The sequence below is a fragment of the Oscillospiraceae bacterium genome, from assembly GCA_035380125.1.
In the GTDB taxonomy this organism is placed as follows: domain Bacteria; phylum Bacillota; class Clostridia; order Oscillospirales; family JAKOTC01; genus DAOPZJ01.
Map to the genome: position 1 here is coordinate 57,672 of DAOSWV010000009.1, position 54,502 is coordinate 112,173.

The window sequence follows — 54,502 nt, forward strand, 5'->3', positions numbered from 1 at the left end:
GGTAGCGCTGGACGGTTTCCGTATGGCGGTCAGTAAGGAGAACATCGGATATGATAAAAACGGAAAATTCATCATTCCGGGTAAGACGTTAAACGAAATTTTACGGCTGCTCGGTGATAATGATGTGGTTTCTCTTTCAATTGGTAAAACACATGCCTCGTTTATTATCAACGGCTGCAAGATCTATACCCGCCTGATCACGCAGGGTGAATTTATCAATTATAAATCGATCATTCCGACCACTTACAACACCGCGGTCAAAATCAATACCCGCGCGCTGATTGACAGCGTTGAAAAAGTCTCACTGCTCGTCGAGACACAAGCGACAAAAAGGGCGAAGAATTCCATCGTCGTTCGGTTCGCCGATAACATCACAGCACTTGGGTGCGTGACGATGGCCGGTAAGGCGCAGGATCGGATTCCCTGTGAGATCACCGGCAATGACATTGAGGTCGGAATCAATAACAGTTATATTCTCGACGCGCTGAGGGCTGCCGAATGTGATGAGGTGGTTTTGCGGATGACAACGACTTTTGCGGCCATCAAAGTGGTTCCGCCCGCGGACGACAGTTTTACTTTCCTTGTGATGCCCGTGAGAACTAAAAATGAGGACTGAACAGGTAAAAATCCGAGGTGATTTCATCCGGCTTTGCGATTTGCTGAAATTTGACGGCGTCTGTCCCACCGGCGGAGAAGCCAAAAACGCGGTCGAGAGCGGGAAAGTTACGGTGAATGGGGAAGTTTGCCTGATCAAGGGCAAAAAGATCCGTCCCGGCGATACCGTCGTTTTCGGCGGCGATTCTATCGAGGTGGTCGGCGGTGCGGATTGAGCGGATCGCATTCACAGACTTTCGAAACCTTGAAAACACCGAAGTTTTTCCCCATCCGGGGACGAATCTGATTGTCGGCGCAAACGGCCAGGGCAAGACCAACATTTTAGAGGGTATCTGGCTACTGTGCGGACAGCGCAGTTTTCGACAGGCCAAAGAGATCGAGACCGTGGCCTTCGGCAAAAAACACGCGGTGCTCGAAGCCGATATTTTTTCCGGTGAACGGACTAATTTATTTTCGTTGACGCTGACTTCACGGCGCAGTGCTTTTCTGAACGGGATTCACGTCGATAAAATCTCGAATTTGGGTGAAAAATTCGCGGCGGTAGTCTTTTCGCCGGTTCATATAGAACTGATCCGGGAGGCGCCCGAGGCAAGGCGGGCGTTTTTGGATAGTGCCGTTATCTCAACCAAACCGGCGTTTGCCGCCGTGTTGAGGGAATATGACGGAGTGTTGTATCAGCGCAATTTTTTGCTCAAGCGGCTGCAGGCCGGATACAGTTCCGAATTGGCCGACACGCTTGAGGCCTATACCAAACGCCTTGCACAGATCGGCGCAAGGGTCTATACCGCACGGAGCCGCTACACCGCCCGGCTCTCGGAAGAAGCGCCTCAGATTTACCGCAGCATCTCGGGCGGGGAGGAACTCGACATCGTCTATAAAAGTTCGGTCGAAAGCGGCGAGAATTATGGCGCGGCGCTGTATGAAACGCTCTGTCGGAGCGTTGACGACGACATTCGAAACGGATTTACCGGCGCAGGTCCGCATCGGGAGGATATGGAGCTTACGATTAACGGACAAAAAGCCCGGCAGTTTGCTTCGCAGGGGCAGTCAAAGAGCGCGGCGTTATGCCTGAAACTGGCCGAGGGACGGATTTTAGAACGGGCCATCGGACAGAAACCGGTGTTTTTGCTCGACGACGTGATGTCGGAGCTGGACAAAAACCGTCAAAACTATATTTTGTCAAACCTCGGTGAGAATCAGCTCTTTATCACCGGATGCGACTGCGCTTCACTTTCGAGGCGGCTGCCGAAAGGAGCGGTTTTTACGGTGAAGGAAGGATCTGTTCGCAAGAGAGCGGCCAAAGGAGTTAAGAAATGTTCATGCACATCGGAAACGACGTCAACGTCAAAACCAGCCGGATCATCGGGGTCTTCGACATAGACACGGCGTCGTATGGAAAAGGAACGAAATTATTCCTTGAAAAAATGCAAAAAAGCGGGCGGGTGCTGACCATCAGCCCCGACTTGCCGCGGTCGGTGATTCTGGCCGACGACGAGAGCGGAACCGACGTACAGTTGTTCGTCTCACCCATCTCATCGGCTACGATCTATAAACGCGGCGAGACCGTTTTCGGATATTGAATTTGTTTGGGAGAAGTTAAAAACGTATGGATGAACTGCACAACGAAAAGCACAATGAAAAATACGGCGCGGAACAAATAGAAGTTCTGGAGGGGCTTGAGGCCGTCCGGAAACGCCCGGGTATGTACATCGGGTCGACGGGCCCCCGTGGCTTGCACCATTTGGTTTATGAGATCGTCGACAATTCGATCGACGAGGTTCTGGGCGGATTCTGCACCCAGATCGACGTTAAAATCCTGCCGGGTAACATTATCAGTGTCGTCGATAACGGACGCGGCATCCCGGTCGGTATTCAGCCGAAACTGGGTATTTCGGCGGCGACCGTCGTCTTTACGGTGCTGCATGCCGGCGGTAAATTCGGTGGCGGCGGATACGGCTTCTCCGGCGGTCTGCACGGCGTCGGCGCCTCGGTGGTCAACGCCCTCTCCGAATGGTTTGAGCTCGAGGTCTGCGTCGACGGCAAAAAGTATTTCCAACGCTTCGAGCGCGGAAAGCCGATGGAAACACTGAAAGAGATTGGAACCAGCGACTGCACCGGCACCAAACAGATTTTCAAAGCGGACGGGCAGATTTTCGAAACGATTGAATATGATTATGAAATTTTACTGAATCGCTTCCGCGAACAGGCCTTTTTGAACGCCGGTGTGCGTATCGTCTTTACCGATGAGCGCGATCCCGACAATATCCGCACGGATACGCTGCACTACGAGGGCGGTATCAAAAGCTTTGTCGAGCATCTGAACAGTTTAAAAAATTCCGAAATCACCCACCCCGACGTGGTCTATTTCTGCTGTGAGGAGAACGGGAATCAGGCTGAGATCGCGCTACAATATACGGAGAGTTATAACGAGACGATATTATCCTTTGCGAACAACATTCACACACCTGAAGGCGGCACGCATGAAAATGGTTTCAAACTTGCGCTGACCCGCGCTTTTAATGATTACGGACGCAAATACGGGCTGTTGAAAGACTCCGATAAAAACCTGTCGGGCGAGGATGTGCGCGAGGGTATTACGGCGGTCGTCAGCGTCAAGGTCAAGGAGGCCCAATTTGAGGGTCAGACCAAACAAAAACTCGGCAACACCGAGATTACGCCGCTGGTCAGCAACCTGACATATTCAAAACTGACGACCTACTTTGAGGAAAATCCGGCGGTGGCCAAAGCGGTATTCAACAAATCCCTGATGGCGGCCCGCGCCAGAGAAGCCGCGCGAAAAGCGCGTGAGGCCGAACGGCGCAAGACTGCGCTGGACGGCGCCGCTTTGCCCGGCAAGCTGACCGACTGTATCAACCGCGACAACGAGAACACTGAGATTTTTATCGTCGAGGGCGATTCGGCCGGCGGTTCTGCCAAACAGGGACGCGATGCCTATACGCAGGCGATTCTGCCGCTGTGGGGCAAAATGCTGAACGTCGAAAAAGCCCGCATCGACCGGGTATACGGCAACGAAAAGCTGATGCCGGTGGTCACGGCACTCGGCACCGGGGTCGGTTCCGATTTCGATTTGCAGAAACTCCGTTACGGCAGGGTCATTCTGATGGCCGATGCCGACGTTGACGGCAGTCATATCCGCACGCTGCTGCTGACTTTTTTCTTCCGCTATATGAGACCGTTGATTGACGCGGGGCATATTTATATTGCGCAGCCGCCGTTGTTCCGGGTCCAAAAAGGCAAGCGGATCAAATACGCCTTCTCCGATGAGGAACGCGACCGCATTATGAGAGAATTCGAGCAGGAAGTCAAAAGCGGTAAAATGGACGTCCAGCGTTACAAAGGCCTCGGTGAGATGGACGCGCACCAGCTTTGGGAGACGACCATGGATCCCGCCACTCGCACGATTTTGAAAGTCGAACTCGCCGATGCGGTTTCCGCCGATCAGGTGTTTTCGATGCTGATGGGCGAAAAAGTCGAACCCAGACGGCAATTTATCGAGAAAAATGCCAAGTATGTCAAGAATTTGGATATTTAGGGAAAGGAGCGTAAATGGCAATGGATGAAAATAACGAAAACAAGCCCCTGAACGAGCAGGATGAGATTATTACCGCCAACGGTGAAATTATGCCTGCGGCGAAAACAATACCGGTCGAACTCCAATCCGAGATGAAACAGTCCTTTTTGGACTATTCGATGTCGGTCATTGTGGCGCGTGCGCTCCCGGATGTGCGCGACGGTCTGAAACCGGTGCACAGACGCGTGCTTTATGCGATGTACGATACCCATCTGACCTCTGACCATCCCTATTCCAAGTCGGTCGCGACGGTCGGCGAAGTCATGAAATATTACCATCCGCACGGCGACGCCGCGATTTACGACACGCTGGTGCGAATGGCGCAGGACTTTTCGCTGCGCTACCCTCTGATCGACGGACACGGCAACTTCGGCTCGGTCGACGGAGACCCGCCTGCGGCGATGCGTTACACGGAAGCCAGAATGGCCAAGCTGTCGAACCAGATGCTTGAAAACATCGAGAAAGAGACCGTTGATTTCGTGCCGAACTTCGACGGCTCCAAGGACGAACCCTCCTGCCTGCCCTCCAGGTTCCCGAATCTGCTGGTCAACGGCTCAGTCGGCATCGCGGTCGGTATGGCAACTAATATTCCGCCGCACAACCTCATAGAGGTCATTGACGCCATCGATTATCTGATCGACAATCCCGAGGCCGAGATGGGCGATCTGATGCAGTATATCAAGGGTCCGGATTTCCCGACCGGCGGTATTATCATGGGTCGTTCGGGCATTCGAGAGGCCTATGCGACCGGACGCGGTAAAATCACCCTGCGCGGCAAGGCCGAGATCGTCGAAAAGGGCAACAAGAGCCAGATCATCATCAGCGAAATTCCCTATATGGTCAACAAGAGCCGCCTGGTCGAGAGCATCGCCGAACTGCACAAATCAAAGCGCATCGAAGGGCTTTCGGGTCTTGTCGACGCCTCGGACAAAAAGGGCATGAAGATTATCATCGACGTCAAACGTGACGCCTCGCCCGAGATCGTGCTGAACAGATTGTATTCCTACAGCCAGCTGCAAGACACGGTCGGCGTGATTATGCTGGCGCTTGTCAACGGCGTTCCGCGGATTCTGACGTTGAAAGAGATGCTGCAAAATTACCTCGATTTCCAGATTGAGATCATCACTCGCCGCACGCGGTATGACCTGCGCAAAGCCGAAGAGCGTATTCATATCCTCGAAGCACTGCTGACCGCACTCGGCAACATCGATGAGGTCATCGCCATTTTAAAGAGCTCTCCGAACGTCGCAGAGGGTAAACAGCGGCTGATGGAGCGGTTTAACTTTGATGATGCTCAGGCAGATGCCATTGTGGCAATGCGCCTGGGACAGCTGACCGGACTTGAACGGAGCAAGATTGAAGCGGAGACGGCGGAATTGGAAGCTAAAATCGCCGATTATAAAGATATTCTGGCCAACCGCGACCGCGTGACGGCCATTGTCAAGGAAGAACTGGGCGCCATTAAAGCCAAATACGGCGATGAGCGCCGAACCGCTATTGAGAACGTCTCCGGTGAGGTCGACGTAGAGGCGTTGATTCCGGTCGAGGACTGTATCGTCACCCGTACGATGTTCGGTTATGTCAAGCGGCTGCCGGTCGACACCTACCGCAGCCAGAACCGCGGCGGACGCGGCGTATCGGGCATGACGCGGCGTGAGGAGGACTATGCAAACGAGTTGTTTGTGGCCTCGAGCCACGATAGGCTGGCGTTTGTCACCGACAGCGGCCGCATTTTCAAGCTGAAATGCTATGAGATTCCCGAGACCTCGCGCAATTCCAAGGGGATGAATGCGATTAACCTCTTGCAGCTGCAGGATGAGGAAAAAGTGGCCGCCATGATGATGATGCCCGAACTGGAAGAGGGGCTTCACTTTGTCTTTGTCACACGTAAGGGCATTATCAAACGTACCGCGCTGACTGAATTCGCCAATGTCCGGCGAAGCGGCATTATTGCGCTCTCCATTGATGAGGGCGACGAGTTGGCCTGGGCCTCGGTGAGCAGTGGAAACGATGAATTCATCCTCGCGACCCGCAAAGGCATGGCGATCCGCTTCAAAGAGACTGATGTGCGTGCGATGGGCAGAAATGCCCGCGGTGTCAAAGCGATGACGCTGGATGAGGACGATGAGATTATCGGACTTGAAAAAATCCGTGAAGGCGCAACGTTGCTGACCGTCTCTGAAAAGGGCTTTGGGCGCAGAACCGATCCGGATGAATACCGCCTGATTCACCGCGGCGGCAAGGGCGTGACCAACTATAAGCAAATTGAAAAAAGAGGACTCGTGGCCGGCATTAAAATGGTGACCGACGAGGACGACGTAATTATGATAACCGACAGCGGCATTATTCTGCGCACTTCGGCCAATCAGATCAGCGAACAAAGCCGTTACGGCGGCGGCGTCACGGTGATGCGGGTCGACGACGGCTGTAAGGTCGTTACGATTACTTCCGCGCCCAAGGAAGAAGCCGAAGAACCGGAAACGACGGATGAGGAAAATACATCCCAAGAAAACACGGTCGACAACAAGGAGAGAAGTGAGGCGAATGAAGAAAACGAGGAAACCCGGGAATAAGGGGTTATTTGCAGTCCTTCTTGCGGTTCTGATACTCGGCGGCTGCGGCGTGTCGGTTCCTCAGGAGATCACAGACCTTTCCCTGCCCTATGTCGACGAGAACATCGTCACGACATTTGACGTTGTCTTGCCTCAGCGCAAGTATGAAGCGCTTTCAAGTGAGAGCCAATGTCTGATGTATAAGGCTATGGTGCTTGCGATCAGAGATCATGCCGCAGAGACGCTTGCGATTCCCGGTGATCTGACCGACGAGGAGATTACCGCGGTCTATGACGCAGTAACCGATGATTATCCGCAGTTTTTCGAGCCCTCGCTGACCTACAGCATTCAACGCGAACAAGCCAAGAACGGCGACGTCATAAGCGTTTCGTGCAAGCTCAACTATATCGAAAATGATCCCGAAAAAGCGACCGTCCGGCGACAGGCACTGTATGACAAGGTCAATGCCGTTCTGGCCGAGGCCGCTTCAATCGCTGATCCGCTTCAGAGAGAGAAGTTTTTCTATGAGACCGTGATCTTTTCGGCGCAATATGACAGCAGTCAGGCCGAACTTTTTAACATCGACCTTAACACGCACACGTCTTATGGGTGCCTGATCAACGGAAAGGCCGTCTGTGACGGATATGCCAAAGCATTTGCCCTGCTGTGCAACTACGGCGGGATCGAGGCCTGGACGGAGAGCGGATATCTGGAAGGGACTTCCCATGCATGGAACGGCGTTAAAATAGATGGGCAGATATTTTACTGCGACGCGACCGTAGACGATGCCGAGAACCGGTATTACGGCGATGATCATATCGTGTTGATCAGACCGGAAAATCCCGAAACCCTTACCGCGCTTCCCGAAGCGAACACGATGATGTATTTTAACCTGACCCGTACCGAAATGAGCGCCAACCATGTTTTTAAATCGCCGATTTATGAGGAGGACGCATCAGACAGCACGGCTGTCACACAGGGCGTTATCACGCGGTTTTCGAACCGCAGTGAACTGGCCGACTGGATGTCGGGAACGCTTTCAACGGCGCAGAACGGCGCGGGATTTGCGGTTGCGGTGGATTTTTCGATTTCAAAAGATAATTTCGGCGAATTGATTTCGAGTGCCGGAGTGACGAATACCTGTTTGTTCACGCAAAATGACGCGGGTACAAGATTCTATATCTACGTGATATAACTGAAAGGAAAGATTAGAAATATGAACAACACGGAAAAAACCATGGACAAAATCGTCGCCCTATGCAAAGGACGCGGATTTGTCTACGCGGGCTCGGAGATTTACGGCGGACTGTCGAATACCTGGGACTACGGCCCCTTGGGCGTCGAGTTGAAAAACAACATCAAAAACGCCTGGTGGAAGAAATTCGTCAGCCGCAGCGAATATAACGTCGGTCTGGACAGCGCCATTTTGATGAATCCGCAGGTTTGGGTCGCCACCGGACATGTCGGCGGATTCTCCGATCCGCTGATCGACTGCAAGGCCTGCAAGACCCGCCACCGCGCCGATAAGCTGATCGAGGACACCGGCGTCAATCCCGCGGGATGGGACGACGCGCAGATCATGGCGTATATCCGTGAGCAAAAAATCCCCTGCCCCGAATGCGGCGCGTGTGATTTTACCGATATCCGTAAGTTCAACTTGATGTTCAAGACCTTTCAGGGCGTCACCGAGGACAGCAAGAGCGAGATTTACCTGCGCCCCGAGACCGCGCAGGGCATTTTCGTCAACTTTGCCAACATCGCCCGCACCTGCCGCAAAAAGCTGCCGTTCGGCGTTGGGCAGATCGGAAAATCGTTCCGAAACGAGATCACGCCGGGTAACTTCATCTTCCGCGTGCGTGAGTTTGAGCAGATGGAACTCGAATTCTTTTGCAAGCCGGGTACCGATTTGGAGTGGTTCGATTATTGGCGGGCGTTCTGCCGCGACTGGCTGCTGGCCATCGGTCTGAAGGCCGACAGTTTAAAGCTGCGCGACCACGACCCGAAGGAACTTTGCTTCTATTCCAAGGCGACCACCGACATCGAGTTTTTATACCCGTTTGGCTGGGGCGAGCTGTGGGGCATCGCCGACCGTACCGACTACGACCTTTCGCGCCATTCCGAACACAGTGGGAAGACGCTGGAATATTTCGATACCGAGACCAACGAAAAGCTCGTACCCTATGTTATCGAGCCGTCGCTGGGCGTCGAGCGCACCTTCCTTGCGGTGGTGTGCGATGCCTATGACGAAGAAGTGGACGAAAAGGGCGAAACCCGCGTGGTTATGCGGCTTGCACCCGCACTTGCGCCGTTTAAAGCCGCGATTCTGCCGCTTTCCAAGAAACTGGCCGAACCTGCCGGAAAGATCTTTGCTGAATTGCGCGAAGAATTCAACTGTGACTACGACGACGCCGGTTCCATCGGCAAGCGCTACCGCCGTCAGGACGAGATCGGCACCCCGGTCTGCGTGACCTACGACTTCGAGAGCGAGACCGACGGCTGCGTGACCGTGCGCGACCGCGACACGATGGTGCAGAAGCGCATCCCGATTGCGGAGTTGGCGGGGTATGTAAGGGAGCAGGTTAAGTTTTGAATTAAAAATGAATGTAGGGCGGGATTAGTAATCCCGCCGAAAAAAAGCGCCGAATGATCGGCGCTTTTTTATGTTTAACCACCCCGCCCGCTTCGCGTCCAACCTCTAAGGCGTCAAAGCCGTCCACAGGGCGGCATAGCGATGCCATGCAGAGGGGAATAAAGGTTTTCAACACGTTGCTGGCGATGTGAGGAAAAAATCGATAAATCTGTAGGGCGCGGCATCTCTGACGCGCCGCACGGATTATGATCACCCCACCGAAAAACGACATGTTATCCGCGCCACGGGGGAATCCGCACGGCAGGAACGGGGTTGTCACGTCTGACAATGATGAAATTCGGAAAAAGATTACGGCGCGTCAGGGATGCCGCGCCCTACAACGAAAAAAGTTCACTGAGATGCGGCGGAGCGACGAGGGCGTCGCTCCCTACGACGAACCCCCGGCGCGCTGCGCCAACCCCTAAGGTGTCAAAGCCGCCCACAGGGCGGTATAACGACGCCATGAAGAGGGGAATATAAGCGGGCGAACGAAGTTCGCCCTTACAGTTTCGTTATGGACAACCGACCGTTGCGGACAACAAAGAAAAGCCCCCGACAGGTCATGCTGCCGAGGGTTTTTGGGTTTTATTTTCAGTTGTCGGAGTCGGGAGAAGACAGGTCCTCGTTCAGGTCGATGTCGAACGAATCCTCGTCACTCCAGTCCGGGATGTAGGAATCGCCTTCGGTGGTGTTGAGCTTTGCCGAGAAATCCCGGATCACTTTTGCCATCAGCGCAATGATGCCGATTGCGGCCAAAAGTGCCGTGACAAGACCGAAAACAAGTCCGGAACGATTTCTTTCTTTCATGAACAACCCCTCCTTATAAAAGTATTCTACCATAGTGTTGTCATAAATTCAAGCATTTTTACAAATTGTGAAATTTCTTTTGTAATAAATAGAAAACCCGTTCTGAACACGGTTGTTTTTTACAGTAGATAGATTTAATGGCATTATCGGTTCGAGATCCTTCAGACTTCAAAGAACATTCGCAAACGTTCTTCGGCAAAGCGCTCCGCTCAGGATGACATGTTCTATCGTCGGGTTGTCGATTAGGACAGCCGATATCCCATATAATTAGATTACGGGCGGATAATATCCGCCCCTACGGAGAAACATCGGGGATGATGGCATGGCTACTAGGCGAAGCCCCTGCGAAGATTACGGCGCGTCAGGGATGCCGCGCCCTACAGAGAAACACAGGGCATGGCAGCGCGCGTTATCGGGTTTACGTACAACAGATTCTATTTCGCGTATAAGAGCGGCGTTTCGCCGCCGCGGGTTCTCACCCGCAGAAAACGTGTTCCACAAAAATTTTGACGCCGATGCCGATTAAAATCAGGCCGCCGAGTACCCGTGCGCCCCGGCAGAGGCGTATGCCCACTAATTTTCCGCCGAATGCGCCCGCCAGCGACAGCAAAAACGTCACGGCTCCGATGGTCAGCACGGTCAGCGGGATATTATCTGTCATCGCCGCAAGCCCGACGCCCACGACCAATGCGTCAATCGCCGTCGCCACCGCTTGGATCAAAATCATTTTCGCCGTCAGCCGGACTTCGCAGGTGTCCGGATTTTTCTTGGCATCGATCAGCATTTTGGCACCGAGTGCGGCCAGAAGCCCCAGCGCGATCCAATGATCGATGTTGTTGATGAGATTATAAAACGCCGATCCGAGCAGCAGACCGATCAGCGGAAAAACCATCTGGGCGACGCCGAACGAACCCGCCATCGCAAAATTCTGTTTGACCGACGGCTTGGCGGTCAATCCATTCAAAATCGATACCGCGAACGCGTCCATCGCAAGGCCGACGGCAAGGATGAGTACTTCCCAATACTGCAAAACAAAACCTCCGAAAAAGTGTCTCGTTATTGTAACACAAATACCGCAAATGCACAAGTACTCTTGAGCCGAATGTGTCATATACTGTGGCAAACCGGTTCGGGGGAAGGTTTCTTCTCTTCGAAAGAATGGACAGAAATATGAGAAAACAGGCAAGCGGAATCATCCTGTCGTCTGTGACGTATGCGTTCAGAGCCAAGGAGATTCTTTTACGATATAACATTAAATCACAATGTGAAAAATTGCCCGCCAGCGTCACCGGCTGCGGGTGTGGATACGGTCTGCGGGTCTACAGCGATGAACAGACCGCCCGTGCGCTGCTCGAAACCGAGGGCATACAGGTGAAAGGGAGTTATCTGCCCCCGGAGGGAGGCGGACAGCCGTGCGATTGACAAAACAACGGTTTATTTAATGCCAAAACGAAAGAAGGGGAGAAATTTACGATATGATCTATCTTGACAATGCGGCTACGTCTTTTCCCAAGCCCTACTGTGTGGTCAATGCGGTGCGGGAGGCGTTTTTACAATACGGCGCAAATCCCGGCAGAGGCGGTTATCAGATGTCGCTGGATACCGCAGAGAGGATTTTTCGGGTACGGGAAAATTTCGCCAAGACCTTTCATTCCGGGTCGCCCGAACGGGTGGTGTTCACCCAGAACTGTACCCATGCGCTCAACCTGGCTTTAAAATGCTTTTTGCCCAAAGGGGCGCACATTGTGGTATCAGACCGGGAACACAATTCGGTGATGCGCCCGCTCGAGGCGATGGCGGCAGAGGGTCTGATTACCTACAGCGTGGCCGAAATCGGGCGGGACGTCGTGAACACGGCGGCGTATTTTGCACGGAAAATCAACCAGAATACCGCCGCCCTGCTGTGCGTACATACCTCGAACGTCGACGGTCAGGTGATGCCGGTTGCGGAACTGGGACGGCTGGCCGCCAAATTCGGCATGCTGTTTATTGTCGACGCCGCACAGGCCGCCGGAAGCGCTGTGATCGATATGGCCGCCGACGGAATCGATCTGCTGTGTATGCCGGGGCACAAGGGGCTTTTCGGCCCATCCGGAAGCGGGGTGCTTTTGATAAGGGACCATGCGCCGCTGCGCACATTGATTGAGGGCGGCACCGGCAGCGATTCGATGTTGAAAAAACAACCGCTGAATCTGCCCGAGGCGCTGGAAAGCGGCACACAGGCGGTGAACGCTATTATCGGACTCGGCGAAGGACTGCGGTTTGTCAACGAACTGGGCGCCGGAAACATAGGAGAACACGAGCGGCAGCTGCGTGAAGTGCTTGTCGAGCGGACGGAGGGGCTTTCGGGGCTTCGGATTTATGAGCCGACCAAGGCCTCGGGAATCTACTTGTTTAATTTCGATGGGATGTGCTGTGAGCGGACGGCCTCGGAACTCGAAAATGAGGGGATTGCCGTGCGGGCGGGGCTGCACTGCGCGCCGAGTGCGCATGAAGTGCTCGGGACCCTGCCGGATGGCGCCGTGCGGATCAGCTTCGGGATTTTCAACGACTGTGAACAGGTGGAACGGACGGCTTCGGCGCTTTGGAAAATTTCAAAAGCTGTGTAAAAGGACGCCGGCGGGGACACAAATGTGCTGTAAAGCGAATAATACTTTCCGTATGAAATATTTCAAAGGGTTTACATAATAAATGTGGAAAACTTTTTGAATGTTTTGAAAATTGCCCTCGGAAGGACGGAAAGATGCGGTTTTTTGAGATTGTAAAATAATTATGTAAACCGGAAAAATAATTATGTAAACCGATGAATAATACAAAACGGAAAAAGTGAAAAAAATGGCTTTATTATGCGCCGCTTATATAAGCGAATATTCATGAATCGAATATCCCGCAATGATCAAAGAATCCCGAAAACCGCATAAAAAAGCCAAAAAAATTTTCCACACGGGGATGTGGAAAGTTTTTAATATTCATTTATCGGTGACATTTATGCATCGAAAAATGTCGAATCGCCCTGTCGTAGGATGTCATTTTTTGGGGAGTTTGCATTGCAGGGGTCCGCCGTGCAAAAATCCGTCGACGCGTTCCAACACATCGGCGCAAGTCCCGAAATTCTTATCCGCCCCGGTGATGCGGTAATCGAAACGGCTGACGTAGAACTTGGTCTCGTCGGCCAGCGCGTCGAGGGTCTTGCGGACGTTTTGAAACATCACTTCGCTCATCTCGCGGTAGGTGTTATTGTCCAGCTCCTTTTCGCAGGCGGCCAGCTGTCGGGCATAGTGGTGTATACACAAGTTACCCTTTTTCTCAAACAGCTCGCGGAAGTCCTCGCGCCGTTTCCACAGCACCGCGACACCGGCTTCGAACATCTCCATATGCCCCGACATGCGGCGGCAGATATAGCAGTCGCGGTCGAGTTCGTTCAGCTTGACACCGAGTGACCCCTTGCCCTTTTTGGGGTTGTTTTTTTCGAGATAGACGTTTTGGAGTTCGCGAAGATGGCTCTCGAGCATCACCGCGACCGAAAAGCGGCTGCGGGCATTGATGAGTTTTTTATAATGTTCGGCGCAGAAACCGCGCGCGTCGGTTTCCATGCGAATATCTTCGATCATCATATTGCCGTCAAGCAGCCGGTCAATTTCGTAGGCGTCGGCTTCCTGCTCGAAACTGCAGTGCGGACAACCCGGGGCTTCCTCGTAATGGCGGACGATGACGGCGGTGTCTACGGTCTCTTTTGGCATTTTAAACGATCCTTTCAAAAACGGGTAAATCCTTTATTGTTCTTTGGCCGGGAAGAGTTTTTTCAGCAGCCAAGTCAAAAAGATGATGACGCCGACGATCACAAAGATTCCGAGCATCCCGAGCCCCATGATTTTTAAAGCGATATCAAGGTTTTGCATATGCGGTACCCCTCTTTCCTTAACCGACGCCCAAGGCGCTGACCAGCTTGATGATCAGGCCGCCCGCGATGACCGAGGCGATCTGGCCGGAGACGTTCGCGCCCGCAGCGTGCATCAGCAAAAAGTTCTGCGGGTCTTCTTTGAGGCCCATCTTGTGGACGACGCGCGAGGACATCGGGAAAGCCGAAATGCCGGCCGCACCGATCATCGGGTTGACTTTGTTTTTCGTAAACAGGTTTAAGAATTTGGCGAAGAACACGCCGGCGGCGGTATCAAAGATAAAGGCGACGAGACCCAATCCCATGATGAGCAGGGTCTGCCAGTTGAGGAAGGCCTCCGCCTGCATTTTGAAGGCGATGGTGATGCCGAGCAGCAGCGTGATGATATTGGCGAATTCTTTTTGAGCGGTCTCGGACAGCGAGCCCAGCACGCCGCATTCACGGATCAGGTTGCCGAACATCAAAAAGCCGACCAGCGCCACCGAGGCCGGCGCGATGATGCCCGCGACGATGGTCACCGCGATCGGGAACAGGATGCGAACGGTCTTGGAGACCGATTTTTTCTCGTAGGGCATGCGGATCAGGCGCTCTTTACGGGTGGTGCAAAGTTTGATGATCGGCGGCTGGATGATCGGTACCAGCGCCATATACGAATAGGCCGCGACCATGATCGGGCCGGTGAACTGCGATTTAAAATACTGCGCGACATAGATTGACGTAGGGCCGTCCGCCGCGCCGATGACGCCGATGGCGGCGGCATCTTTGAGCGGGAAGAAGATCGAGGCGACCGCCAATGTGGCGAAGATGCCGAACTGGGCCGCGCCGCCGAATAACAGCAGTTTCGGATTTGAAAGCAGCGGGCCGAAATCGATCATCGCGCCGATGCCGATGAACAGCAGCAGCGGCATAAGTTCTCCGGCTTCGATGCCGATCTCAAACAGTTTTTGAATGGCACCCGCGACCTCGTTTCCGGCGCCGTCGAGTTGGTTGATGACGCCCGAAAGCGGCAGATTGACCAAAATCGCCCCGAATCCGATCGGCAGCAGCAGTGCCGGTTCCATATCTTTTTTTATCGCCAGATAAATCAGCGCGCCGCCGATCAGCCACATGGCGATCATTTTGAGCCATTCTCCGCCCGTCAGCTGGGTAAACGACGAAAAAAGTCCGTTGATCAGTTCCTGCAATCCGTTCACTCCCAAGATATAATAATTCTATTATACCGTATAAATCGGATTTTGCAAAGACAAACCGTAAACCTTTCGGGGTTGACAAATTTAGGGTGAAAGTGCATACTATTTGTAAGGGAATGAATGGGGGATGGGTGATGGTTTCGGCGGATAAAATCCGGGTATTCAGAACGGGTGCGTGGTTATTGGCGTTCGTGGTGGTCTTATCGGGTCTCTATGGCTGCACACCGGCAGCGGTGCCGGAGCAAAGTATGAGTACGGTTTCGGTTTCGAATACCACATCGGCTGTCTCGGACGAAGTGCTTGATCTGGCTGAGAGTCCGGTTTCGAAAGAAACAGGCGGAAGTGTTCAGATGACGGGTGGAGAGCCGGTGATCGGTCAATTTTTTGCACGGTATGCCGACTCGATGACGACGCTGCAGATGTACGATTATTCCGACATCTGCGCCGACACGGTTGAAAATGCGGTGATTACGGAGTTTGTCCGATACCGGGTGGCTCTTTTTCGCACGCAGTCCAAACACTGGGAAAATTATAAGATGACGGTTACCGAGCTGTCGCGCAGGGAAAAAGGAAAATATACGACGATTCAAGTCTCGGCAGGCGTGGTATACGACGGGATGCATGCCTCGTTATCCGATTCGCTGGAGGATATTTGGGCGTTTGTGATTAAAAAAGGCGAGAATGGTGCGGTGATAACCTCGGTGACAATCACTTCTGCTTATTATGAAGACGGACAGCGACTGAAAGCGGTACAAAAAGCGCTGGAGAGAACCGGTTTACCGCTGGGTACGGCAAAGCAAGTCCATACCGCGGGAGATGAGATGATCCGGTATGTTTATGAGAGCGGAAGGGCGCTGCCGGTCTATTTAATGGCAGAGGATGCTTATTCGATAAAAGACTGCCGAAAAAAGGATCTGCCTTATACCAACGAATATGATTTAATTTATACCACTTCGGAATTCGATGCAGACACGGTTGTGGGATTGGCGAACAGAAAAAAGAAAATGGTTTTTGATTTGCTGTTTACGGGTATCGGTGTGACCAAGAACGGGTATTTTGTCCTGCATTACGGCGGGTCTTATATCATTACGGGTTCAGATGGTTATGAAATTGCAAGTTATACGGATTTGTATTGTTATTCGAAGGAGTTAACCGGGGATGAAGTTTTTTATAAAGCTTGCGAATATCCCTATCAGCCCTCTGCTCCGTATGCCGCTTCGGCGGGGCGCGGGGATGAAATAAAGTATTGGTTGCTGGATGAAAATTTTCAGCCCGTGGGTGAAAGTTATGATTCGCTGATTCTGACCGAAACCGGTGCGTCTGCGACAAGAGACGGTACCCTTTATCAGCTTGACAAGAAAGGAAATGTGATAAGCAAAAAAGAGCCGACGGTGACCGAGACGTTTTTCGGAAAATATCGGGTTCAGATGTCCTATAACTCTTGGAAAGACGGCGATGTTCGTTACGGGCTGCTGGATGAAAACGGCAATGTGATTTATGAGCAGAATTACAGCCACATTGAGATGCCGGTTGAAAATCTGGTTTTACTTTTCACCGGGGATTATCAGAGTGTTACCGGGCGGGCTGCGCTGCTGGGCTATATTGACGGAAATGTTTTTGACCGAAATTATAATTCTGTTGCCTATTTGGTGACGGAAACCGGATGTATCGGAATCGCACAGAGTTTTGGGTGGAAATCCGACGTTGAGATCAACTGCCGGGTGGCGGGGTGCTGGCTGATCGACAGAGAAGGCAGACAGATCAGCGAAAAATATCTGCAGATTGGCAATGCCGTTGATGAAAACGGGGAGTTATATGTCAATGCAGCGGACACCATCTCGCCGCTGATTTTTCAAAGCGAAGACGGGGTGATGAAAACCGTGCCGCTTTCGGAAGTGCTGAGCGAAATGGTTATTAAGATGGGGGCATAATGATGATTCGTCGGAAACGGAATATAGTGCAGCGTGCGAAAGGCCACGCCTTTTTCGGCGCGGCGGCATTTTGGCTTGCAGTCCTGTTGATTTTCGGGTTGTTTGGGTGCGGACAAAAAGCGTTCGAATCGCAGCAAACCGGGAGTATTGCGCCAGAATCTGCTTCGATTGTCTCCGACCCGCTTGATTTGACGGAAAACCCCTTGTTTGAGTCGGCAAACAGAAGCGTAAGGATCACGGGCGGCGAACCGGAGATACTCCGTTTTCTCAAACTATATGCCGAAGCGATCACGACTTTGGAACCGGTCGATTTTTCCGACATCTGCACCGACACTGCGGAAAACGCGGTGATGTTTGAGTATATCCGGTATCGGATTGCGTTTTCGCGCGTAGAAGCTCAGAGCCGTCCGAATTATAAACTTGTGGCTACCGAGACATCCCGTGAACAAAACGGAGACGCCCTGACCGTTATAATTAATTTTGAAGAGTCATACGACAATGAGAAAACCGGGAAGCGTTCCGTCTCGACGGGGTTTGAATGGGCATTTGTGCTTGATGTAAGCGGAGATACGAGGATGATTACTTCGGTCAAAGAGCTGCCGCCCGAGTTCCAAGGCGGCGGCCAGTGGTATGTATATTTCGTGAACGCGTTACAGGCAACCGGACTGCCGCTCGAAACACCCGAACAGGTGCACACGGCTGGAGATGAGGTCATCCGGTGTTATTATAAAAACGGGACGCTGCCGCACAAACCGACTTATCTGATGGCGGACGGAGAAATGCCCGAAAACGCCTACACAGTCGCCCTGCCCTATACCGATAATTATCAGCTGGTCTGCGTCACACCCGGGTTCAGCTACGGGATTACACATGTGGGACTTGCCGATAAAGACGGCAGGCTGATTTTTGATGTGAACTATAAGGGCATCAGTGTGACTGAAAACGGGTATTTTATTTTACGCAGAGACGACTTTCAACGGCTTTACGGTGACGTCTATATCGTCGTCGGGCCGGATGGTGTTGAGGTTGCAAGATATCACGATTTAAGCTGTTATACGGTTTATGAGGACGGAACCGAGGCCTGCTATGAGGCCTCAAGCTATGACAATCAACCCGCCGCACCTTATGCCGCCCACAAAGAATATCTGGACGGCACCGAGGAACATTGGCTGCTCGATGAAAATTTCAATCCGATCGGGGAGAGTTATGATTCGCTGATTCTTTTCGGTGAAGGCGCAACCGCAACCAAAGAGGGTTCTCTTTACAATTTAGACCGGACCGGAACGGTTGTCAGCAAAAAAGAGACCGGGGTTATTCAAACGTTTTTCGGCAAATATCAGCTGACGATTTATTATAATTCGTGGTATGGCGGAGATGTGAACTATGGGCTGCTTGATGAAAACGGTAACACGGTCTTTGAACAGAAATATTGTTATATTGGAGTGCCGTTTGAGGACAGGGTTGTACTTTATGCCGGAAATATGCAGGGGGAAGAATGCCATACTGCACAGCTTGCCGATATCGGTGGGAATATTTTAAATGAAAAGTATAACGGAATCACCTATATCGTCACCGAAACCGGCTATATCGGAATTGCACAGTGCTGCGGTGAGGATGCCGAAGCGCCGGTGAAAGATGGGGAAAAGGGATTTTGGCTGGTCGACAAAGACGGAAATACGGTTAGTGAAAAATATCAGAGGGTCGGCAATTTTATCAATGATTTGGACGGTTTGTTGTATATCAACGCGAATGATACGACTTCGCCGCTGATGATGCAAAAAGAAGACGGCACGGTGAAGACCGTACCGCTTGAGGAAATATTGATTCCGTTACATTAATGCCGCGATTAAAAGGGTGTCGGAGAGGCGTTTTAACAAAGCCGGGGTATCGGTGATCGGCAGCGGGTTTTTGCCCTTGCCGATTTCGAAGGTGAACGCCGGGCGGTCGAATTCACGGATGAACCAGTCTTTGAAGCCGCCGTGGGAGGCGATGCCCTCCGGTTCACCCAGCGTATAATTGCAGGAGATGGCTAAGATGTGCGCCATGATTTCGGAGTGCTTGGGGAGAATGTCGCCGTAGCGCCAATAGATCTCCTCGCCCTGACTATGCAACGCGATAGCTTGACGGGGATTGAATTCATAACAGAGGTTGACGATCGCACGGGTCTCGGGTTCGCTCTCGGGGAACGGACCGCCGAACCGGCGGGGGGACGGCCCATCGATGCCGGATTCCTTTTCGAGTTTTCGCAGTTCGGACCAACCGGCGTCGAAATTGTGGTTGAGGTCCACCCCGTTGAGATTGCAGTTGAAAATCGATGGATCGCCGCCGCAGATTTCGGCCAGCGCCGAACGGTCGAGCGGCGATAAAACCCCGTTTCCGAAGGCGATCTCGGTGCCGTCGGGATTATGACAGGGTACGACGACAATCCCTTTTTTGCGGAAGGCCGACCGCACATCGAAGCCGCAGAACTGCCGACCGGTCTCGATGGCTTTGCAGAGTTTTTGCAGCCAACCGGCCAAAACCGCAACAGTGATATACTCAAGCGGGTGGGTACCGGCCAAAAACAACACAAAATCGTCCCCGCCCAGTTTGATGTACGGGATTTCCCTGCCCCCGACCGAACTGCCCGCACTGCCGAGCTGTACAAAATCATAACGGGCCAATTCTCCGCACGCCCGGCAGAGCTGCGTGTAAAACGAACCACCGACCGCAAATTTCGCCATGATGACCACTCCCCGAAAACTTTATGAAAAGAGAGGGCGTTTTATGAATCTTTTTGATCTGCACTGCGATACCGCGACCGCCGCTTTCGACGCCGGCAAACCGTTTTCGGCGTTTTCGCTGCCGTTTTTAAAAAGCCCGTATGAGAGTTGGGTTCAGACATTTGCAATCTGCATTGATCCTACCGAAAAAGAAGAAGCAAGAGCGTATTTTGGCAATGTGTCTGATTATCTGCTCAAAGAACTGCCCCGATATCCTGCGGTGACGCCGGTGCTTGCGGTTGAAAACTGCGGCAATATCATTCAAAATCCGGACGAGGACATTGCGATGTTAAAAGCGCTGGGGTTTCGGATCGTATCGCTGACCCATAACCCGGATAATCCGCTGTGCGGCGGGATCAAGGGCGACGGGCGGGGGCTTTCGCCGCTCGGGAAAGAGGTTATTTCGGCATTGGTGCTGAACGGGATTACGCTCGACTGCTCGCACTGCTCCGACAAGGCGTTTTGGGATATCTGTGAGGCGACCGATGAGACCTTTATCGCGACCCACTCCGATTCCAGAACCGTCTGCGGTGAGACGCGCAACCTGACCGACGAGCAGGCAAAGGAGATTTTTCGGCGCGGCGGATTGGTCGGATTGAATTTTTACGAGGCGTTTTTGGGAGACGGCGGGTCTGTTCGTGCGCTGATCACCCATATTGAACGGTTTTTTGCGCTGGGTGGTGAAAAATGTCTTGCGATCGGAAGTGATTACGACGGTGCGCAAATTGCGAAAGAACTGTTTGATCTGAAAAAGGTTGAAAAACGGATTGCCAAGGTCTTCGGGCAAAGCGCGGCGGACGATATTTTTTATAACAACGCGGCGCGTTTTTTCGGTTAAGCCGTAGGAGCGGATCGGTTTTACTGTTCGAAAGGTGGTAAAATGGAATACCCGATCAGAAAGCAACTTCGGTTAAAAGGTTATGATTATGCCCAAAATAATGCATATTTTATTACGATATGCACCAATCACCAAATGCATTTATTTGGCGAAATTATGGATCAGGCCGTAGGGGCGGCACCATGTGGCCGCCCGATTGAAATGAAAAAGGACAGAAAAAATGACCGGGAGTGGTTACCGCTGAATGCAAATTTAAATGATGCAGGTAAGATGGTTGAAAAATGGCTGTTGAAAACAGAAAGCAAATATACCTGTGTAAAAATCGATGGTTACGTAATCATGCCGAATCATATCCATTTTGTGATTTTCAATATGAGAGAAGACGCGAGAGAAAGCGCGTCTTTGCCGCAAATCATCGGCTGGTTTAAAACCATGACAACGAACGATTATATCAAAGGGGTTAAGAACAGATTATGTAAGCCGTTTCACAAGCATTTAAGGCAACGCAATTATTATGAGCATGTAATACGCAACGAAAAGGATTTAAATGAGATAAGAAAATATATCGTGGAGAATCCTCTGAAATGGACATTAGACGAATATTACAATAACGAAAATCATAAAGAGAGCGGTTCCTATGTGGACGTTTGAAGGTCGTATTAAGGATTTTTCTGAATTACGAGGGCGGGCGGCCATATGGGGCCGCCCCTACGGTGATAGCGAGTTGAATCGGTATAAAGAGGGTTCCTACGGGAGATTTTTGAGGGCGGGCGGCCACTTGGGCCGCCCCTACGGTGATAGCGTGATGAACCTGCATAAAGAGGGTTCCTACGGGAGATTTTCGAGGGCGGGCGGCCACACGGGGCCGCCCCTACGGTGAAATTTTAATAAAATAAGCACTCCGGCAAAGAATATGCCGGGGGTGGTGTTTTGAAAAAGCTTTTGTCCTGGGCATCGGGTGCGGTTGCCGGGTTGGTCGCGGGGCTGTTCGGAGCCGGCGGCGGGATTTTTGCCGTACCGATGCTTGAGCGGGCCGGATTCGACCAGAAACACGCGCATGCCAACTGTGTGGCACTGGTGCTGGCCGTGTCGATTCCCGGGGCGATTCTGGCCTGTTTTCGGGAACCCGAAATTTTAAAACTGGCGCTGCGTTATGTGGGCGGAACCGTGGCGGGCGGCATCGTGGCCGCGATTTTTTTGGCCAAACTGCCTCCGAAACTGATTCGAATTTCGTTTGGGATTTTATTGCTGCTCTCGGCGATCCGATTGGCGGTGAGCGCGTGAGTTGGGTTTGGGATACATTGGCCGCGGTTGTGGCCGGGTGGTTTGCGGGTCTCGGATTCGGGGGCGGTTGGATTTTATATGCCTATGTGATCGGGTTTGGGATTGCGAGCGGCAGTGAGGCGCGGGGGTTGGTGCTGTTATTGTTTATTCCGAGTGCTGTAATTTCGCTGGTCGGGCATACTAAAAACGGACTGGTCGACTGGAAGGAGATTTGGCTTGGAATCCCGCTGGGCATTGCAATGCTCGGCCTGGGTTTTTGGCTGTATACCAAGGCGGACGAGGCGGTGCTGCGGATTGTTTTGATTGCACTGCTTTCGGTGGTGGGGTTGATTGAGACCGTCGGCGGGTTTCGGATGAAAAGCAAATAGATGCAGAAAGAATGAAACAAAGCGGCTGCGCAAAATCATGCGCAGCCGCTTTTTCGGTTATTAAGGATTCCAAAAGTCCGTTACGGCGGTTGACCCGACTCACGGGCTTTGAAGGTATCGCAAGAGGTTTGGTCACTGCGTTTGGCGCCGCCGGGCGGTCCGACCTTGACAGTCTTGGCGTTGCAGTCCGTCTTGCCGCTGTGATAGATACAGTTGTGCACGCCGCAGTCAATTTTATCAGCGTTTGGGGTTGAGGGTTTTTTCGTGTTCTCCATCATGCCCATCCTTTCGTCAACGGTTCCTGTTCGCGGAACTCACTATGGTTATTGTGCCATTTGACGGGTCTGATTATGTGTGTTAAAATGGTGACAATCCTTCTTTTTTTGGGGGTTTCATGAGCGTTTTTGCGATTGCGGATCTGCATCTTTCTTTTACTGTGGACAAGCCGATGAATATCTTCGGAGGTTGGAGCGATTATACCGAACGGCTGGAGACCGCCTGGCGAAAACTCGTCAAAGACGGCGACTTTGTCGTGCTGCCGGGCGACATCAGCTGGGCGATGGATTTTGCACAGGCCAAGGCGGATTTTGCGTTTCTTCAGGGCTTGCCCGGCATCAAGTTTGTTATGAAGGGCAATCACGACTACTGGTGGAACACGGCCAAAAAAATGAATGAATTTTTAACCGAAAACGGCTTTTTGTCGGTTAAAATCATCCACAACAGCGCCGAGATCGCAGACAACATCGCCGTTTGCGGAACGCGCGGCTGGTTTTATGATTTAGCCGACAGTGCCGATAAAAAGGTCTTAAATCGTGAGGTCGGGCGGCTGCGCATGTCGATTGAGGCGGCAAAAAAGACCGGCAAGGAACCCGTTGTGTTTTTACATTATCCCCCGCTCTACGGCGAATATCGCTGCGATGAAATCATGGATACGCTGCTTGAATACGGTATCAAAAGGTGCTATTACGGACATCTGCATGCCCAGAGCCATAAAAAAGCCGTGACGGGTTTGCAGGAGGGCATCGAATTTCGGCTGATCTCGGCGGACTATTTGAAGTTTGTGCCCGAGCTCGTGCGTTGACACGTTTTAACTAATGCGATAAAATAAGCGCAAAAGTCATTTCAATCTGAAAGGAAGCTTTTTTATGTATCCGGAAATCAATCTGTTCGGGCTGCACATTCAAACCTACGGCGTGATGGTGTTGATCGGCTTTATCACCGCCTATTTTACGGTAAAAATCCGCGCCAAAAATGCCGGTATAAAACTCGACGTCTTCTATTTGTCGGTCTGGGCGCTCGTGGGTGGTTTTGTGGTGGCAAAGGTATTATATTGGATCACGGTCGCCGGGCGGATGGCAACGGCCATCGGAAATATCGGCGGGACCATTACATTCGGGGAGTTCTTTAAGGATTATATTCTCTCCGGGTTTGTCTTTTACGGCGGTCTGATCGGCGGTGCGCTGGCGGTTGCATGGTATCTGCACGACGAGCGGCAGAAACTTTCCGACTTCGTCAATATTGTGATCCCCGCAATTCCGCTGGGACAGGCCTTCGGGCGCATCGGCTGCTTTTTCGCAGGGTGCTGTTACGGCGACGTCTGCATTACGGCGGACACGATTTTCCCGGTGCAGCTGGTCGAATCGGCCTGCAACTTTTTGATCTTCGGCATTTTGCTGCTGGTGCTGAACCAAAAACGCAAAAAGCCGGTCACCCGTCCGATCGGACTGGCATTGTATCTGCTGATGTATTCCGTGGTGCGGTTCATTTTGGAATTTTTCCGGGAGGATACAATTCGCGGAAGCGTCGGAGCGCTCTCGACGTCGCAGTTTATCGGTATTTTCCTGTTTGTGCTCGGGTTATTGCTGCTGATTTTTGAAAAGCAGATTTACGGCTTCATCGACAAGCTGGTGATGCTGCCGACTAAAAAGATGAAAAAAGAAGCGGCTGCAGCGGGAACTTCCGAAGAAACGGCTGATGCGGAAAAACAGACGGAAAACGCTGAGGATGAGCCGAAGACAGAAGAGGAAAAGACCGAAGATCATAAGGACGAGAATAAATAAAAATATCTGAACGGATAATCATATCTTTCATCGAGACAGCGGCAGGCGGCGGAAAGGAAGTATTATTATGGACCCTCAGATTCAACACCTTGATATGATGGATCATGCGATTAAAAAAGGCGCGCTTACGGCAGGAAACAGCTTTACTGACTGGCAGAACGCGGGCGTGAAAAAGCTTCGGGAACTGCTCGGGATGGATACGTTTGAGAAGGTTGAACCGGATGTTTGCGTGGAATGGACGAAGCAGCACGACGGTTTTACCGAGACAAGGTTTCTCTATAAAACCGAAAAAAATTATAGCGCCCCTGCCCATCTGCTGATTCCCGATATGCCGATGAATAAAAAACCCCCGGTGATGATCTGTTTACAGGGACATTCAAAGGGCATGCACATCTCTTTGGCGAGACCGATCTACTCCGGAGACGAGGAGATTATCGCGAGCGGAGACCGGGACTTTGCGATGCAGGCAGTTAAGCGCGGGTTTGCGGCGCTGACCATCGAACAGCGCGGATTCGGCGAGAGCGGCGGAACCGAAAAAGGGCCCGCATGCCAGCAGCCGGCAATGGCAGCGCTTTTATTGGGACGCACTCTGATTGCGGAACGGGTTTGGGACGTTTCAAGGGCGATTGACGTGTTAGAGACCCATTTCCCGCAGGTCGATTCCGAGCGAATCGGGATCATGGGCAACAGCGGTGGGGGTACGGCGACATTTTATACCATGGCGCTTGAGACCCGCATCGGCGCGGCGATGCCGTCCTGCGCATTTTGCACTTATAAGGATTCGATAGGAGAGATTCTTCATTGTGTCTGCAACTATATTCCCGGCATTATGAATTGGTTCGACATGGGCGAAACCGCGGGGCTCTCTGCGCCGAGGCCGATGGTGATTGTCAGCGGTTTAAAAGATGATATTTTCCCGGTTGAAGAAGCAAAGGAGCAATTTACTGTCGCCCAAAAGCTGTATACAGCCTGTGGTGCGGAGGATAAAGTGCGGCATGTGATCGGGCCGGAGGGACATCGATTTTACGCCGATTTGGCATGGCCGGTGTTTTCGGAACTGACCGGTTGGTGAAAAAGAGTTATTAAAAAGGCATTGCAGACGCAATGCCTTTTTAGATGTGCAATTTGTGGGCGGATGATATCCGCCCCTACAGGCAAACGAGACCACCCCGGTGCTGCGCACCACCCCTCCGCAGAGGGGAATTTCCACCCCACGCCCTATGGGCGGTGGGGTTTGGTTTAGTGAAAAATGAAGAAAAAAGGTACCGCAGCGGATATCTTATTATACCACCCTGCCCTTCGGGCACCCCTCCGCAGGAGGGGAATTTACGGGCGTATACGCAGATGCGTGTCTATGGTTGTTTTGCGGGCGATTGTGAATCGCCCCTACAAGGAAACAACCACCCCGGTGCTGCGCACCACCCCTCCGCAGAGGGGAATTTTCACCCCACGCCCTATGGGCGGTGGGGTTTGGTTTAGTGAAAAATGAAAAGAGAAAAGTGAAAAATGAAGAAAAAAGGTACCGCAGCGGCGGGATATATTTATTTAACCCCCCGCCCTTCGGGCACCCCTCCGCAGAGGGGAATTTAGGGGGCACACGAGGTGCGCGTCTATGGTTGTTATGCGAGTGATTGTGAATCGTCCCTACAAGGATTATACAGAGGTGGGAAGCGCGCGCTATCGGGGTTGCGGATTGCAGATTTTATGACGCGTTTGTCAGCGGCGACTCGCCGCCGGGCGATTGTGAATCGTCCCTACACGGATTACACAGAGGTGGGAAGCGCGCGCTATCGGGGTTGCGGATTGCAGATTTTATGATGCGTTTGTCAGCGGCGACTCGCCGCCGGGCGATTATGAATCGCCCCTACAGGGTTGGAATTTCCCAGATGGAGTACATGATTTCGGGGACGGTTTCGAGGTCGCGTTTTTGGTAATATAGCGTAAAAATGCGGCCGTCTTTGAGTTCGACCGAAGCGGGATATCCGAGATCGCCGGAGGGGCCGTCGTCACGCAGAATCAGTTCTTCGCCCCAGGTTTTGCCGTTGTCCGTTGAGATTTTCGCCCGTTCGCCGTAGGGTTCGAGGCGGTATCCATAGACCAGAACCAATTTGCCCGAGGAATGCACCAGCACATGGGGCGGCGAACCCGCTTCAACAATCTGATGCGGTTCTGTCCAGGTGTGTCCGCCGTCGGTCGATTCGGTCTGATAGATGCAGAAAACCCGTTTTCCGTTGATTTCGCCCTGGACGCGGATGGTTCCGAGCAATGTGCCGTCAGGCAGTTCGGCGATGTGCGGTTCGCAATACATCGATCCCTCGTGGATATTGTTGATCTCGCCGTATTTTTCCCAGGTTTCGCCGTCGGGGCTGAACCAGATTTCAAGTAAATTGATGTTACGGTGAAGCGGCTTTTCTTCGTCATAGGTTTTAGGATTGCCGATATAGATCAGGCCGCCGTTTTTGAGCGCGCAGGGACCGTGCGGCGCGGTCACCGGCGCATGGCGCACTTCGCTCCAGGTGATGCCGTTATCGCCGCTCACGACATAGGTCGAACCGTAATATTTTTTTTCGAGTTCATCGGTGATGCGCCCTTCGGAAAAGTAAGCGTTTTTCATCGTCTCGGCAAAAGGCGTATCGCAGGGGAATTCTTTTTGATTGGAGATATAGTGATTGAACGAGGTCACAATCAACTGATCGCCGTTGAACGTCATCACGCCGGCGTCGCGGTCATCGAGCGGGGTGTCGATGATGATCTGCGGGCGGGTCCAGGTTTTTCCCTCGTCATAGCTGCGGCACAGAATCACTTTGCCGAACGGGCAGACATGTGCGAGACGCAGTCCGGAACAGACCGCGATCAAGTCTCCTTTCGGCCCCCGGCAGACACTCGGCCAGCCGTGGTATCCGAATACCGTGTCTCTGATGGGCATGACAAATCCGTTTCCGGTTTTAATTTTCAAAAAATCACGTCCTTTCGCGTAGATTATATAGTAAAACCACTTTAAATTCAAGGTAAAAAATTAAAAATCAAAGTGGTTTTACCTAATGTGAAGCCATTACGCTTTATCCTCGCCTTGTTTTTTTAATGGCTTCACTATACCAATTTGTTTTTCCATGTAAAGTTTTAACACAAATATTTCAACGTCGGAAGCAAAAAATATTCTGGACGCGAACCCTCGTGTCAATCGATCGAAAAGAAAAGGAACAGGGAAAATTAACATGAAAAAACTTCTCTATATCGCGGTTGTCGCGGCGATATGTGCGGCAGTATCGGCCTGCGCGAACAATACGAGCTCGGTTTCGAGCCGGGTATCCTCGTACCTCCCGAGTTCGATAATGACCAGCCCTATGACGAGTCCCATGACAAGTCCTTTGACGAGCCCTATGACGAGCTCGGTGATGACAAGTCCTATGACGAGTCCTGCGACTTCCAGATAATGCTTTTGGCGTTCAGATAACAAAAAAGCAGAAAAAACCGCCTTCTTGTAACCAATGACAGAAGGCGGCGTTTTTTACTGTGTTCAGAATACCTTGATTAAGATACCGGCGATGGCTGCGCCAAGCGCCGTAAAACCCGCCATTTTGCAAATCGTGGGGAAAATCGTTTTTTTTAACGGAGGAACTTCCTGCCTTTTTGAAAAAATGCGTGCCGCTTCATCATAGATGCGGGTCTGATCGGCGATGTTTTTGGGGTTGACAATCAAAATAGCCCGCTCAAAATAGCGGCTGCCCGTATCTACGACTTCGATGACCTGCTTGTTGACGCCCTTTACCATATCTTTTCTCCCCATTTGCGGAAAATTACCTTTTTACATGCCTATTTTTTCCGGACAGACGCATGATATTCCGTATGGCTGAAAGTTTCTGTTAATGTCTGATGCGTAAAGTTTTTAACCGTAAAAATCCGAATTTATTTTTCGCGCGGCTTGGATAATACCGCCGCTAAGAATGCGAATATAATAACAGCCGCGATGCCTGCCGAGGTCGCCGTCAGCCCGCCCGACAGAATGCCGAGCGCGCCTTTTTCGGCAATGGCCTGTTTGACCCCGTTGGCCAACGTGATGCCGAATCCGATGATCGGTGTCGTAATGCCTGCTCCGACCGCTTCAACCACCGCATCGGATACGTTAAAAGCCGAAAGCAGCACGCCGATGCCGACCAAAGTGACCAGAATTCGGGCGGGTGTGATTTGGGTTTTGTCGATAAAAATTTGGCAGATAAGGCAGATCAGTCCACCGACCGCAAAAACGAGTAGATATTTGACGAGCATAAATGTTCCTTTCAGATTCTTCTGGACAGCTGAACGGCATGGGCGACTGCCGGGATGACCTCGCCCTGAAAGACGCTGACCGGGCTCATCAGCGCGCCGGTTCCGACAAACAGGACGTTTTCCAACTCGCCCGAACCGAGTTTGGCATAGATCATCGAATTGAGCACCGAGGCCGAACAACCGCACCCCGAACCGCCGCAGCCGTATTTGTGCTTGGAATTATCGTAGATCATACAGCCGCAGTCTTTGATTTTTTCTCCGGTGGGAAGACCGTCGTCTTCCAGAAGTCGGCGGGTCAGCGCCAATCCGATTTCGCCGAGATCGCCGGTCAAAATTAAATCGAAATCGTCGGGTTTTTGTTTGGTGTCGGTTAAAAAGCCCGAAATGGCCTCGGCTGCCGCCGGCGCCATTGCCGCGCCCATGTTGCCGATATCCTTGATGCCGAGTTCGGTGATGATACCGAAACGGGCGGCTTTGAGCACCGGTGCCTTCCGGTTTTGGCACAGCTCGTCCGAGGCGACGATTGCGGCACCTGCGCCTGTGACCGTCCACTGTGCAGTCGGAGGACGCTGACCGCCGTATTCGAGCGGATAGCGGAATTGGCGTTCGGCGGTACAAAAATGCGATGAGGTCACCGCAGCCGTTCTGCCCGCCGCGCCGCTTTCGACAAACAACCCCGCCAGCGCAAGCCCCTGCGCCATGGTGGAACAGGCTCCGAACAGACCCACAAAAGGAACCGAGAGGGCCTTTACGCCGAAACTTGAGGCGATAATCTGATTCTCGAGGTCGCCGCTGAAGACCATGTCGAGCATTCCGGAATCAAGCCCGCCTTTTTCCAGCGCACGCCGCAGTGCAGTCTGCTGCATGACCGCTTCTGCCTGCTCCCAGGTGCTTTGCATAAAATAGGAATCATCACTTTTGATGTCGAACCATTGACCGAGCGGTCCTTCTGCCTCGGTCTTTCCCACGATGGTGCCCACGGACTCAATACGGGGCGAGCGGTCAAAGACCAAGGAAAATCTGCCGGTTCTGCGCAAAAAAACACCTCGTCCTGCCGAAAATCCGGCATAAATTCAACAGATAGTATTTACATATTCCGATAAAATATTGTATAATATTTGAATAGGATTATGACTTCGGAGGCGTTTATGAGGGATTTTTGGGACATTGCGATAATCGGCGCGGGTGTCTGCGGGTGTGCTGCCGCCTTCGAATTGTCGAAATATGACGTTTCCTCGGTGTTGATCGAACGCGAACCGGACGTCTCGATGGGTACGACCAAAGCCAACAGCGGAATTATCCATGCGGGGTTTGACGCCGAACCCGGGACGCTGATGGCGAAATACAACGTCAGAGGCGCGGCGATGATGCCGAAACTTTCAAAAGAGCTCTCGGTCGAATACGAACAGATCGGGTCGCTGGTCGTGGCGTTTGACGAAGAAGACCAAAAGACGATTCGGACACTTTATGAGCGCGGCGTTCAAAACGGCGTCAAGGTCGACATCATTGAAAAAGAGCGGCTGCAGGAGATGGAACCGAATCTGGCGGAAAGCGCCGTAGAGGCGCTCTGGGCGCCTGAAGCCGGAATCGTCTCGCCGTGGGATTTGTGTCTGGCGTTTGCCGAGACCGCCGTGAAAAACGGCTGTGATTTGATGCTGAACAGCCCGGTGTCCGGAATGAAGCGCGAAAACGGCATTTGGGAGATTGAGGCGGGCGGCAAGACGGTCAAAGCCCGCTGTGTGATCAATGCCGCCGGATTATATGCCGACAAAATCGCCGAACTGGCGGGTGCGGAGAAATTTGAGATCAGGCCGGTCAAGGGGCAGTATTTTTTACTTGACCGCTCACAGGGCACGGTTTTTTCACACGTGATGTTTCAATGCCCGTCGGCGGCCGGAAAAGGCGTTTTGGTCTCACCGACCGTGACCGGTAATCTGCTGGTCGGTCCCGATGCGGTGGCGCAGATGTCGCGCACCGATTTTGATACCGACAAGAATGCGCTGACTTATGTTCGCGAACGGGCCGATGCGGACACCGACGCGGTTAACTACCGAGAAAACATCCGCAATTTTGCGGGATTGAGGGCCTACAGCGACCATAGTGATTTTATCATCGGGCCGGACAAACAGGTTGAAAATTTTATCAATATCGCGGGGATGAAGTCGCCGGGTCTGACCTCGGCGGCGGCCATCGCGCTGGATATGCCCGATATGGTACGCGGGTTCGGGCTGGAACTGAAACCGAAAAAAGACGCCGTCACGACCCGCGAAAAAGTGCATTTCGCCTCGGCAAGTGAAGAAGAACGCAAAGCGTTGATTACGAAAAATCCGTCTTACGGGCGCATTGTCTGCCGCTGCAACACGATCAGCGAGGGTGAGGTGCTGGACGCCCTGCACTCTCCGATTCCGCCGAGGACGCTGGACGGCGTCAAGCGGCGCTGCGGAACGGGCATGGGACGCTGTCAGGGCGGATTTTGTTCGCCGCTGGTGCATGAGCTCATTTCGCGCGAACTGGGCATTCCCTATGAAAAAGTTGAGAAAGAGAAGGCGGGCTCCTATATCGTGACCGGTCCGACCAAAGAGGCGAAATGAATATGGATTTGAAAAATATTCAGCTTGCCGTGATCGGCGCGGGTCCGGCGGGTATGTCAGCGGCAAGGGCCGCCTGGGAAAACGGCGTACGCAATATCGTGATTTTGGAGCGCGGCAGCGTGCCGGGCGGGATTTTGCCCCAGTGCATTCATAACGGGTTCGGTCTGCACCGTTTTAAAGAGGAACTGACCGGGCCGGAATATGCCCAAAAAGACCTTGAATTATTAAAAGAAACCGGTGTTGAGATTTTATGCGACACCATGGTGCTGTCGATTTCGCCGGACAGGCGCATTGACGCGGTCGGGAAAAAGACCGGATATCTGTCGTTTACGGCGGATGCGATTATTTTGGCGATGGGCTGCCGGGAGCGTACTGCGGGTGCGATTTCACTAGCGGGCAGCCGCCCGAGCGGTGTTTTTTCCGCAGGAACCGCGCAGCGTTATATCAACATCGAGGGATATATGGTCGGCAAAAAGGCCGTCATCCTCGGTTCGGGCGATATCGGGCTGATCATGGCCCGGCGCATGACGCTCGAGGGCGCAAAAGTCGAAGCGGTCGTCGAGTTGATGCCCTACTCCAACGGGCTGACCCGCAACGTGGTGCAGTGCCTGGAAGATTACAATATTCCGCTGTATCTGTCGCACACGGTCACCAAAGTACACGGCAATGCGCGGGTGTCGGGCGTAACGATTGCCAAAGTCGACGAAAATCGGATGCCGATTTTAAGTACGGAATTTGACATCGACTGCGATACGCTGCTGTTATCGGTTGGTCTGATCCCCGAAAACGAGCTCAGCAAGACCGCCGGGGTGGCGCTTGACCCCAGAACCAACGGCGCGGTCGTGGATGAGAACATGCAGACCGAGGTGGAGGGTGTCTTCGCCTGCGGGAACGTGCTGCATGTACACGATCTGGTGGATTTCGTGAGCGCCGAGGGCGAACGGGCCGGAAAATCGGCGGCGGATTATCTGAAAAACGGCGCGGCGAAAAAAGACGGGTTTATTCTCGTCAAGAACGGCTTCGGGGTCGGATATACGGTTCCGCAGCGGATTGCAACCGACTGCAAAACGCCCGTCACGGTGTTTTTCCGGGTCAACCGGGTTTTTAAAAACAGCGAGATCGTGATCACGGATGAAAACGGTGCGCTGATGACATTCAAACGCGAGCGCATGGCGCCGGGTGAGATGGAGCGGATTGTGCTTTCGCCGGATAAATTACAAGAACGCAGAGAGATTACGGTTTTCATCAGGGAGAACCGATAAAACCGGAAAATCCGGAAAAGGAGGACGGTTTGGGCATGAGAGAACTGACTTGCATCGTCTGTCCGCGCGGCTGTACGCTGCACGTGGATGAAAAGACGTTTCAGGTAACGGGCAATTCCTGCTCAAGAGGCGCGGAATATGGTGTGCAGGAGGTGCGGGATCCCCGGAGAACGCTGACTACGACCGTGATTTTGGACGGCGCGGCCAGAAAACGCCTGCCGGTCAAGACCGACTGTACCATTCCGAAATCGATGATGTCCGCCTGTGCCGCCGCGACCAACGGCGTACATGCGACTGCTCCGGTCAAGGTCGGTGACATCATCGTTGAAAATTTGCTAGGCACGGGCGCAAACCTGATTGCCGGGTGCGATGCGGAGACTGTAAAATAGATAAGCAGAAAAGCATAAAAGGAAATACGTTTTTTGTTTTTTCCACCGAGGTTGGAAGCAGCGTGCAAAAAAACGCTGAAGCGTTTTTCTTGAAGAATATCCCTTGCGGAACATTCTTCCCGCTTTATAAGATTTTGTAGATGCTTCCCCGCGTTTGTGAGCGGCGACTCGCCGCTGAAAGGAAGGCTAAAGATGGGATGGCACGATATTCGGCTCTCTGAGGTCGCTTCTCAGCTCAAGACCGACACCGCCGTGGGTCTTTCTTCGGCGGCGGCAAGACAACGTGCCAAAAAATACGGGCGCAACCGGTATGAACCTGTACCGCAGAAGATTGAAAAACCGTTTATAAAAGCGCTTTTGCGTCCGGAAATACTGCTTTTCGTCATCGGTGCGGCTTTTTGTGCCATTGCCGATAAAAATGTATTATGGGCGATATTGATATTGGTAATTGCGGCAGCCGATTTGATTTTTGGGCTGGCGCGAAACGGCAGGATCCGGCAAGTCCGCACACAGCTGGCGGGATCGATCCGCAGAAGGGCAACCGTAATCCGCGACGGCAGACGGTTGGAGGTCTATGCCGAATTCCTCGTGCCGGGCGATTTGATCTTTGTTACGGCGGGCGACGTGATTCCGGCGGATGCGCGGCTGGTTTCGGCGTCGGGATTGTTCTGCGATGAGTCGGCTTTATTCGGATTGGGGCGGCTGACCCGTAAAGATCATATGGCTGTTGTGCGGGAGGACGACCCGACGGACGGGCGCATCAATATGATTTACAGCGGCTGCGGGGTGACCGAGGGCAGTGCTTTTGCAATTGTGACCGCGACGGGCAAACGAACCGAATGTGCGCGGCTGCGTTCCCGGATTGTGATGCCGCCCGAGAGCCGTTCCCCGCTTGAAATAACCTTGTACCACAGCCAAACCATACTCTCCATAACGGCGCTCGTGTTGGGGGTGGCGGCGCTTTTACTACCGCGATTTTTCCCCAATGCCCTGACTTATACGGGGGCGTTTTCGACGGTGCTGCTTGCGGTCGGAATTATGATGGGCTTTGAACTGACAACCGAGATGCGGTTCGGATTATGCACTGAAGCGTTGGAACTTGCAGATAACGGGATGACCTTTCGCAATCCCGCCGATATCGAAAAAAGCGCCGATTTATCGATGGTCTGTTCGGATATCGATGTGCTGTATGCAAAGAAGCGGATGAAGGTGGTCAGGGTTTGGACCCAATTGGGGGCGAAAGCTTATGACCCCGATGACGAGGATCAGGCGGCGGTGCTGCGGTTGGCCGCATTGGGACTCGGATGTGAATTTGACGCTGACAACGTGCCTGTTTACCGGGGCAGAGACGCCAAGACCACGGCGATTTTAACCGCTGTCGAGGAAAACGGCGGGTTGTTCCGGCTGTTTACTGATTTTAATCGGGTATTGGGCACCGGAGACGGTGAGATCACGGCAGCGGCGATTCTGTACGGAAAAGTAAAACTCGCAGTGGCTGTCGGAAGTGCGGCGGCACTTTTGCCCCATTGTGACGAACCGCTGCTTGACGCGCGTGAGGCCGTCGTCGAGATGCAAAAGGGCGCTGCGGAAGTTATCGCGGTGGCCGTGAAAAAGCTGCGAATCGAAAGCGAATCGGATGGGGAAGAATTTATGGCAGCTGGGTTGATCGCCGTGCAGAATGAACTGACTGCCGGACTGCCGCAATATTGCGAAGAACTTTATCAAAACGGAATTACGCCGATGATTTTGACTTCAAAAAGCAAGACTGTGACCGAGGCTTATGCCCGTACGCTCGGCGTGCTGTGTGTGGGTGAAAAGGTGGTCTCTGCCGGTGAGGCGAATACATCCGATTCGGCGGTACGCGCTTATGCCGACTGCTCCGTGCGTGACTGCATAAAAATCATAAAACAATATCGTACACATGGTGAGACCGTGTCGGTAATCGGCTCGGAGTGTGCACAAAACAATCTTTTAGACGCATCCGATTTGGGCGTCGCAGCAGCCGATGCCTGCGACATGATTCGCCAAAAATCCGGATTGGTGCTCTCTGCGGACACCAATCGGGAGTTTATGGAAGCGGTACGCAAATCCCGGCGCTGTGTATCAGCTGTGAAAAATGGCGCGTTGTTCAGTGTCACCGTTGCCGGTGCGGTTTTTGCAACGCTGGTTACGATATTTCTGGCCGGAAGAACCGCATTTGAAGCAGCGGCTGCCCTGTTGATTTTTGCCGCGGCAAAGTTCTTTTTGGTACCGAATATTCGAAAGCAGGAATTTAAAGAAACCGCAGGGAACCCGGGTCCCAAATACAATCACGCCTCAGCGACGCACGCTTTATTGATTTCGATATACATAGCCGTTGCTTCTATCGGGTTTTCATTTATCAATACAGGCGCCGAAAAAGCCGGCAGTTTTATCGCCCTTGCCTGCGGCACCTGCGTTGCCGCGCTGTGTCTTGCAGACGAAAAGACGCTTTTCAAGAGTTCGCTGTTTGCAAACAAAGGTCTTTTGGCCTGGGTCTTCGGGTCGTTTTGGGTTTTTGCGCTGATTGGGTATCTGCTGCTTGAAACCGGTGCGGCTTATCCGTTTTGGGCACTTGTCGCAGCGGTTGGTGTGCTGCCGTTTTCGGAGATTGTTAAGGCGATTTTCAGGCAGAAAGAGGAGAAGAACCAATAAATATAATAGGGTATATTGCGTCCGGAAATTGACAAGGTATACCCTCACAGTGGTAAAAATCGGCAAGAAAGGCGGCAAACTATGATCTCGGTGTTTTCGTTTGGCACGTTCGGCATGGACAGTTATGTGGTGCGGGTTGAGGCGGATTATGCCAAAGGCCTGTTCTCGTTTGAAGTCGTCGGCTTACCCGACGCCGCCGTGCAGGAATCAAAGGAGCGGGTCAAAGCGGCCATTCGCAACAGCGGATTCGAGATGCCCATCGGACACTATGTGGTCAACCTCTCGCCTGCCGACGTTAAAAAGGCCGGGCCGATGTATGATTTGCCGATTTTAATGGCCATTCTGGCCGACAGCGGGCAGATCGAATTTGATGTCAAAGCCAATGCTTTTATCGGCGAACTCTCGCTCGACGGTGAACTGCGCCCGGTGCGGGGCATTGTCGGCATGCTGATCGCGGCGCGTCAGGCAGGTTTTAAAAACGTATTCATCCCCGAGGGCAACCGCGACGAGGGCGGCGCCATTGAGGGTATCACGGTGTACCCGTCAAAAAGCGTCAACCAAATTTATGCGCACCTCAAAGGCGGACCGCAGATTGAACCCGCCTTGTTTTTAGAGGAAAATGACTCCGAGAGCGCGTTTTTGGACTTTTCCGAAGTCAAGGGGCAATATGAGGCTAAGCGGGCGCTGGAGATCGCGGTGGCCGGCGCGCATAATGTTTTGATGATCGGCCCGCCCGGCAGCGGCAAGAGCATGCTGGCCAAGCGGATTCCGACAATCATGCCGCCGATGACCCTCGACGAGTCGCTCGAGACAACCAAAATTTATTCACTGGCTGGACAGTTACAAGGCGGTGCAAGTTTGATTAAGACAAGGCCGTTCCGTGCGCCGCATCACACGATTTCGACGGTGGGTCTTTCGGGCGGCGGCAAAATTCCGGGGCCGGGTGAAATTTCATTGGCGCACAACGGCATATTGTTTTTGGATGAGTTTCCGGAATTTTCGCGGCAGGCCATGGAAGTGCTGCGCCAGCCTATCGAGGACGGTACCGTCATGATCTCACGGGCCAGCGGCAGCGTGCGGTTTCCCTGCAATCTGATGCTGGTCGCGGCGATGAACCCCTGTCCCTGCGGATTTTTCGGGCATCCGAGTAAAAAGTGTATCTGCTCGGTCAGCGCGGTCGAGCGATATTTAGCGAAGCTGTCGGGGCCGATGCTCGACCGGATTGACATTCACATCGAAGTGCCGCAGGTGGAATATGAGCAGTTATCTTCGAAATCGGGCGAGGAAAAAAGCGCCGAGATCGCAAAACGCGTGATGAAGGCGCGGGAAATTCAACGGGAGCGGTTCGGGGACGCTTGCAGAAATAACGCCAACATGACTCCCGCCCTGCTTGAAAAATACTGTGCGCTCGATTCCAAGGCCGACGAATTGATGCATCGTGCGTTTGACCGGCTCGGGTTGTCGGCGCGCGGACATGACCGTCTTTTAAAAGTGGCGCGAACCATCGCGGATTTGGATTCCAGTGAGGTAATAAAACCCGACCACATCGCCGAGGCGGTGCAGTATCGGGGGTTGGAACGGAAATATTGGCACAGGCAGGGGCTGTGATGTCAGTTTTGAACAGAACCCGCTTCGCGTCTGCCCGGAAAAATCCCAGATTTATAAAAGTCTTTTTGATGTTAGCTATTATCAGTCCGAGATCCTTCGACTACGCTCAGGATGACAAAAGGCCGTCGAAAGGCGGCCTTTTCGGCGGGCTGTGGTCAGCCCGCCCTACTCTTTCGCTGCGAGGGGCTTCAGCCCCGCGGCAATCCGGATCGTGAGGGAAACCGGATGCTTCACTTCTGGATTGCTTCGTCATACGCGGAGATTTTCTCCGCGTTTTCCTCGCAAAGGCGGTAAAATAAAGTAGGGGCGGATATTATCCGCCCACATAAACAATTAAAATAACCTCTTGCAAAGGTCAATTCTGTGATATTTTCGGGCGGATAATATCCGCCCCTACATTTGATGTAATCACTTATACTCTTTGGCGCGTTCTTCGCCTTTGAGAACGCGGATGGCGCCGGCAGAAAGTGCGAGCATCTCGTCTTCGCCCGGGTAGACTAAAACCGGGGCGATGAGGTCGACTCTGCGCTTGATGGCGCCGGTGAAACGATTGGAATGCGCGAGACCGCCCGTGAGGACGATGGCATTGACGCGGCCTTCGAGTACCGCAGACATGGCGCCGATCTCCTTTGCGACCTGATAGGCCATCGAATCCATGACCAAAGCGGCGAATTCGTCCTGGGTTTTGATCATCTGCTCCACTTCGCGCAGGTCGTTTGTCCCCAAATACGCCGACATTCCGCCGCCGCCCGAGACAAACCGCATCATCTCCTCTTTGGTCTTGCCCGAATAGCACATTTCAATGATGCCGGTCACCGGAATCGCACCGCAGCGTTCCGGGGTGAAAGGCCCTTCGCCCGCCATGGCGTCGTTGACGTCGACTACCCGCCCATACATATGCGCACCGACCGTGATTCCGCCGCCCATATGCGCCACGATGAACCGTCCGTTCTCGTATTCGATATTCAGCTGTTTGGCGGCGCGGCGGGTGACTTCCTTGGTGTTCAGGGCATGGAAGACACTTCGGCGTTCAATGCCCGGGATACCCGAGAGCTTGGCGCAGGGTTCCATTTCATCGACGACGACGGGATCGACGACATAGGCGGGCAGACCGAATATTTTTGCAATATCATAAGCGATGATTCCGCCGAGGGTGGATGCGTGAACGAGCGCCGAGGCGCTTTTTAAATCGCGGATCATGGCCTCGTTGACAATATAGGTGCCCGAGTCGATGGGCTTGATGATACCGCCGCGCCCGACAACCGCCGTGATGGATTCGGGGGCGATGCCGTTTTCTTTCAGCGTATCCAGCACATACCGCATGCGCATGTCTTTCTGCGCCAAAACGCCGTCTAACAGGCGGGTCTCGGACGTGCCGTGATAGACGGTTTTATCGATGATGCGGCATTGATTTTCGTCAAATACCGCAATTTTTGTGGACGTTGAGCCCGGATTGATGGCAAGAACCAACATGGTGAAGACCTCCCTTTTGCGGATTGAAAATTTACTTTTCAATTTTATAACCCCAAATCCGCAATTTTCTGCGTGATATGATCGTCCTCGATGGCGATGCTGTAGATGCTCTCGATCTCCTCGAGCCGCTTGGTCAGCGCGTCGTCGATCTGGCCGTTGTTGAGCTTGATGATCAGCATGGATTTGCCCGGCTCGCTTTCAAAAGCGAAAATCACCGAGATGTTCCAGCCGCACCGGCGGATGATACCGACAATGCGGTCCAAAACGCCCAGTTTGTCGACGACGCATAATTTATAGATCTTTCCCATGGGAGGACCTCCTTGTACCGAAAACCCCCGCGAAGAGTCGGTTCGCGGGGATTTTGATGATTAAAGTTCTGTGTACAGTTTATGCTTTTTCCTTATTGCGCGCCGTGTTATACGGCAGAAACTTCACCAGCGCGGCGCAGACAGCCGAAACCAAAACAGCGGCGATACCCGCCTCGACAAGACCATATGAAGTCGCGACGCCGATGACAACACCGCCGACGGCTTTGATGGAGATGGAATAGATGTCCGCGATCACCGGAGCGACCAGCAGCCAGAGTGCGCCGAGGTAGAAAATCGTGTTATAAAGCGAACTGATTGCGCCGGTGAATATAAAACCAAGATAGCGGCGTTTTTTGAAGAGCCTGTCGAAGCCGCGCGATGTCAGTCCCGCAAGACCGCCCATGAAAAGGCGCGGGAAAAATGCGATGACGAAATAGAGCAGCGGGCTTTGCTGGATGATGGTGAGCGCCACGACGTCGGTCGTATTGCCGGTAAACGCCAGAATAAAACCGAGTAATCCCCAAAATCCGCCTAAAATCAGTCCGGCTGTCGGGCCCAGAATGATTGCGCCGATGATGACCGGCAGATGATAAATCGTCGCGACAATCGGTCCGATCGGAATGTTCCCGATGTTCAGGACGGTCATTACGACGATGATGGCGACGAGCACAGAAAGGCGCGTCAGATAGGATACCCTTTGATTACGCATGATAATTCCTCCTTGCTGTCCCCCGCTATGGTCGGCGGTGGGACGCTGTCCGGATGGTACATCCGGTCGCGGACATTTTGTCCGATGGCTTTATTATATGGAGCTTTTTGCGCTCTGTCAATCGGTTTTTATGATTTTTTGGAACTTGAATTGAGGTTATAGATCGCAAGCAGGCCCTGCAGAATTAAATTCGGACGCAGATGGAGTTCGTGGCGGCAGCAGCCGGAGATGGTGTCGGAGAGTCCTCCGGTGACGATGATGGTGCATTTTTGGCCGAGTTCCTCCTCCATGCGGTCGATCATACCGTCCACCATTGCGGCGGTGCCGAAAATCACGCCGGAACGCATACAGTCAATCGTGTTGTCGCCGATGACCTTTTTGGGCTTTTTCAGGTCAATATGCGGCAGCTGAGCCGTGCGTGAAGAGAGTGCATCAAGCGAGATCTGCACACCCGGTGCGATAATGCCGCCGATAAAACGTTTTTCCGGCAGGACGACCGTGGCTTTGGTGGCGGTGCCGAGGTCGAAGATGATGAGCGGAGGTTTAAATTCGGTCAATGCGCCGACTGCGGTCGCAACCAAATCTGCACCGGTCTGAGCCGGGTTCTCGATTTTGATGTCGAGGCCGGTTTTGATGCCCGCGCCGACCACCATCGGCTCGACGTTGTGGTATTTGCGGATGCCGTCGGCGAAAGTTGAGGTCAACTGCGGCACAACCGAGCTGATGACCGCCCCGTCCGCCTGCGGCGCGACTTCGTGCAGCTTTAATATCTCGCGGATCTCGGCAAAATACTGGTCGGTCATGCGTGAAGGGTCGGTTTTGATACGGGAGACAAACAACAGGTCGTCGCCCTCGTAAGCACCGATGGTAATATTGGAGTTTCCGATGTCGAACATCAAGAGCATAAGTAAGAGTCCTTTCGTGCAATGGCAGTTTGAAAGTGAACAGTTAGCAGTGAACAGTGAAACAGTTAAGGTGTTTTGCTGAAGCAAAACGGTATTATATTAACCACCCCGGCACTGCGTGCCACCCCTCCACAGAGGGGAATTTTTGCGGGCGACCACATGGGGTCGCCCCTACGGTACGGTGTATGTGATTCGCCCCTACGATTTGGTGTGTGTAGGCGGGCGGATGATATCCGCCCCTACAAGGAACGACCACCCCGGCCGGCTTCGCCGTGCCACCTCTCCACAGAGGGGAATTTTTCGCGGGCGACCACATGGGGTCGCCCCTACGGTACGGTGTATAGGGGCGGGCGGATGATATCCGCCCCTACAAAGAAACGCCGAGGTCGGAAGCGCGTGCTATCGGGTTTGCTGTACGTAGATTTTATGACGCGTTTGAAACCGCCATCATGGCGGCGCGTATTGAGAGCGGCGTCTCGCCGCCCCTACGATTTGGTGTAGGTCGTGCCTTGGGGGGTGTCGGTCAGGAGGATGCCGCGGGCTTTGAGTTCGTCGCGGATACGGTCGGCTTCGGCAAAATTTTTGGCTTTTTTAGCCGCCGAGCGTAGCTCGATCTGCGTTAAAATCTCGGTGTCGGTTCCGAGCGGGCATGGCGCCTGCGAGGCCAGGAATTTTTCGGCGGCTTCGAGCAATCCGAGCGATAGCACCGTATCGAATTTTGCGAGAATCGCGCGTTTGGTGGCGCCGTTGGCATCGGATTTGAGCGTGTCGTAAATGGCGGTGATGGCCAAAGAGGTATTCAGGTCGTTGTCCATGGACTCTTTGAACTGAGCGATATAGGTTTCGACGGCCTTGTCGTCGATTTCGCCCTCTTTTTCGAGGGTTGCGATTTTGCAGACGAGTTTATCATATGCAGAGACGGCGTTGTCGAGCGCTTCGTCGGAGAACATCAGCGATTTACGGTAGTGCGACAACAGGCAGAAGAAGCGGTAGGCCAGCGGGTCGTAGCCCTGCTTTTCCAAGAACGAAACAGTTAAAAATTCACCCGAAGACTTGCTCATTTTGCCGGAATTGGTGTTCAGATGGCGCACATGGAACCAGTAATTGCACCATTTATGCCCCAAATACGCCTCGCTTTGGGCAATTTCGTTGGTATGGTGCGGGAAGATATTATCGACGCCGCCGCAGTGGATGTCGAGCCGTTCGCCGAGTGTGCGCAACGAGATGCAGGAACACTCGATGTGCCAGCCGGGATATCCCATGCCCCACGGGCTGTCCCATTTGAGTTCCTGATCGTCGAATTTGGACTTGGTGAACCACAGCACGAAATCGGTCTTGCTGCGCTTATTGGCGTCTTCTTCGACGCCCTCGCGTACGCCGACGGCGAGGTCTTTTTCGTCCTGTTTATTAAAAACGTAATATTCTTTGAGTTTGGAGGTGTCGAAATAGATATTGCCGCCGGCTTCGTAGGCATAACCCTTTTTCAGCAGGGCGGAAACCATTTCGATGAACCCGTCGACGCAGCTTGTTGCGGGTAGGATGATCTCGGGCTTGTTGATGTTCAGCTTTTCGCAGTCGGCGAAAAAAGCGTCGGTATAAAACTGTGCAATCTCCATGACGCTCTTATGTTCGCGCTTTGCGCCTTTGAGCATCTTATCCTCACCGGTGTCGGCGTCGCTGGACAGGTGGCCTACATCAGTGATGTTCATGGCGCGCTTGACGTCATATCCGGCAAAGCGCAGGTATTTTTCGAGCACGTCCTCCATGATATAGGTGCGCAGGTTGCCGATATGGGCAAAGTGATAAACGGTCGGGCCGCAGGTGTACATTTTTACCTTGCCCGGCTCGATCGGGATGAATTCTTCTTTTTCGGCGGTGAGGGAATTGTAAATCCTCATTGATAGATTTCCTTCCTTTTCAGACACGGATGTTTGATATTCGCGCAGGGGCGCGCATTGCGCGTCCGCGGGCTTCGGACGGCCAATGGCCACCTTACGTGGTCTTGAGTTCCTTTTTGATATTGTCGATCTCCATTTGCAGGCGGCAGAGTTCCTGTGCGACCGGATCGGGGATATGTATCTGGTCGAGGTCCTGCACCACGCGCTCGCCGTTGCGCGAGACCACGCGGGCCGGAACACCCACGGCGGTGCAGTTTTCGGGAATCTCTTCGAGTACGACCGCGCCGGCTGCGATTTTGGAATTGTTGCCGACTTTGAACGGGCCGAGAACTTTTGCGCCCGCGCCGACCATGACGTTATCCCCGAGGGTCGGATGGCGTTTGCCGGTGTGTTTGCCGGTGCCGCCCAGCGTCACACCCTGATAAAGCGTGCAGTTGTCGCCGATCTCGGCGGTTTCGCCGATGACAACCCCCATACCGTGGTCGATGAACAGCCCCTTGCCGATTTTGGCGGCGGGGTGAATCTCGATGCCGGTGCGGCGGCGGGTGGTTTTGGCATACCAAAATGCAAGAAAACGAAATTTATGTTCGTAGAGCCAATGGGCTACCCGATGGCGGCGTACCGCACGGAAACCCGAGTAGAGGAAAAAGACCTGAGCGGCGCTGACGGCCGCAGGGTCGCAGTCCATAATGCGTTCAATGTCGTATTTGCAGCTCATAAATCAATTAATTAAAGGTTGTGATCCTTGCAGTACTGCTGCCAGCGCCAGGCGTCGCGGCACATGTCTTCAAGGTTGTATTGGGCTTTCCAGCCGAGTTCGCGTTCGGCTTTGGACGGGTCGGCATAGCTCTCGGCGCTGTCGCCCGGCCTGCGTTCGACGATGTCATAGGGGATTTCTTTGCCCGAGGCCTTTTCCATCGCCCGGACAATCTCGAGCACCGATTCGCCGTGACCCGTGCCGAGGTTATAGACGTAGACGCCGCTGCGTCCGGAAAGTTTATCGATGGCCGCTACATGGCCGCGTGCCAGATCGACGACATGGATATAATCGCGGATGCCGGTGCCGTCGCGGGTGGGATAATCGCCGCCGTAGACCCGAAGGCGCGGCAGAATTCCGGCGGCTACTTGTGATACATACGGCAGGAGGTTGTTCGGGATATCGTTGGGCTTTTCGCCGATCAGGCCGCTCGGGTGCGCGCCGATCGGGTTGAAATAACGCAGCAGGGTCACCGACCAATCGGGATTGGCGTGCTGAACGTCGCGCAGAATCTGTTCGGCGAAGAGTTTGGTCTGGCCGTAGGGGTTGATGGCAGACAGCGGGAAGTTCTCACTGATCGGCACCGATTTGGGGATGCCGTAGACCGTGGCTGAGGAGGAAAAGATAATCTGTTTACAGCCGTGTTTTTGCATCACGGAACACACGGAAAGCAGCGAATCGAGGTTGTTTTTATAATATTTAACCGGCTGTGCGACCGACTCTGCGACGGCTTTATGGGCCGCAAAATGAATGACACAGTCGATTTTGTGCTGGTCGAAAATTGCCGAGAGCATGGACTCGTTGGCGGCGTCGACCATGTAAAAGTCGTAGTTTTTTCCGGCGATCTGCCGGATGCGGTCGTTGACCGACGGGGATGAATTGCCGTAATTATCGACGCTGACGACCTCGTATCCCGCATTCAACAATTCGACGATGGTGTGGCTTCCGATGAATCCGGCACCGCCCGTGACAAGAATTTTCATAAAGTAACATCCTCCAATCCACTGATACCCTTATTATATAGTAAAATTTCCGGTTATGCAACAAATAGCCGGCAGGATGCCGGTTTCAAACGCGGGTTGATAGTGCGCGCTTCCTTCCTTGGCAATAACACAACCGTAGGAGGACGGGCGATCACAGATCGCCCCTACACGATTCTACCCCCTTGCCTCTTTCCTCTCGCGTAAACAAAAAAGCGCCCGATTGTGTTCGGACGCCTTTGTTAAGCGATTCGATCTTAGGAGTTGGCTTCGATGTAGCGCACGATGTCGCCGACCGTTTTAAGGTTTTCGATCTCGGAGTCCGGAACTTCCAGGTCAAATTCCTCTTCGATGGACATCACGAGCTCAACCAAGTCCAGAGAATCCGCGCCGAGATTATCGGTGACGCTGGCGTCCATGGTGACTTTGTCGGGTTCGATGTCGAGCTGGGTACAGATGATTTCACGGATTTTGTTGAATACCATTAATGATTCCTCCAAAAAGAATTATATAAACGGGTCTCGGGGCAAGCAAAAATCGTTGATGAAAATTATTATACTATCGCCCTTGATAGTTGTCAACACTTTAAATATGCACGATTTTTACAAAATATTATCGTCCGGGGAAAGAGATTTTATAGGAACAAGATCGTGTGAGTTACAGTTCGTTGCCGGATAAAACGTTAAAGCGAACCGTTGAGCAGTGTTCTGTGTGCAGTTGCGGTGTTTTGCTTTGCAAAACGGGATTTGTATGTTGTTATCGGGAATGTTACTGTACACTTTTAACTGTCAACCGTTCACTAGGAATAAAACAAAAAAGCGCCTATCACAGGCGCTTTTTCAATGGGGTGTTCAATTCGGATTTAATAGTTTTCACATCTGACGGCGAAGTAGGACCGGGGATGGTCGCAGACCGGGCAGACCTCCGGGGCCTTTTTGCCGATCACGATGTGGCCGCAGTTGCCGCACTGCCAGACCGTGTCGCCGTCCTTGGAGAACACCAAATCACCCTCGATGTTGGCAAGCAGTTTGCGATAGCGCTCTTCGTGGGTCTTTTCGATTTTGGCGACCATTTCAAACAGGGCTGCAATCTTGGTAAAACCCTCTTCACGCGCGTCTTTGGCGAAACCGGCATACATGTCGGTCCACTCATAATATTCGCCCGCCGCCGCGTCGGCCAGGTTGGCCGTTGTGGCCGGGACGCCGCCGTCGTGCAGCAGTTTGAACCAGATTTTCGCGTGCTCTTTTTCGTTGCCCGCCGTCTCTTCGAAAATGTTGGCGATCTGCTCATAGCCGTCTTTGCGTGCCTTGGAGGCATAATAGGTGTACTTATTGCGCGCTTGGGATTCTCCGGCGAATGCCGCCATCAAATTCTTTTCGGTTTTGGAACCCTTGAGTTCTTTCATTTTAATTCTCTCCTTTAAAAATGTTATTTTCTGCAGTTTGCGCAGATTCCGGTAAAAATAATCTGCAGGTCTTCGACTTCAAATTCCCCGCCCTCCGGCAGGTTCGCGATGAGATCCATCGCAGGCATCCGAATGTCAAAAATCTGTCCGCATTCCCGGCATACGGCGTGATAATGCGGGTCGATGTTGTGATCGACATGCTCCGCCGCGTTGGGCACTGGGATGCGTAAAAGCGCACCGTCATCGCACAGGATGTTGAGATTGCGGTATACGGTGCTTTTGCTGATTCCGGGAAAACGGGCGCTGACGCAGGAATAGACCTGTTCCGGCGTGGGGTGGTTTTGCAGCGTTTTGACCGCGTCCAAAACCAGATCGCGCTGGATGGTATTTCGTCTGTTCATGGTCCGTTCCTCCTTTCGTAATCGGTTTCTATTAGGAATATATACGAATAGCAAGAAGCTGTCAAGGGGTTTTAAAAAATATTTGAAATTTTTCTGGAAATACTGATGTGGGAGCGATACGGGCATGGGCTCACCGTGATCGCCCGATCTTTAAGTTATGAAGCAGAACTAAAAAACGGTATTATGCTGACGGACGCACACGCAGCAGGGCGCAAGTGCGCCCCTACCGGAGAAAGGGGCGTGATGCGGGTGGAAATGATTTTAAAGACGACGGTGACGTCGCTGGGTGCGGCGGTGGTGCTGTTTGGTTTGACTCGGTTAATGGGAAAGCGGCAGATTTCGCAGCTCGGGATTTTTGATTATATCAACGGCATCACCATCGGCTCGATCGCGGCGGAATTGGCGGTAACGGGCTTTGAGGATTTTGAAATTCCGCTGACGGCGATGATCGTGTTCGGATTGGTGTCCATCGCCGCGTCCTATATTACCGATAAGTCGATTATGATGCGCAAGGTCATCACCGGAAAACCGGTGATATTGGTTGACGGCGGCAAGTTTTTAATGGATAATTTTAAAAATGCGCGGATTGATATCAATGAATTTTTGTGTCGTGCCCGTTCGGCGGGTTATTTTGACTTATCCGATATTCTGACGGCGATGCTGGAGCCCAACGGCGAGATCAGTTTCTTACCGGTTGCCGATAAGCGACCCGTGACGCCGCAGGATATGAATCTGAATCCCCCGCAGGACACGTTGAAAATTGAGTTGGTCATCGACGGGAAAATTTTATATAAAAACCTTCAGGAGATCGGCAAGGATGAAAAATGGCTGATGACCGAACTGGAAAAACAAAAAGCGGCGAGCGTGATGATGATCGCGCTCGCCACCTGTGACAGGAATGACAATGTATGTGTGTTTTTAAAGGACAGAATTTAGATTTGTAGGGGCGCACCTATGTGTGCGCCCGTTTATACGAAATGACGGAAAGATTCAAATTACCAAGAACCGGTATCGTAGGAGCGGGCGGCCACATGGGGCCGCCCCTACGGGGAGAGATGACATCGAGGTCGGAAACGCGCGCTATCAAGCGAACGAGACGCAGATTCCGCGACGCGTTCGTATGCGGCATCATGCCGCTTACTTAAAATAACCGAGGTAATCCTTGCCGGCTTCGAACATCTCGTCGACCATCGACTGGATTTCGGCCGGGCAGAGCACTGCGGCGGTCAGCGGGTCGAACAGCACGGCGTGGTAGATCTTGCGCTTATCGCCCTCGATGCAGCCCTGCACCGCCAGCTCTTCGCAGCGGGCGCTGGTATTGACGAGTACCGCAAGCTGATCGGGCAGTTTGCCGACGCGGAAGGGTTTGATGCCGTCCTGACCGGCGCGCACCGGCGCTTCGACGCAGCATCCCTCGGGCAGATTGTCGATGATGCCGAAGTTGCGGATGTTGCCGTTGAATTCATAAGGCGTATGGTCGCCGAAAATGGCATTGAAGATGGAGGAGGCGTATTCATGGCCGCGTTTGAGATCGACGGTTTCCTCGGCCATCCAGTCGTCCATATCCTTCATCCATTTGCCGTCTTCTTCACGCTTGAAGTATTCTTTGAGGATATAGGCATATTCGCCGGGGTTCCAGCCGGTACCGCTGGTGCAGTATTTTTCGATTAAGTCGGGGCGTTTGCGGAACCAGGCGTTATATTCGGAGTTGTGGCCCGAGGACTCGGTGACGTAATAATCCAGCGCCAAAAACATCTCGTTGCGGACCTGTTCTTCGTTATAGACCTCGGGTTTTTCCATGGCTTTTTTGATCAGCGGATAGGCGTCCTTGCCGTTCCATTTATAATCGAGATAAAACGCCTGGTGGTTGATGCCCGCGCAGGTGTAGGTGACCTCTTCCATCGGGGCGCCGATCCATCTGGCCAGCATGCTCGCGGTACCCTGCACGCTGTGGCAAAGACCTGTGACGTTCATCGTGGTCTCGCTCTGCAGATAGCGGCACAGCATCGCCATGGGGTTGGTATAATTCAACACGACGGCGTTGGGGCAATATTTTTCGGCGTCGCGCAGAATTTCGAGCATTTTGGGCGCGGTACGCAGGAAACGGAAGATGCCCGACGGGCCGCGCGTATCGCCGACGTTGATGTCGACGCCGTATTTTTTCGGGATTTCGATGTCGGTGCGGAAAATGTCGGGGCCGCCCGCCAAAATGGTGATAACGACGCCGTCGGCGCCCTTGAGCGCTTCGGCGCGGTCGAGTGTGGCTGTGACGGTGGCCGGATAATTCCCTGCCGTGATGATCTTGCGGGCCGCTTTTTCGCTGTAGGAAAGGCGGTCTTTGTTGATGTCCATCAGACAGATATGCGCGTCTTTGAATGCATCAAAGGTCAGCAAGTCGCGGACAAGGCCGCGGGTAAAGCCGAAACTTCCGGCCCCTATAAACGTGATTTTTTTCATGAAACAACCTCCATGCAGAATTGAGAATATTATAAAATATTCAAAAGGCAATAGCAAGGGATTTTGAAAATTACCACCGGTTCATATGCAAAAAAGCAGCTTCATCAGACCGAGAGCCTTCGTTTCGCGCGGGAGGACGGTGTATCGTCATTGCGCGGAGGTTTAAACCTTGCGCAATCCGGACGCTATATTTCTGGATTGCCTCGTCATGCGCGGAGTTTTTCTCCGCGCTTTCCTCGCAAAGACAGGGTTGGCTTGATTCGCAAAGACGGTTGTTCTTATGCGAAATTGACAAAAAATCACCGTTATGCTATGATGGGCGCGTGTAGGGTTTCAAAATAATTATGGGTGAGTATCTGCATGATGAAAACGATTTCGGTGTTTTGCGCTGTTCCCGGTGAGCGGTAGCAAATTCAATTTGATATGATGACGATATTCTGTGTTGCCGAAAGACCGCAATTCACGAATGAAGCGGTCGATTGGTTTGCCTCGAAGTGGGGGATACAGCGTGAGGCGTATGAGCAGAGTTTTGCCGACATGATCGAAAACGGCGGGCCGCTTCCGAAGTGGTTTATCGCCGTGGACGAAAATGATAAGATCATCGGCGGATGCGGATTGATTCAAAACGACTTTGTCGACCGCACCGACCTGTTTCCCTATGTCTGTGCGCTGTATGTGGAAAAACCGGCACGCGGACAGGGTCTCGGCGGAAAACTGCTCGAATTCGCGCGCAAAGAGGCCGCTAAAAGCGGCTTTGATGCGGTGTATTTGTGCACCGACCACACACAATATTACGAAAAATACGGCTGGCGGTATCTGACGCAGGGTTTAGGTGACGACGGAAACCCCTGCCGCATCTATACCGCGCCTGTTATAAAGGAATTGATATAAAATGAGTGTATTAGAAGTAAAAGAGCTGTGCCATACCTTCGGGGACGCACCGCTTTTCAACAATGCCGAGATGGAGTTGTTCGGCGGCGACAAGATGGGTCTGACCGGTCTGAACGGCGCGGGAAAGAGCACCTTCATCAACATGCTGACGGGCAAACTGCTGCCCGACAAGGGACAGATCAAATTTAATCACCGTCTGCGACTGGGCTACATAGACCAGCAGCTGAGCATCGGTTCGGCGCTCTCGGTGCGCGAATTTCTGCGCACGGCATTCGCCGAGGCCTACGAAGCCAATGCGAATATGCAAAAAGCGTTTTCTGAGATTGCCAACAGCAAGGACGAGGAACGCATTGCCGAATTGAACGAGCAATGCGGCGAATGGCAGCAGATTCTCGACCGCGATGGGTTTTACGGGCTGGAGGCAAAAATCGAGAAGACCGCCGCCGGACTCGGATTGAACGCCATCGGGCTGGATCGGCCTGCCGCGAAACTCTCGGGCGGGCAGCGCGCAAAGGTCATGCTGGCACGGCTTTTGCTCGAGGAACCCGATGTGATGTTATTTGATGAGCCGACCAACTTTTTGGACATTGAACACATCGAATGGCTGGTCAAGTATCTGAATAACTTTAAAGGGACGTATATGATCGTGTCGCACGACTATAAGTTTTTGACCCGCGTGACCAACTGCATCTGCGACATCGAACACGGCAAAATCACCCGATACGGCGGCGATTACGAGACCTTTGCCAAGCTGAAAGAGGAACGGCGCGTTGCCTATGTCAAGGATTACGAGAGCCAGCAGAAACAGATCGAGAAACTACAGGACTATGTCAACCGAAATCTTGCGCGCGCGTCGACTTCAAAAATGGCCAAGAGCCGCCGCAAGGAACTGGAGAAGATGGACGTCCTCGACAAACCGAGCGACAGCCCCGAACCGACGTTTTCGTTCCGGTATCAGCCGATCACCGGGCGCGAGGTGTTATTGACCAAAAAACTCTCAGTGGGGTATGATTTCGCACTGCTGCCGCCGATCGATTTACGGCTGACGCTGGGTGAAAAGGTCGCTGTCACCGGGTTTAACGGCATCGGAAAGACGACCTTTTTGAAAACCGTATGCAAGTTGCTGCCGCCGATTTCGGGAGAATATAATTATCACCCGAAGGCGACGGTGGGATATTACGAGCAGGAGAGCGTGTGGGATCAGGAGGAGTGGTCGGCGTTCCGGTATGTCAAGGAGTGGTATCCGTCGGTGGCCGATGTGGAGATCAGGCGGGCGCTGGCTTCGTGCGGGTTATCGGCCAAGCTGATCAACAAGCCGGTCTCGCAGCTTTCGGGCGGCGAACAGGCCAAAATCAAGCTGTGCCACGTGATCTTTAAGCCGTATACACTGCTGATTCTCGACGAGCCGACCAACCACCTCGACGTCAAGTGCATCGCGCGGCTGAAAAAGGCCATCGCCGATTTCAACGGCAGCGTGATTTTTGTGTCGCATGATAAGAATTTTATCGCCGAAGTCGCCGACCGCGTGGTGGATTTTGAGAAGTTGTTTGATTGAGAGGGTTTGTTATAAAAACGGAACGGTCAAGACCGTTCCCTACACAGATAAAAGCAAAAGGCCCCGTTGAAAAACGGGGCCTTGCCGGTTTTAATAGAAACCGAAGCCAAAGAATAATTATTGATATTTCACACTATAAAAAATCGGATAATAGGAGCCGTCCTCTTCCTGACCGAGGGAAAATTTAATTTCAAGTGTATCGATAGCGCAACCACATTCCAGAAAAGGCCTCCAATCTTTGTTATAAAATAACTGCTTGGTGGTTTCCCAGTTATAAAGCTCGTAGTCCCAGTCAAAGGGATGACGATAATAGCAATCAAATAATCCGATATAAACCTCATCTTCTTTTTGAAGCGGAGCACTCAATAGAATAAAATCAGGGTGCATTTCATAACCCCATCCGGACGGTTGAAGACGATCAGTTCCGGGTATTAAATCTAATATACCTTTTCCAGTATAATCATTCAGAGTTTTTTTAAAGTATTTCAAGGCTACAGCGTCGTATTCCTCACGGGTGTTTCCATTATCATAGTCATAGTTCGGCATATGTATCGCTGCAAACATAGCCATTTCCATATCCGAAATCTCGCCGCTATCTGTGGCTAAGTAGTCAAAACAATAAGAGTCAAGCATTTCAATGATTTGTGACTCAAAGTCGGTTTGTGCATAAACCGGTTTCGTGAAATATGTATAAATGATCGTAATATCATCGGGAATCTGAGCTGACCAGTCGGGCTCGGAGGGATTCATATCAGCGTCAAGTGTGATTGCGCCCCATTGATTGTTTAGTAGAACATATAATTGCTTACGGTCTTTATAAAAATATTTCGTCGTTAAATAATCATATTGTGCGGGGACGATGATAATTCCGCCGCTGCCCTTAGCACCGTATTTGCCGTTTTCTTCAAAACTATCGGGATAGTAAAAATTATCGGTGCTCACTGTGTTTTTAGAACCTGTTGAAACAGATGCAATAGAAGAGATTTTCGAAGTATCCGATGATGTGAGTGGCCTTGAGGATATAAGCGGTTCCGAAACGGCAGGGACTTTTAAGGCGTGTGGGAGAATGATGATTGCGGCGGCAATCAGCACCACCATGGAGAGGATGATCCAAAGCCTCGGATCTTTGAGGTTGAAACTGGTTTTGGTGTGCGGTTTATTGTCGGGTTCATTTAGGGAAAACAGGGAAATCATCAAAATGCCTCCTCTGACGTACGGTTCGGGGCACAAAGCCCCGCCGGAAAGCGGGGTTACGTGAGTTTGCTGTAGGATTTATTGCGGATAAAAACTTGCGGTGAAAGGGGTCGATAAAGCAACAATTATTGATATTTTACGCTGTGAAAAATGGGATAATAAGAACCGTCTGCTTCTTGGCCGAGGGAGAATTTAATCTCCAGCGTGTTGATGCCGCAGCCGTATTGAACAAAGGGCTGCATTTCGCCGTTATAAATCATCTGTTCGATTTCTTCCCAGGTGTAAGGGGCATTCATCCAGTTATCATTGAGATAATAACAGTTAAGCAATCCGGTATAAACCTCACCTTCTTTTTGAAGCGGGGCCATTAAAAGCACAAAACCGGGGCCGTCAGCGAGGCTCCAGCCCGTGGGACGAATCAGGTCGGTTCCTGGAACAAGTTCAAACATGGTGTTTCCGGTATAGTCGGTCAGGGTTTTGCCGAAATATTTCATCGTGACAGCGTCGTATTCCGCACGGGTGTTGCCGGTTTCCCAGTCGTAATCCGGCATAAAACGTGTCGCAAAAACTTGCATTTGTAGGTTTGTAATGGTGCCGGTCTCGTTTGCTAAATAGAAAAATATATTGTTATGTGAAAACCAATTCAGGACGTTGCCTTCAAAGTCGGTAACCTCGTAAACGGGTTTATTGAAATAGGTATAAACATTGATGATTTCTTCCGGTATTTCCGCTGTCCAGTCGGGTGCGGATGCAACCGGGAACGAACTGACGGTAATTAAACCCCATTGACCGTCTTTTAAAACATATAGGTCATTATCATAATCCACCAATAAAAAATCATATTGCGGAGAAACGAGAACTTTTCCGTGATCAGAAATGGCTCCGTATTTTCCGCCTTGCACAACGCTGATTACCTCCGGAACGCCTTTGCTGTAATCGAGAATGATTTCGTCATAAACGGCGTCTGTCGCTTCATAAGCCGTACAACAGTACATGAGAACCCATTTCCCATCGCGTTTGGCTGCAATCAGTTGGTCTCCGAGGGAATAAGTTGTTATATTTTTATCTACGATCAGATCGGTATAAAAGTAATCTGAGAGGACACCTCCTTCAACATTAATAAATTGCCATCCGTCGCTCTTCAGAACCCCGATCATTCGAGATATAAATATAAAGTCGGAACCGGTAGCTATGATTTTTTTATTGCCGTTAAGAAGCGTCTTTTCTTGGTCGTCAAAACCCAAAATCAGATAGATGTCGGTCTCGAATCCCACGTAACTGTCGCAGTAGATCTCTTCATAATGCAGGGAGATTTGATCGGTATTTCCGTGTTCCGCCTGTGCGGTTAAGATGGGCGGTTCCTGTAAATCAAAGCTTTTTAAATCGGATTTGCGGAATTCCACGAAAGAAATCCACCAAGTGGGATCATCGGAAGTTGGCTCATCATTTTTCAACTGCGAATATTCAAGGCAAAAAGAGGAAGAGGTTCCGATGGAGAATGTAAAGGTTTGAATGAGGCCGTAATTTTCAGCAAACGTGTACCCTGCGTAGTGTTTTAAAGAGTGCCCGGTATAAAAACAGGATACATTGGAGTCGGAACGCAGGATGACGGGCATTAAAACGGCGGATTCAAAATATTCCGCGTCATATTTCCGGAGGGCTTCGTTTAGGTCCGTCCAAGAAGTATAGTGTTTTTTGAGCGTTTGCACATATGCGGCAAGTGTCTCGCTGTCGGTAATCCAGTCATACATCATTTCGCCGGCAGCTTCAAAATCGGCGATGTAGGAATCGTCCGAGCTTTTCATTTTTAAATCCACAACGATCACATCGGCAGGTATGGGGGATGCGCTCGTCTTGACGGAAGCGGAGACTGAAGAGGTTTCGGACAGCACGGGAAGATCAGACGATCCCGCAGTGGCAGAACCTAGTAAGGCGTTTGAAAGAGAAAGCGCGGCAGAAGTGATGATGACGACCGCCGAAGCGAGGACGATCCACAGCGTCGGCTTTTTGGGGCTGAGTATGGATTTGAATTGAGGTTTATCATCGGATTCATTCAACGAAAACAGGGAAATCATCAAGACGCCTCCTCTGCCGATAGGTTCGGGCAGTGTTTATAAAAGGTTTTTAAGGCACGGTATCTTAATATTTATACTACAATTCCCTGATAATGTCAACGCGGCCCCGTTGAAAAACGGGGCCTTGTTGTATCCAGAAAACCACTCGCTAGGCGAGTGGTAGAAAAAAAGGCTAATGC

General features: G+C 52.3%; 53 protein-coding genes (1 of these 53 running past the window's edge). 28 read left to right on the forward strand and 25 right to left on the reverse strand.

The window, feature by feature from the left end:
- The 8 genes from dnaN to PK629_04805 form a co-directional block, all read left to right on the forward strand.
- A protein-coding gene (gene dnaN / locus PK629_04770) for a DNA polymerase III subunit beta (protein HOP10783.1) crosses the window boundary here: on the forward strand, positions 1 to 616 show its 3' portion. It extends 500 nt beyond the left edge of the window; the window shows 616 of its 1,116 coding nt (coding positions 501-1,116); its start codon lies off the left edge, out of view; its stop codon occupies positions 614 to 616.
- Complete coding sequence (locus PK629_04775) at positions 606 to 830, forward strand: RNA-binding S4 domain-containing protein (GenBank protein HOP10784.1); 225 nt, start codon at positions 606 to 608, stop codon at positions 828 to 830. Before dnaN ends, PK629_04775 begins: the two co-directional genes overlap by 11 nt.
- Positions 820 to 1,995, forward strand: coding sequence for a DNA replication/repair protein RecF (locus PK629_04780; protein ID HOP10785.1), 1,176 nt, complete (start codon positions 820 to 822; stop codon positions 1,993 to 1,995). Before PK629_04775 ends, PK629_04780 begins: the two co-directional genes overlap by 11 nt.
- On the forward strand, positions 1,935 to 2,195 hold the full coding sequence (locus tag PK629_04785) for a DUF370 domain-containing protein (GenBank protein ID HOP10786.1): 261 nt from the start codon (positions 1,935 to 1,937) through the stop codon (positions 2,193 to 2,195). The genes PK629_04780 and PK629_04785 overlap by 61 nt, the downstream gene beginning before the upstream one ends.
- A gap of 26 nt (positions 2,196 to 2,221) precedes the next feature.
- Positions 2,222 to 4,168 carry a DNA topoisomerase (ATP-hydrolyzing) subunit B gene (gene gyrB, locus PK629_04790; protein HOP10787.1) on the forward strand — a complete coding sequence of 649 codons (1,947 nt, stop codon included), beginning with the start codon at positions 2,222 to 2,224 and terminating at the stop codon, positions 4,166 to 4,168.
- An 89-nt stretch (positions 4,169 to 4,257) separates the two neighbouring features.
- Positions 4,258 to 6,780 carry a DNA gyrase subunit A gene (gene gyrA / locus PK629_04795; GenBank protein ID HOP10788.1) on the forward strand — a complete coding sequence of 841 codons (2,523 nt, stop codon included), beginning with the start codon at positions 4,258 to 4,260 and terminating at the stop codon, positions 6,778 to 6,780.
- Positions 6,752 to 7,954 (forward strand): transglutaminase domain-containing protein, encoded by a 1,203-nt coding sequence (locus PK629_04800; GenBank protein HOP10789.1) that lies wholly within the window; start codon positions 6,752 to 6,754, stop codon positions 7,952 to 7,954. Before gyrA ends, PK629_04800 begins: the two co-directional genes overlap by 29 nt.
- A gap of 21 nt (positions 7,955 to 7,975) precedes the next feature.
- Positions 7,976 to 9,349: a glycine--tRNA ligase gene (locus tag PK629_04805; protein HOP10790.1), complete on the forward strand. Its 1,374-nt coding sequence runs from the start codon at positions 7,976 to 7,978 to the stop codon at positions 9,347 to 9,349.
- Between the two features lies 1 nt (position 9,350).
- Here the strand turns inward: PK629_04805 and PK629_04810 are convergent, their stop codons facing one another.
- The 3 genes from PK629_04810 to PK629_04820 form a co-directional block, all read right to left on the reverse strand.
- Positions 9,351 to 9,620, reverse strand: a complete 270-nt coding sequence (locus tag PK629_04810; GenBank protein ID HOP10791.1) for a hypothetical protein — start codon at positions 9,618 to 9,620, stop codon at positions 9,351 to 9,353.
- Between the two features lie 359 nt (positions 9,621 to 9,979).
- Entirely contained in the window at positions 9,980 to 10,195 is a 216-nt protein-coding gene (locus PK629_04815; GenBank protein ID HOP10792.1) for a hypothetical protein, read from the reverse strand.
- 475 nt (positions 10,196 to 10,670) lie between these two features.
- A complete protein-coding gene (locus PK629_04820; GenBank protein ID HOP10793.1) occupies positions 10,671 to 11,225 on the reverse strand; it encodes a manganese efflux pump in 555 nt (184 codons plus the stop codon).
- Positions 11,226 to 11,365: 140 nt separating this feature from the next.
- Here PK629_04820 and PK629_04825 point away from each other — a divergent pair, with 140 nt between their 5' ends.
- Positions 11,366 to 11,617, forward strand: a complete 252-nt coding sequence (locus PK629_04825; protein HOP10794.1) for a DUF3343 domain-containing protein — start codon at positions 11,366 to 11,368, stop codon at positions 11,615 to 11,617.
- A 53-nt stretch (positions 11,618 to 11,670) separates the two neighbouring features.
- Positions 11,671 to 12,804, forward strand: coding sequence for an aminotransferase class V-fold PLP-dependent enzyme (locus PK629_04830; protein ID HOP10795.1), 1,134 nt, complete (start codon positions 11,671 to 11,673; stop codon positions 12,802 to 12,804).
- Positions 12,805 to 13,221: 417 nt separating this feature from the next.
- Here the strand turns inward: PK629_04830 and PK629_04835 are convergent, their stop codons facing one another.
- The 3 genes from PK629_04835 to PK629_04845 are packed head-to-tail and all read right to left on the reverse strand — an operon-like array spanning position 13,222 to position 15,211.
- Positions 13,222 to 13,935 (reverse strand): DUF6062 family protein, encoded by a 714-nt coding sequence (locus PK629_04835; protein HOP10796.1) that lies wholly within the window; start codon positions 13,933 to 13,935, stop codon positions 13,222 to 13,224.
- A 33-nt stretch (positions 13,936 to 13,968) separates the two neighbouring features.
- Positions 13,969 to 14,094, reverse strand: coding sequence for an OadG-related small transporter subunit (locus tag PK629_04840; GenBank protein ID HOP10797.1), 126 nt, complete (start codon positions 14,092 to 14,094; stop codon positions 13,969 to 13,971).
- A 19-nt stretch (positions 14,095 to 14,113) separates the two neighbouring features.
- Positions 14,114 to 15,211 (reverse strand): sodium ion-translocating decarboxylase subunit beta, encoded by a 1,098-nt coding sequence (locus PK629_04845; protein HOP10798.1) that lies wholly within the window; start codon positions 15,209 to 15,211, stop codon positions 14,114 to 14,116.
- Between the two features lie 206 nt (positions 15,212 to 15,417).
- On the opposite strand from PK629_04845, the gene PK629_04850 reads away from it, so the two are divergent.
- Both PK629_04850 and PK629_04855 read left to right on the forward strand, forming a co-directional pair.
- Positions 15,418 to 17,214, forward strand: coding sequence for a hypothetical protein (locus tag PK629_04850; protein ID HOP10799.1), 1,797 nt, complete (start codon positions 15,418 to 15,420; stop codon positions 17,212 to 17,214).
- Between the two features lie 26 nt (positions 17,215 to 17,240).
- Entirely contained in the window at positions 17,241 to 19,052 is a 1,812-nt protein-coding gene (locus tag PK629_04855) for a hypothetical protein (GenBank protein HOP10800.1), read from the forward strand.
- Here the strand turns inward: PK629_04855 and PK629_04860 are convergent.
- The gene (locus tag PK629_04860; protein ID HOP10801.1) at positions 19,044 to 19,937 is read right to left on the reverse strand and encodes a M14 family zinc carboxypeptidase; all 894 of its coding nucleotides are present in this window, start codon (positions 19,935 to 19,937) and stop codon (positions 19,044 to 19,046) included. The two genes, PK629_04855 and PK629_04860, sit on opposite strands and share 9 nt — an antisense overlap.
- 43 nt (positions 19,938 to 19,980) lie before the next feature.
- Here PK629_04860 and PK629_04865 point away from each other — a divergent pair, with 43 nt between their 5' ends.
- The 4 genes from PK629_04865 (at position 19,981) to PK629_04880 (ending at position 22,466) form a co-directional block, all read left to right on the forward strand.
- Positions 19,981 to 20,814, forward strand: coding sequence for a membrane dipeptidase (locus tag PK629_04865; protein ID HOP10802.1), 834 nt, complete (start codon positions 19,981 to 19,983; stop codon positions 20,812 to 20,814).
- Positions 20,815 to 20,856: 42 nt separating this feature from the next.
- Positions 20,857 to 21,465 (forward strand): transposase, encoded by a 609-nt coding sequence (locus tag PK629_04870; GenBank protein ID HOP10803.1) that lies wholly within the window; start codon positions 20,857 to 20,859, stop codon positions 21,463 to 21,465.
- A 279-nt stretch (positions 21,466 to 21,744) separates the two neighbouring features.
- Complete coding sequence (locus PK629_04875) at positions 21,745 to 22,098, forward strand: sulfite exporter TauE/SafE family protein (protein HOP10804.1); 354 nt, start codon at positions 21,745 to 21,747, stop codon at positions 22,096 to 22,098.
- A complete protein-coding gene (locus PK629_04880) occupies positions 22,095 to 22,466 on the forward strand; it encodes a sulfite exporter TauE/SafE family protein (protein HOP10805.1) in 372 nt (123 codons plus the stop codon). The genes PK629_04875 and PK629_04880 overlap by 4 nt, the downstream gene beginning before the upstream one ends.
- 80 nt (positions 22,467 to 22,546) lie before the next feature.
- Here PK629_04880 and PK629_04885 read toward each other — a convergent pair whose 3' ends face one another.
- Complete coding sequence (locus PK629_04885) at positions 22,547 to 22,744, reverse strand: DUF1540 domain-containing protein (GenBank protein ID HOP10806.1); 198 nt, start codon at positions 22,742 to 22,744, stop codon at positions 22,547 to 22,549.
- Between the two features lie 116 nt (positions 22,745 to 22,860).
- Between PK629_04885 and PK629_04890 the strand changes: the two genes are divergently transcribed.
- The 3 genes from PK629_04890 to PK629_04900 all read left to right on the forward strand — a co-directional run bounded on the left by PK629_04890 (position 22,861) and on the right by PK629_04900 (position 25,598).
- Positions 22,861 to 23,547: a metallophosphoesterase gene (locus PK629_04890; GenBank protein ID HOP10807.1), complete on the forward strand. Its 687-nt coding sequence runs from the start codon at positions 22,861 to 22,863 to the stop codon at positions 23,545 to 23,547.
- A gap of 64 nt (positions 23,548 to 23,611) precedes the next feature.
- Entirely contained in the window at positions 23,612 to 24,526 is a 915-nt protein-coding gene (locus PK629_04895; protein ID HOP10808.1) for a prolipoprotein diacylglyceryl transferase, read from the forward strand.
- 67 nt (positions 24,527 to 24,593) lie between these two features.
- Positions 24,594 to 25,598, forward strand: a complete 1,005-nt coding sequence (locus PK629_04900) for an alpha/beta hydrolase family protein (GenBank protein HOP10809.1) — start codon at positions 24,594 to 24,596, stop codon at positions 25,596 to 25,598.
- 792 nt (positions 25,599 to 26,390) lie between these two features.
- Here PK629_04900 and PK629_04905 read toward each other — a convergent pair.
- Positions 26,391 to 27,482, reverse strand: coding sequence for a sialidase family protein (locus PK629_04905; GenBank protein ID HOP10810.1), 1,092 nt, complete (start codon positions 27,480 to 27,482; stop codon positions 26,391 to 26,393).
- A 297-nt stretch (positions 27,483 to 27,779) separates the two neighbouring features.
- Between PK629_04905 and PK629_04910 the strand changes: the two genes are divergently transcribed.
- Positions 27,780 to 27,980: a hypothetical protein gene (locus tag PK629_04910; protein HOP10811.1), complete on the forward strand. Its 201-nt coding sequence runs from the start codon at positions 27,780 to 27,782 to the stop codon at positions 27,978 to 27,980.
- A 63-nt stretch (positions 27,981 to 28,043) separates the two neighbouring features.
- On the opposite strand, the gene PK629_04915 is transcribed toward PK629_04910, so the two are convergent.
- The 3 genes from PK629_04915 to PK629_04925 form a co-directional block, all read right to left on the reverse strand.
- The gene (locus PK629_04915; protein ID HOP10812.1) at positions 28,044 to 28,313 is read right to left on the reverse strand and encodes a hypothetical protein; all 270 of its coding nucleotides are present in this window, start codon (positions 28,311 to 28,313) and stop codon (positions 28,044 to 28,046) included.
- Positions 28,314 to 28,432: 119 nt separating this feature from the next.
- Complete coding sequence (locus tag PK629_04920) at positions 28,433 to 28,792, reverse strand: SpoVA/SpoVAEb family sporulation membrane protein (protein HOP10813.1); 360 nt, start codon at positions 28,790 to 28,792, stop codon at positions 28,433 to 28,435.
- An 11-nt stretch (positions 28,793 to 28,803) separates the two neighbouring features.
- The gene (locus tag PK629_04925) at positions 28,804 to 29,829 is read right to left on the reverse strand and encodes a stage V sporulation protein AD (GenBank protein ID HOP10814.1); all 1,026 of its coding nucleotides are present in this window, start codon (positions 29,827 to 29,829) and stop codon (positions 28,804 to 28,806) included.
- Positions 29,830 to 29,940: 111 nt separating this feature from the next.
- Here PK629_04925 and PK629_04930 point away from each other — a divergent pair, with 111 nt between their 5' ends.
- From PK629_04930 to PK629_04950, 5 genes are all read left to right on the forward strand, one after another.
- Entirely contained in the window at positions 29,941 to 31,383 is a 1,443-nt protein-coding gene (locus tag PK629_04930; protein ID HOP10815.1) for an NAD(P)/FAD-dependent oxidoreductase, read from the forward strand.
- 2 nt (positions 31,384 to 31,385) lie between these two features.
- The gene (locus tag PK629_04935) at positions 31,386 to 32,645 is read left to right on the forward strand and encodes an FAD-dependent oxidoreductase (protein HOP10816.1); all 1,260 of its coding nucleotides are present in this window, start codon (positions 31,386 to 31,388) and stop codon (positions 32,643 to 32,645) included.
- A 35-nt stretch (positions 32,646 to 32,680) separates the two neighbouring features.
- A complete protein-coding gene (locus tag PK629_04940) occupies positions 32,681 to 33,034 on the forward strand; it encodes a DUF1667 domain-containing protein (protein ID HOP10817.1) in 354 nt (117 codons plus the stop codon).
- 192 nt (positions 33,035 to 33,226) lie between these two features.
- The gene (locus PK629_04945; GenBank protein ID HOP10818.1) at positions 33,227 to 35,707 is read left to right on the forward strand and encodes a cation-transporting P-type ATPase; all 2,481 of its coding nucleotides are present in this window, start codon (positions 33,227 to 33,229) and stop codon (positions 35,705 to 35,707) included.
- An 81-nt stretch (positions 35,708 to 35,788) separates the two neighbouring features.
- Positions 35,789 to 37,315: a YifB family Mg chelatase-like AAA ATPase gene (locus PK629_04950; GenBank protein ID HOP10819.1), complete on the forward strand. Its 1,527-nt coding sequence runs from the start codon at positions 35,789 to 35,791 to the stop codon at positions 37,313 to 37,315.
- 408 nt (positions 37,316 to 37,723) lie between these two features.
- Here PK629_04950 and buk read toward each other — a convergent pair whose 3' ends face one another.
- From buk to PK629_05000, 10 genes are all read right to left on the reverse strand, one after another.
- On the reverse strand, positions 37,724 to 38,788 hold the full coding sequence (gene buk / locus PK629_04955; protein ID HOP10820.1) for a butyrate kinase: 1,065 nt from the start codon (positions 38,786 to 38,788) through the stop codon (positions 37,724 to 37,726).
- 44 nt (positions 38,789 to 38,832) lie between these two features.
- Positions 38,833 to 39,096 carry a hypothetical protein gene (locus tag PK629_04960; GenBank protein ID HOP10821.1) on the reverse strand — a complete coding sequence of 88 codons (264 nt, stop codon included), beginning with the start codon at positions 39,094 to 39,096 and terminating at the stop codon, positions 38,833 to 38,835.
- Between the two features lie 79 nt (positions 39,097 to 39,175).
- Positions 39,176 to 39,805, reverse strand: coding sequence for an ECF transporter S component (locus PK629_04965; protein ID HOP10822.1), 630 nt, complete (start codon positions 39,803 to 39,805; stop codon positions 39,176 to 39,178).
- Positions 39,806 to 39,933: 128 nt separating this feature from the next.
- On the reverse strand, positions 39,934 to 40,710 hold the full coding sequence (locus tag PK629_04970; protein ID HOP10823.1) for a type III pantothenate kinase: 777 nt from the start codon (positions 40,708 to 40,710) through the stop codon (positions 39,934 to 39,936).
- A gap of 485 nt (positions 40,711 to 41,195) precedes the next feature.
- Positions 41,196 to 42,608, reverse strand: coding sequence for a cysteine--tRNA ligase (gene cysS / locus PK629_04975; protein HOP10824.1), 1,413 nt, complete (start codon positions 42,606 to 42,608; stop codon positions 41,196 to 41,198).
- A 94-nt stretch (positions 42,609 to 42,702) separates the two neighbouring features.
- Positions 42,703 to 43,326, reverse strand: coding sequence for a serine O-acetyltransferase (gene cysE, locus PK629_04980; GenBank protein ID HOP10825.1), 624 nt, complete (start codon positions 43,324 to 43,326; stop codon positions 42,703 to 42,705).
- An 11-nt stretch (positions 43,327 to 43,337) separates the two neighbouring features.
- Positions 43,338 to 44,348, reverse strand: coding sequence for a UDP-glucose 4-epimerase GalE (galE, locus tag PK629_04985; GenBank protein ID HOP10826.1), 1,011 nt, complete (start codon positions 44,346 to 44,348; stop codon positions 43,338 to 43,340).
- A 254-nt stretch (positions 44,349 to 44,602) separates the two neighbouring features.
- Positions 44,603 to 44,830 carry an acyl carrier protein gene (gene acpP, locus PK629_04990; GenBank protein HOP10827.1) on the reverse strand — a complete coding sequence of 76 codons (228 nt, stop codon included), beginning with the start codon at positions 44,828 to 44,830 and terminating at the stop codon, positions 44,603 to 44,605.
- 377 nt (positions 44,831 to 45,207) lie between these two features.
- Entirely contained in the window at positions 45,208 to 45,750 is a 543-nt protein-coding gene (locus PK629_04995; protein ID HOP10828.1) for a rubrerythrin family protein, read from the reverse strand.
- 23 nt (positions 45,751 to 45,773) lie between these two features.
- Positions 45,774 to 46,151 (reverse strand): transcriptional repressor, encoded by a 378-nt coding sequence (locus PK629_05000; protein ID HOP10829.1) that lies wholly within the window; start codon positions 46,149 to 46,151, stop codon positions 45,774 to 45,776.
- A 243-nt stretch (positions 46,152 to 46,394) separates the two neighbouring features.
- On the opposite strand from PK629_05000, the gene PK629_05005 reads away from it, so the two are divergent.
- The gene (locus PK629_05005; GenBank protein HOP10830.1) at positions 46,395 to 47,087 is read left to right on the forward strand and encodes a DUF421 domain-containing protein; all 693 of its coding nucleotides are present in this window, start codon (positions 46,395 to 46,397) and stop codon (positions 47,085 to 47,087) included.
- Between the two features lie 201 nt (positions 47,088 to 47,288).
- Here the strand turns inward: PK629_05005 and melA are convergent, their stop codons facing one another.
- Positions 47,289 to 48,608, reverse strand: coding sequence for an alpha-galactosidase (melA, locus tag PK629_05010; protein HOP10831.1), 1,320 nt, complete (start codon positions 48,606 to 48,608; stop codon positions 47,289 to 47,291).
- A gap of 423 nt (positions 48,609 to 49,031) precedes the next feature.
- Between melA and PK629_05015 the strand changes: the two genes are divergently transcribed.
- Together PK629_05015 and PK629_05020 are read left to right on the forward strand one after the other, a co-directional pair.
- Positions 49,032 to 49,499 (forward strand): GNAT family N-acetyltransferase, encoded by a 468-nt coding sequence (locus tag PK629_05015; protein HOP10832.1) that lies wholly within the window; start codon positions 49,032 to 49,034, stop codon positions 49,497 to 49,499.
- A 1-nt stretch (position 49,500) separates the two neighbouring features.
- Positions 49,501 to 51,054 carry an ABC-F family ATP-binding cassette domain-containing protein gene (locus PK629_05020; protein HOP10833.1) on the forward strand — a complete coding sequence of 518 codons (1,554 nt, stop codon included), beginning with the start codon at positions 49,501 to 49,503 and terminating at the stop codon, positions 51,052 to 51,054.
- Positions 51,055 to 51,171: 117 nt separating this feature from the next.
- Here PK629_05020 and PK629_05025 read toward each other — a convergent pair whose 3' ends face one another.
- On the reverse strand, positions 51,172 to 52,248 hold the full coding sequence (locus PK629_05025) for a hypothetical protein (GenBank protein ID HOP10834.1): 1,077 nt from the start codon (positions 52,246 to 52,248) through the stop codon (positions 51,172 to 51,174).
- A gap of 125 nt (positions 52,249 to 52,373) precedes the next feature.
- A complete protein-coding gene (locus PK629_05030) occupies positions 52,374 to 54,323 on the reverse strand; it encodes a hypothetical protein (protein ID HOP10835.1) in 1,950 nt (649 codons plus the stop codon).
- Positions 54,324 to 54,502: the final 179 nt, after the last annotated feature.

What these genes read in the sequence shown, in the direction of transcription:
- PK629_04775 (HOP10784.1), top strand. Translation starts at nt 606, where the DNA reads ATGAGGACTGAACAGGTAAAAATCCGAGGTGATTTCATCCGGCTTTGC.
- PK629_04785 (HOP10786.1), top strand. Translation starts at nt 1,935, where the DNA reads ATGCACATCGGAAACGACGTCAACGTCAAAACCAGCCGGATCATCGGG.
- gyrB (HOP10787.1), top strand. Translation starts at nt 2,222, where the DNA reads ATGGATGAACTGCACAACGAAAAGCACAATGAAAAATACGGCGCGGAA.
- gyrA (HOP10788.1), top strand. Translation starts at nt 4,258, where the DNA reads ATGCCTGCGGCGAAAACAATACCGGTCGAACTCCAATCCGAGATGAAA.
- PK629_04800 (HOP10789.1), top strand. Translation starts at nt 6,752, where the DNA reads ATGAAGAAAACGAGGAAACCCGGGAATAAGGGGTTATTTGCAGTCCTT.
- PK629_04805 (HOP10790.1), top strand. Translation starts at nt 7,976, where the DNA reads ATGAACAACACGGAAAAAACCATGGACAAAATCGTCGCCCTATGCAAA.
- PK629_04810 (HOP10791.1), bottom strand. Translation starts at nt 9,620, where the DNA reads ATGTCGTTTTTCGGTGGGGTGATCATAATCCGTGCGGCGCGTCAGAGA.
- PK629_04815 (HOP10792.1), bottom strand. Translation starts at nt 10,195, where the DNA reads ATGAAAGAAAGAAATCGTTCCGGACTTGTTTTCGGTCTTGTCACGGCA.
- PK629_04825 (HOP10794.1), top strand. Translation starts at nt 11,366, where the DNA reads ATGAGAAAACAGGCAAGCGGAATCATCCTGTCGTCTGTGACGTATGCG.
- PK629_04830 (HOP10795.1), top strand. Translation starts at nt 11,671, where the DNA reads ATGATCTATCTTGACAATGCGGCTACGTCTTTTCCCAAGCCCTACTGT.
- PK629_04835 (HOP10796.1), bottom strand. Translation starts at nt 13,935, where the DNA reads ATGCCAAAAGAGACCGTAGACACCGCCGTCATCGTCCGCCATTACGAG.
- PK629_04840 (HOP10797.1), bottom strand. Translation starts at nt 14,094, where the DNA reads ATGCAAAACCTTGATATCGCTTTAAAAATCATGGGGCTCGGGATGCTC.
- PK629_04845 (HOP10798.1), bottom strand. Translation starts at nt 15,211, where the DNA reads ATGATCGCCATGTGGCTGATCGGCGGCGCGCTGATTTATCTGGCGATA.
- PK629_04850 (HOP10799.1), top strand. Translation starts at nt 15,418, where the DNA reads ATGGTTTCGGCGGATAAAATCCGGGTATTCAGAACGGGTGCGTGGTTA.
- PK629_04860 (HOP10801.1), bottom strand. Translation starts at nt 19,937, where the DNA reads ATGGCGAAATTTGCGGTCGGTGGTTCGTTTTACACGCAGCTCTGCCGG.
- PK629_04865 (HOP10802.1), top strand. Translation starts at nt 19,981, where the DNA reads ATGAATCTTTTTGATCTGCACTGCGATACCGCGACCGCCGCTTTCGAC.
- PK629_04870 (HOP10803.1), top strand. Translation starts at nt 20,857, where the DNA reads ATGGAATACCCGATCAGAAAGCAACTTCGGTTAAAAGGTTATGATTAT.
- PK629_04885 (HOP10806.1), bottom strand. Translation starts at nt 22,744, where the DNA reads ATGATGGAGAACACGAAAAAACCCTCAACCCCAAACGCTGATAAAATT.
- PK629_04890 (HOP10807.1), top strand. Translation starts at nt 22,861, where the DNA reads ATGAGCGTTTTTGCGATTGCGGATCTGCATCTTTCTTTTACTGTGGAC.
- PK629_04895 (HOP10808.1), top strand. Translation starts at nt 23,612, where the DNA reads ATGTATCCGGAAATCAATCTGTTCGGGCTGCACATTCAAACCTACGGC.
- PK629_04900 (HOP10809.1), top strand. Translation starts at nt 24,594, where the DNA reads ATGGACCCTCAGATTCAACACCTTGATATGATGGATCATGCGATTAAA.
- PK629_04910 (HOP10811.1), top strand. Translation starts at nt 27,780, where the DNA reads ATGTGCGGCAGTATCGGCCTGCGCGAACAATACGAGCTCGGTTTCGAG.
- PK629_04915 (HOP10812.1), bottom strand. Translation starts at nt 28,313, where the DNA reads ATGGGGAGAAAAGATATGGTAAAGGGCGTCAACAAGCAGGTCATCGAA.
- PK629_04920 (HOP10813.1), bottom strand. Translation starts at nt 28,792, where the DNA reads ATGCTCGTCAAATATCTACTCGTTTTTGCGGTCGGTGGACTGATCTGC.
- PK629_04930 (HOP10815.1), top strand. Translation starts at nt 29,941, where the DNA reads ATGAGGGATTTTTGGGACATTGCGATAATCGGCGCGGGTGTCTGCGGG.
- PK629_04935 (HOP10816.1), top strand. Translation starts at nt 31,386, where the DNA reads ATGGATTTGAAAAATATTCAGCTTGCCGTGATCGGCGCGGGTCCGGCG.
- PK629_04940 (HOP10817.1), top strand. Translation starts at nt 32,681, where the DNA reads ATGAGAGAACTGACTTGCATCGTCTGTCCGCGCGGCTGTACGCTGCAC.
- PK629_04945 (HOP10818.1), top strand. Translation starts at nt 33,227, where the DNA reads ATGGGATGGCACGATATTCGGCTCTCTGAGGTCGCTTCTCAGCTCAAG.
- PK629_04950 (HOP10819.1), top strand. Translation starts at nt 35,789, where the DNA reads ATGATCTCGGTGTTTTCGTTTGGCACGTTCGGCATGGACAGTTATGTG.
- buk (HOP10820.1), bottom strand. Translation starts at nt 38,788, where the DNA reads ATGTTGGTTCTTGCCATCAATCCGGGCTCAACGTCCACAAAAATTGCG.
- PK629_04960 (HOP10821.1), bottom strand. Translation starts at nt 39,096, where the DNA reads ATGGGAAAGATCTATAAATTATGCGTCGTCGACAAACTGGGCGTTTTG.
- PK629_04965 (HOP10822.1), bottom strand. Translation starts at nt 39,805, where the DNA reads ATGCGTAATCAAAGGGTATCCTATCTGACGCGCCTTTCTGTGCTCGTC.
- PK629_04970 (HOP10823.1), bottom strand. Translation starts at nt 40,710, where the DNA reads ATGCTCTTGATGTTCGACATCGGAAACTCCAATATTACCATCGGTGCT.
- cysS (HOP10824.1), bottom strand. Translation starts at nt 42,608, where the DNA reads ATGAGGATTTACAATTCCCTCACCGCCGAAAAAGAAGAATTCATCCCG.
- cysE (HOP10825.1), bottom strand. Translation starts at nt 43,326, where the DNA reads ATGAGCTGCAAATACGACATTGAACGCATTATGGACTGCGACCCTGCG.
- galE (HOP10826.1), bottom strand. Translation starts at nt 44,348, where the DNA reads ATGAAAATTCTTGTCACGGGCGGTGCCGGATTCATCGGAAGCCACACC.
- acpP (HOP10827.1), bottom strand. Translation starts at nt 44,830, where the DNA reads ATGGTATTCAACAAAATCCGTGAAATCATCTGTACCCAGCTCGACATC.
- PK629_04995 (HOP10828.1), bottom strand. Translation starts at nt 45,750, where the DNA reads ATGAAAGAACTCAAGGGTTCCAAAACCGAAAAGAATTTGATGGCGGCA.
- PK629_05000 (HOP10829.1), bottom strand. Translation starts at nt 46,151, where the DNA reads ATGAACAGACGAAATACCATCCAGCGCGATCTGGTTTTGGACGCGGTC.
- PK629_05005 (HOP10830.1), top strand. Translation starts at nt 46,395, where the DNA reads ATGCGGGTGGAAATGATTTTAAAGACGACGGTGACGTCGCTGGGTGCG.
- melA (HOP10831.1), bottom strand. Translation starts at nt 48,608, where the DNA reads ATGAAAAAAATCACGTTTATAGGGGCCGGAAGTTTCGGCTTTACCCGC.
- PK629_05015 (HOP10832.1), top strand. Translation starts at nt 49,032, where the DNA reads ATGATGACGATATTCTGTGTTGCCGAAAGACCGCAATTCACGAATGAA.
- PK629_05020 (HOP10833.1), top strand. Translation starts at nt 49,501, where the DNA reads ATGAGTGTATTAGAAGTAAAAGAGCTGTGCCATACCTTCGGGGACGCA.
- PK629_05025 (HOP10834.1), bottom strand. Translation starts at nt 52,248, where the DNA reads ATGATTTCCCTGTTTTCCCTAAATGAACCCGACAATAAACCGCACACC.
- PK629_05030 (HOP10835.1), bottom strand. Translation starts at nt 54,323, where the DNA reads ATGATTTCCCTGTTTTCGTTGAATGAATCCGATGATAAACCTCAATTC.